General features: G+C 62.2%; 36 protein-coding genes. 10 read left to right on the forward strand and 26 right to left on the reverse strand.

From position 1 onward, the window contains the following. Nucleotides 1-114: 114 nt before the first annotated feature. The 8 genes from der to FHS78_RS18470 form a co-directional block, all read right to left on the reverse strand. Complete coding sequence (der, locus tag FHS78_RS18435) at nucleotides 115-1,542, reverse strand: ribosome biogenesis GTPase Der (RefSeq protein ID WP_167095906.1); 1,428 nt, start codon at nucleotides 1,540-1,542, stop codon at nucleotides 115-117. Nucleotides 1,543-1,602: 60 nt separating this feature from the next. Then, nucleotides 1,603-2,982 (reverse strand): PQQ-like beta-propeller repeat protein, encoded by a 1,380-nt coding sequence (locus FHS78_RS18440; protein ID WP_167095908.1) that lies wholly within the window; start codon nucleotides 2,980-2,982, stop codon nucleotides 1,603-1,605. 25 nt (nucleotides 2,983-3,007) lie between these two features. Beyond that, nucleotides 3,008-3,766: a tetratricopeptide repeat protein gene (locus FHS78_RS18445; protein WP_167095910.1), complete on the reverse strand. Its 759-nt coding sequence runs from the start codon at nucleotides 3,764-3,766 to the stop codon at nucleotides 3,008-3,010. A gap of 214 nt (nucleotides 3,767-3,980) precedes the next feature. Then, nucleotides 3,981-4,805, reverse strand: a complete 825-nt coding sequence (gene panB / locus FHS78_RS18450; RefSeq protein WP_167095912.1) for a 3-methyl-2-oxobutanoate hydroxymethyltransferase — start codon at nucleotides 4,803-4,805, stop codon at nucleotides 3,981-3,983. A 298-nt stretch (nucleotides 4,806-5,103) separates the two neighbouring features. Then, nucleotides 5,104-6,021 (reverse strand): hypothetical protein, encoded by a 918-nt coding sequence (locus FHS78_RS18455; RefSeq protein ID WP_167095914.1) that lies wholly within the window; start codon nucleotides 6,019-6,021, stop codon nucleotides 5,104-5,106. A 12-nt stretch (nucleotides 6,022-6,033) separates the two neighbouring features. Beyond that, nucleotides 6,034-6,918: a hypothetical protein gene (locus tag FHS78_RS18460; protein WP_167095916.1), complete on the reverse strand. Its 885-nt coding sequence runs from the start codon at nucleotides 6,916-6,918 to the stop codon at nucleotides 6,034-6,036. 116 nt (nucleotides 6,919-7,034) lie between these two features. Then, nucleotides 7,035-7,793: a hypothetical protein gene (locus tag FHS78_RS18465; protein ID WP_167095918.1), complete on the reverse strand. Its 759-nt coding sequence runs from the start codon at nucleotides 7,791-7,793 to the stop codon at nucleotides 7,035-7,037. Beyond that, the gene (locus tag FHS78_RS18470) at nucleotides 7,790-8,278 is read right to left on the reverse strand and encodes a tetratricopeptide repeat protein (RefSeq protein ID WP_167095920.1); all 489 of its coding nucleotides are present in this window, start codon (nucleotides 8,276-8,278) and stop codon (nucleotides 7,790-7,792) included. The genes FHS78_RS18465 and FHS78_RS18470 overlap by 4 nt, the downstream gene beginning before the upstream one ends. A 217-nt stretch (nucleotides 8,279-8,495) precedes the next feature. Here FHS78_RS18470 and FHS78_RS18475 point away from each other — a divergent pair, with 217 nt between their 5' ends. Continuing rightward, entirely contained in the window at nucleotides 8,496-9,515 is a 1,020-nt protein-coding gene (locus FHS78_RS18475) for an aspartate-semialdehyde dehydrogenase (RefSeq protein ID WP_205305388.1), read from the forward strand. 51 nt (nucleotides 9,516-9,566) lie between these two features. On the opposite strand, the gene FHS78_RS18480 is transcribed toward FHS78_RS18475, so the two are convergent. Both FHS78_RS18480 and FHS78_RS18485 read right to left on the reverse strand, forming a co-directional pair. Next, a complete protein-coding gene (locus tag FHS78_RS18480; RefSeq protein ID WP_167095922.1) occupies nucleotides 9,567-10,334 on the reverse strand; it encodes a VOC family protein in 768 nt (255 codons plus the stop codon). A 30-nt stretch (nucleotides 10,335-10,364) separates the two neighbouring features. After that, complete coding sequence (locus FHS78_RS18485; RefSeq protein ID WP_167095924.1) at nucleotides 10,365-11,084, reverse strand: DUF899 domain-containing protein; 720 nt, start codon at nucleotides 11,082-11,084, stop codon at nucleotides 10,365-10,367. 74 nt (nucleotides 11,085-11,158) lie between these two features. On the opposite strand from FHS78_RS18485, the gene FHS78_RS18490 reads away from it, so the two are divergent. Next, nucleotides 11,159-11,605 carry a MarR family winged helix-turn-helix transcriptional regulator gene (locus FHS78_RS18490; RefSeq protein ID WP_167095926.1) on the forward strand — a complete coding sequence of 149 codons (447 nt, stop codon included), beginning with the start codon at nucleotides 11,159-11,161 and terminating at the stop codon, nucleotides 11,603-11,605. A gap of 5 nt (nucleotides 11,606-11,610) precedes the next feature. Here FHS78_RS18490 and FHS78_RS18495 read toward each other — a convergent pair whose 3' ends face one another. Next, the gene (locus tag FHS78_RS18495) at nucleotides 11,611-12,405 is read right to left on the reverse strand and encodes an SDR family NAD(P)-dependent oxidoreductase (RefSeq protein WP_167095928.1); all 795 of its coding nucleotides are present in this window, start codon (nucleotides 12,403-12,405) and stop codon (nucleotides 11,611-11,613) included. A 161-nt stretch (nucleotides 12,406-12,566) separates the two neighbouring features. On the opposite strand from FHS78_RS18495, the gene FHS78_RS19275 reads away from it, so the two are divergent. Further along, nucleotides 12,567-13,385, forward strand: a complete 819-nt coding sequence (locus FHS78_RS19275) for a lysozyme inhibitor LprI family protein (protein ID WP_205305389.1) — start codon at nucleotides 12,567-12,569, stop codon at nucleotides 13,383-13,385. Between the two features lie 14 nt (nucleotides 13,386-13,399). Continuing rightward, on the forward strand, nucleotides 13,400-13,891 hold the full coding sequence (locus FHS78_RS18505; protein WP_167095930.1) for an anthrone oxygenase family protein: 492 nt from the start codon (nucleotides 13,400-13,402) through the stop codon (nucleotides 13,889-13,891). 13 nt (nucleotides 13,892-13,904) lie between these two features. Here FHS78_RS18505 and FHS78_RS18510 read toward each other — a convergent pair whose 3' ends face one another. The 3 genes from FHS78_RS18510 to FHS78_RS18520 are packed head-to-tail and all read right to left on the reverse strand — an operon-like array spanning nucleotide 13,905 to nucleotide 17,308. Next, a complete protein-coding gene (locus tag FHS78_RS18510; protein WP_167095932.1) occupies nucleotides 13,905-15,071 on the reverse strand; it encodes an OmpA family protein in 1,167 nt (388 codons plus the stop codon). A gap of 27 nt (nucleotides 15,072-15,098) precedes the next feature. Then, entirely contained in the window at nucleotides 15,099-15,527 is a 429-nt protein-coding gene (locus FHS78_RS18515; protein ID WP_167095934.1) for a hypothetical protein, read from the reverse strand. Between the two features lie 23 nt (nucleotides 15,528-15,550). Then, nucleotides 15,551-17,308 (reverse strand): hypothetical protein, encoded by a 1,758-nt coding sequence (locus FHS78_RS18520; RefSeq protein WP_167095936.1) that lies wholly within the window; start codon nucleotides 17,306-17,308, stop codon nucleotides 15,551-15,553. A 269-nt stretch (nucleotides 17,309-17,577) separates the two neighbouring features. Between FHS78_RS18520 and FHS78_RS18525 the strand changes: the two genes are divergently transcribed. The 4 genes from FHS78_RS18525 (at nucleotide 17,578) to FHS78_RS18540 (ending at nucleotide 23,144) form a co-directional block, all read left to right on the forward strand. Next, nucleotides 17,578-18,453 carry a helix-turn-helix domain-containing protein gene (locus FHS78_RS18525; protein WP_167095938.1) on the forward strand — a complete coding sequence of 292 codons (876 nt, stop codon included), beginning with the start codon at nucleotides 17,578-17,580 and terminating at the stop codon, nucleotides 18,451-18,453. 230 nt (nucleotides 18,454-18,683) lie between these two features. Next, the gene (ilvD, locus tag FHS78_RS18530; RefSeq protein ID WP_167095940.1) at nucleotides 18,684-20,546 is read left to right on the forward strand and encodes a dihydroxy-acid dehydratase; all 1,863 of its coding nucleotides are present in this window, start codon (nucleotides 18,684-18,686) and stop codon (nucleotides 20,544-20,546) included. Nucleotides 20,547-20,672: 126 nt separating this feature from the next. Continuing rightward, a complete protein-coding gene (locus tag FHS78_RS18535) occupies nucleotides 20,673-21,881 on the forward strand; it encodes a metal-dependent hydrolase family protein (RefSeq protein WP_167095942.1) in 1,209 nt (402 codons plus the stop codon). Nucleotides 21,882-21,941: 60 nt separating this feature from the next. Then, a complete protein-coding gene (locus FHS78_RS18540; RefSeq protein WP_167095944.1) occupies nucleotides 21,942-23,144 on the forward strand; it encodes a low temperature requirement protein A in 1,203 nt (400 codons plus the stop codon). 10 nt (nucleotides 23,145-23,154) lie between these two features. On the opposite strand, the gene rpiB is transcribed toward FHS78_RS18540, so the two are convergent. From rpiB to FHS78_RS18595, 11 genes are all read right to left on the reverse strand, one after another. Beyond that, nucleotides 23,155-23,604 carry a ribose 5-phosphate isomerase B gene (gene rpiB, locus FHS78_RS18545; RefSeq protein WP_167095947.1) on the reverse strand — a complete coding sequence of 150 codons (450 nt, stop codon included), beginning with the start codon at nucleotides 23,602-23,604 and terminating at the stop codon, nucleotides 23,155-23,157. An 81-nt stretch (nucleotides 23,605-23,685) separates the two neighbouring features. Next, on the reverse strand, nucleotides 23,686-24,444 hold the full coding sequence (locus FHS78_RS18550; RefSeq protein ID WP_343042017.1) for an FkbM family methyltransferase: 759 nt from the start codon (nucleotides 24,442-24,444) through the stop codon (nucleotides 23,686-23,688). 7 nt (nucleotides 24,445-24,451) lie between these two features. After that, a complete protein-coding gene (locus FHS78_RS19720) occupies nucleotides 24,452-26,155 on the reverse strand; it encodes a methyltransferase domain-containing protein (protein WP_167095951.1) in 1,704 nt (567 codons plus the stop codon). Between the two features lie 145 nt (nucleotides 26,156-26,300). After that, nucleotides 26,301-27,857, reverse strand: a complete 1,557-nt coding sequence (gene guaA / locus FHS78_RS18560; RefSeq protein ID WP_205305390.1) for a glutamine-hydrolyzing GMP synthase — start codon at nucleotides 27,855-27,857, stop codon at nucleotides 26,301-26,303. A gap of 93 nt (nucleotides 27,858-27,950) precedes the next feature. Next, nucleotides 27,951-29,258: an RsmB/NOP family class I SAM-dependent RNA methyltransferase gene (locus tag FHS78_RS18565; RefSeq protein ID WP_167095955.1), complete on the reverse strand. Its 1,308-nt coding sequence runs from the start codon at nucleotides 29,256-29,258 to the stop codon at nucleotides 27,951-27,953. Nucleotides 29,259-29,281: 23 nt separating this feature from the next. Further along, nucleotides 29,282-30,751 carry an IMP dehydrogenase gene (gene guaB / locus FHS78_RS18570; protein WP_167095957.1) on the reverse strand — a complete coding sequence of 490 codons (1,470 nt, stop codon included), beginning with the start codon at nucleotides 30,749-30,751 and terminating at the stop codon, nucleotides 29,282-29,284. A gap of 164 nt (nucleotides 30,752-30,915) precedes the next feature. Next, nucleotides 30,916-31,638, reverse strand: a complete 723-nt coding sequence (locus FHS78_RS18575; protein ID WP_167095959.1) for an RlmE family RNA methyltransferase — start codon at nucleotides 31,636-31,638, stop codon at nucleotides 30,916-30,918. After that, complete coding sequence (locus FHS78_RS18580) at nucleotides 31,638-33,086, reverse strand: Ppx/GppA phosphatase family protein (protein WP_343042016.1); 1,449 nt, start codon at nucleotides 33,084-33,086, stop codon at nucleotides 31,638-31,640. The genes FHS78_RS18575 and FHS78_RS18580 overlap by 1 nt, the downstream gene beginning before the upstream one ends. A gap of 181 nt (nucleotides 33,087-33,267) precedes the next feature. After that, a complete protein-coding gene (locus tag FHS78_RS18585; RefSeq protein WP_167095961.1) occupies nucleotides 33,268-33,438 on the reverse strand; it encodes a hypothetical protein in 171 nt (56 codons plus the stop codon). 84 nt (nucleotides 33,439-33,522) lie between these two features. After that, complete coding sequence (locus tag FHS78_RS18590) at nucleotides 33,523-36,393, reverse strand: autotransporter domain-containing protein (protein ID WP_167095963.1); 2,871 nt, start codon at nucleotides 36,391-36,393, stop codon at nucleotides 33,523-33,525. A gap of 149 nt (nucleotides 36,394-36,542) precedes the next feature. Further along, entirely contained in the window at nucleotides 36,543-36,950 is a 408-nt protein-coding gene (locus tag FHS78_RS18595) for a nuclear transport factor 2 family protein (protein WP_167095965.1), read from the reverse strand. A 72-nt stretch (nucleotides 36,951-37,022) separates the two neighbouring features. On the opposite strand from FHS78_RS18595, the gene FHS78_RS18600 reads away from it, so the two are divergent. Continuing rightward, nucleotides 37,023-37,619, forward strand: a complete 597-nt coding sequence (locus FHS78_RS18600; RefSeq protein WP_167095967.1) for a TetR/AcrR family transcriptional regulator — start codon at nucleotides 37,023-37,025, stop codon at nucleotides 37,617-37,619. A gap of 216 nt (nucleotides 37,620-37,835) precedes the next feature. Here FHS78_RS18600 and FHS78_RS18605 read toward each other — a convergent pair whose 3' ends face one another. Continuing rightward, complete coding sequence (locus FHS78_RS18605; RefSeq protein WP_167095969.1) at nucleotides 37,836-39,128, reverse strand: AAA family ATPase; 1,293 nt, start codon at nucleotides 39,126-39,128, stop codon at nucleotides 37,836-37,838. Between the two features lie 628 nt (nucleotides 39,129-39,756). Here FHS78_RS18605 and FHS78_RS18610 point away from each other — a divergent pair. Next, a complete protein-coding gene (locus FHS78_RS18610; RefSeq protein ID WP_167095971.1) occupies nucleotides 39,757-41,406 on the forward strand; it encodes a hypothetical protein in 1,650 nt (549 codons plus the stop codon). Nucleotides 41,407-41,464 lie beyond the last annotated feature (58 nt).

Consider the following 41,464-nt stretch of genomic DNA (forward strand, 5'->3'; position numbering starts at 1 on the left):
ATGAACTCCGTCTCGAAGTCCTCAAGCTCGCGAAACGCTGGAAGCCGAAAACAAGCCGGTGAAATGGGCGGGGTGTGACCGGAACACCGCTTACTCTTCTGCCTTTTATCCCACTTAATGAATCTTCCGCTTGCCGGCCTTGCTCGCATAGGGGTTCGTCCCCTTGCGCATGAAGAGGCGGATCGGCACGCCCGGCAGCTTGAAGGTCTCGCGCAGGGCGTTCACCAGATAGCGCTTGTAGGAGGTCGGCACCTCGTCGGCGCGGCTGGAGAATACGGCAAAGGTCGGCGGACGCGATTTCACCTGCGACATATATTTGAGGTTCACCGGGCGCCCCTTGGCGGCGGGCGGCTGGTGATGGGAGACCGTCTCGGTCAGCCATCGGTTGAGCCGCGCCGTGGACACGCGCGCGTTCCACAGCTTATGCATGCGCTCGATTTCAGGCATGAGCTTCTGTGTGCCCCGCCCCGTCAGCGCCGAGAGCGTGACGATGGGAATGCCGCGCACCTGCGGCAAGAGGCGTTCGAGTTCTTCCTTCAGCTCGCGCAGCTTTTCCTGCGGGTCTTCGACCATGTCCCATTTGTTGACGGCGACGAGGAAGGCGCGCCCCTCCTGCTCCACCAGATCGGCAATGTGAAGGTCCTGCCGTTCGAAAGGCATGGTCGCGTCGAGCACCAGCACCACCACTTCGGCAAAGCGGATGGCCCGCAGCGTATCGGCCACGGAAAGCTTTTCCAGCTTCTGCGTCACGCGCGCCCGGCGGCGCATCCCCGCGGTATCGAAGAGTTTCACGCGGCGCCCGCGCCATTCCCATTCGATGCCGATGCTGTCGCGGGTGATCCCGGCCTCAGGCCCGGTCAGCATCCGGTCCTCGCCGATCAGATGATTGACGAGCGTCGACTTCCCGACATTCGGACGTCCCACCATGGCGATGCGCAGCGGCGCTTCCAGGTCCGGCTCATAGGGCGTATCGGGATCGAAGCCCTCTTCCGCCTCGCCCTCGGCCAGCGCTTCGGCGATGGCCTGTTCGGCTTCGTCGTCCTCTATGCGATTGGCATAGGGCAGCAGCGCGTCGTAAAGCTCGTCGAGGCCCTGACCGTGCTCGGCGGAAAGGGAGAGCGGCGTCCCCATGCCCAGCTCATAGGCTTCCATCCGGCCTGCTTCGCCGCCCCCGCCTTCGCATTTATTCGCAGCGAGGATCACGGGCGTCTGCGCCCGGCGCAGGATCTGTGCGAAGCGGCTGTCGAGCGGCGTCACGCCGGCGCGCGCATCGATCAGGAAAAGGCAGACATCGGCCTCGGCGATGGCCGCGTCGGTCTGGCGGCGCATGCGCGCTTCGAGGCTGTCGTCGCTCGCCTCCTCCAGCCCAGCGGTGTCGATGATGGTGAATTCGAGGTCGGCAATGCGCCCCTCGCCCTCCCGCCGGTCGCGCGTCACGCCGGGCGTATCGTCCACCAGGGCGAGCTTCTTGCCCACCAGACGATTGAAAAGGGTCGATTTGCCCACATTCGGGCGGCCGACTATGGCGAGTTTAAAAGACAATTGCGGTCAGGCCCCTCCGGAGGCGCCAGTCATTTCCAGCGGTGCCCGATCGCGATGCCCCTATTTCAGGGCGATCAGCTCCGCATCCTCGGTGAGAATATACATCGTTCCATCGGCAACGACCGGTGCGATCGCCGAACCGGCGGGCAGTTCGATCCGGCCTTCGATCTTGCCGGAATAGGGCGACAGGGACACCGCTTCGCCGCTGGTGGCGACCAGCACGAGGCGGTCGCCCGCCAGCACCGGGCCGGACCAGGCAATCGGTTCCGTCCGGTCTTCCGGGTCCTCGAAACGCGGCAGGCTGGTGATCCAGCGGATACGGCCGTCGCGGCGCGACAGCGCCGCCACCTGCTGTTCGTTCGTCACGATGAAAACCCAGTCGCCTGCGACCCAGGGGGTCTGGACGCTGGAGATATCCTTGGTCCAGACGCGCTCGCCCGTGCGCAGGTCGATCGAGACCATGCGGCCGGAATGGCTGGCCGCGAAAACGCGGTCGCGGTCGATGACGGGGCGGCCCGCAATGTCGTTCAGCGAGCTGAGCGAGGTCAGGTTGCCGGTCCGGGTCAGCGAGTCGCTCCAGACGGGGGTGCCGTTCTGTACGCGGATTGCGAAGAGTTCGCCCGAGCTATAGGGCACCACCACGATCGACCCGGCCACGGCGGGGCTCGTCGACGAAACGATGCCGGCGCTTTCGGCAATACCGCGATGGCGCCAGAGCACGGTGCCGGTCTCCTCGGCCAGCGCGATCAACTGATTGTCGGAGGTGATGGCGAACACCCGGCCGCCATTCACCGTCGGCGCGGCGCGGAAGGGCTCGCGCATCTTTTTCGACCAGACATTCTTGCCGGTCGCGGCGTCGAGCGCATGCACCTCGCCGAAGCCGGTCGTCACGAACAGCTTGCCGTCGCTGAAGGCGACGCCACCGCCCCGGCCTTCTTCCTCGTCCTCCTCCTCCGGCACGAGTTCGGTTTCCCACAACTCCTTGCCGTCCGAGGTGGAGAAGGCGCGCACGGTGGCTTCGGTATCGAGCACATAGATGCGGCCATCCGCGATGACGGGCGAGGCCACGAGCTCGCCGTCGCTGGTGGTGCCTTCACCGGCGCCGGTCGACCAGATCTCGTCCAGATTGCCGGGCGCGGCCAGGTGGTACATCGCATTGTCCGGCGTCCCGCCGGGCTGCGGCCAATCGGCATTGTCATAAGGCTGGGGCAGGACGACCGTCTCGTCCGCTGAAAGCGGATCGACTTCCAGCCTTCCGCCAAGCTCCATCACGGTCAGCCGCTCGCCCTGCAGCTTCGGTTCGTTGCTGCCGCTGCTGCTGAACACATCGCCCACCGTGTCGCAGCCCGCAAGCCCGGCCAGGGCGAGGCACATCAGGCCGAGCCGAAGCGTGCCGGTCCCAAAATGCCTGTTCTTCTCCGGCTGCTGCGTTCCGGTCATGCGTAACTCCCCCGACATTGATGTCTCACTTCCCGTTTGCCGCATCCGTCGTCTCCGCTTCGGCGGGAGACGCGTCTCCGCCGGTCTGCGCCGTGGCTTCGTCCTGCGTGCCGTCCGCACCGCCCGCCGCCGTGTCGAGATGGGGCGCGAGGACCGCCTGCATCACATGGGCGCGGTCGCGCATGCCCGGCGGAATGCTCTGGCTCTCCAGAATGGCCTGAAACTGTTCGTTGGCGAACTGGTAGTCGCCGGCGCGATAGGCCGCAAGCCCCATCAGCTCATGCGCGTTGCTTGCCCAGGGAGAGCGCGCCTCCACCAGCGGCATCATGCGCGCCTTCACATCGTCCAGGCTGGCCTTGTCCAGCGTCAGCAGCATGGCCTTGATAGACGCCATGCCGCGCAGGATCTCCGTCGCGTCGGAATCGCCGGCGACGGCCTCGAACGCCCTGGCGGCCTCTTCGGTCTTGCCGGCCTCCATCAGCCTGTCCGCTTCCTGCAGGCGCGCCAGCACCGCATAGCCGCCCGCATTGTCGTCGGCGAACAGCTTCAGCGCCTCGGCCGCTTCGGCGGGCTCTTCGTTCTGCGCCGCGGCCACGACCTCGTCATAACGCGCGGAGGCGGCCTCGTTGACGGATTTGCTCCATTCCCGCCAGCCGACCGTCGCCGCCGCGACCACCACGATCGCCACGGCAAGGCCGATGACATAGAGGCCGTATTTCTCCCAGAGTCTGGAAGCCTGTTCGCGGCGAAGGTCCTGTTCGACTTCGCGGAAAATATCGCTCAAATCTTTGCTCCGAGGAAAAACCGTCCGGCAGGCTTACCCGTTCGGAGGGGAATCGGCCCATGGCCCACTCCGAACGGGAAAACCTGCCTGTCATGTATAAATCGGACCGTTCTCCGATCCGGAAAACGGTCTGGCAGGCGGCGTAAAATAGCCCGCCCCGGAGACGATGGCAAACGGGGCGGGCCTCGGCAAAATGACGAATTGGTAACGGGGCTTACTTGGCCTTTTTCATGCCGTAGGTATGCTCCTGCGCCGGGAAGCTGCGATTGCGCACGGCATCGGCATAGGCTTCCGCCGCCCCGGCGATCTGGGCGCCCAGAGATGCGAATTCCCGGACGAATTTCGGCGGTTTGGGCGACAGGCCCAGCATGTCCTCCAGCACCAGAATCTGCCCGTCGCAGACCGGCGACGCGCCGATGCCGATGGTCGGGATCTCGATCTGGCGGGTAATGCGGGCGGCCAGCGGCTCGGCGACGCCCTCCACAACCACGGCGAAGGCGCCGGCATCCGCGACGGCCTGGGCATCGGCCTCGATGGCGGCCCATTCCGATTCTTCGCGGCCCTGCGTCTTGAAGCCCCCCATCACATTCGTGCTTTGCGGCGTCAGGCCGATATGGGCCATCACCGGAATACCGCGCTCGGTGAGGTAGTGGATGGTGTCGGCGATGCGTGCGCCGCCTTCCATCTTCACCGCGGCACAGCCTGTTTCCTTGATGATGCGGACGGCATTGCGGAAGGCTTCGGGCGGGCTCTCCTCATAGGAGCCGAAAGGCATGTCCACGACCACCAGCGCGCGTTCGGTGCCGCGCATCACGGCGGCGCCATGCGCGATCATCATGTCGAGCGTGACGCCAAGCGTGGTTTCCATGCCGTACATGACCATGCCCAGCGAGTCGCCCACCAGCAGGAAGTCGACATAAGGGTCGACATAGCGCGCGGTATGCGCGTGGTAGGACGTCAGCGACACGATGGGATCGCCACCCTTGCGGGCGCGGATTTCGGGAACGGTGATACGGCGCGTCTTGGAATGGACGGACATGAAGCTCGCCTCCTCCTATGCGGCCTTGCGGCCTGTCGGGAATGTCATGGCGGCCGATGCCTCGAAGCGCGTTCGGGGACATCCGCCAACCTATGGCGTTTCGATTGGATTACCGGCCGGATGCCGGTTCATCTGGACGCCGACCTTCCGGCGCCCTGGCCATTCCCGCACCCGTTACATACGGGCATCTGAGTGGGAGCCATCGCTTTTCGAGCGTTTCTTCCAAGGCGAAAACTACCCGAATGTCACGAAAAGTGCAAACGACCTCCCGCGCCCGGACCGAAAACTAACAACAGTGTCAGGCGGTTACCTCGGGCGAGCGCGTGTCTTCCGGGAGCCCGACAATCTCGCGATAGGCGACCGAGAGCATGGTGACCTGAAGCATGACGGCATAAAAATAGATTGCCGTGCCGATCAGCGAAGTCAAAATCCACGTCACGCCCAGCCCATCTACGGTCAGCCCTGCGGAAAGCTGAAACAGGCTTCCCCCGCTTGCGAGGAGAACCACGACCATCAGCAGCATGAATGGCAGATACAGCAAGACCGCCAGCCCCAGCAGGCGCAGGCCGTTTCCCGAACTCCGTCCGAAAACATCTCCCAGTCTGCTGCCCTCTCCTATGGCCGCATGAGGCAGGACGAGCGCCCCTCTCAATATCAGAGCCATCCCCCAGCAAAGGCCTGCAAAGGCAGCCAATGAAAATACTGACGAGACAAGGCCACTGTTTTTCAAATGCTCCGAAAGCCCCGTTTGGCCGACATAGAAGACAAAAAGAACGGCTCCGAAAATTGTCCACAGAGCCACAACCAAACCCAGCTTGATCATCGCCCACATGTAGGCCCCGTCTTCCCGCCTCACCCTGCGGAGGGTCTTCTGCCCAATAAACCCACCTTCACCCAAAAGGACGAAACGATGCCAGCGGACCGCGGCAACTGCACCGGCGACAAAAGTCACGGCAAAGCTCGCCCAGTTCAACTTCCGCACTGATGAAGTCTGGGATATCCGCTGCAGGTTCTTAAAGTCCTCTGGATTGGGGTTTTTAAAGTACGCCCGAACCACATCATTGTAACCAGCCCATTCCTGATACGCGTACGCCGTAAAACTCATGGCAACCATGAGTGCGACGGCTGGCCAGGCGGCACCCAGCAATTGAATATAGTGGCGCGTCACGCCCGCATACACTTCGCGAAAGGTTGCATAGACCGGCAGCTTGTTCATCGTGCGCGCTCCCTAGACGGCGGCGGGCGCTTCCTGTTCGCCCGACACACCGATGATCTCGCGATAGGCGACCGAAAGCATGGTGATCTGGACCATCAGGGAGAAGAGATAGATACCGATGTAAAGAACGCCGCCGATCAGGGCGCCGGCAATGCCCAGCGCCCCGAGCAGACCGACGATAATGCTCCCGATCACCGTCGCCGTGCCTGCGATCAGCAGAAGGAGCAGGAATGCGCCGAACAGACGCCAGCTATTGCCTTTCGTCTTGTCGAACATCTCGAAAAGGCGGCCGCCCCGGCCGAGCGCGGCATCGGGTAAAGCGATCATCAGGCGGAACATGACCGTCAGGGCCACGAAGTAGAGCGCGATGCCGCCCAGCGCGATGATCGCGCTTCCGATGCCGTGTACCGCCCCCGCCTCGCCGGCCAGCATCCTGAGAAGCATCCCCGCCAGCATGAAGAGAGCGGCGAATGCCAGGACGACGAGGGTATAGGCGAGTATCACCCGGATGGACGTCCAGATGTAGGAACCGTCCTCGCCCCGCAGCAGACGGATCTGCGAGAGTCGCCCGTCGGCGCCCTCGCCCAGCAGAACGAAGCGATGCCAGCGCACCGCCGCCACCGCGCTTGCGACAATGGCGACCAGCCCGCCCGCGACGAAAGCGGCAATGGAGCCGGGGGATCCCAGCCGCTCCGTCACGGCCCTCACCTTTTCGGGGTCCTGCTCGCCAAAGGCGAGATCCAGGACACCCGAACTCAGATAGACCCAGGTGATACCGCCAAAGGCCAGGACAAGGAGCAAGATGGCCGGCCAGGCCACATGGATAAGCTGGAAATAATGGCGAATGACACCCGAGAGCACTTCGCTCACGGACGAGATAACCGGCAGCTTGTTCATATGGCCTCCCCCCAGAAAAGCGCGGCGCGCCCCGCGCCGCGTCATGTAAGCGATATTCTAGATGGGGATAGCCTCCGTCCAGCGTAAAATAGGCCTTTTACGCAGGCGCGAAGGCGCTAGAGCGTCGCGTCGATTTCCGGTTCCGGCGCATGGGTGCCCGCCGGGCCCGCCAGTTCGCGATAGGCGATGGACAGCACGGCGACGCTCACAATGGCGTAGAACAGCATCACCACGGCCGCGCCGACGGCCTTGAGCGCCAGCGGCAGGGCGTCGAACAGCGCCAGGGCTGCGATGAAGGGCAGCGCCGACAGGACCGCCACACCGAAAAGCCGCCAGAAATTGCCTTTCGTGCGCTCCAGCATGCGGCCGGCATTCACCCCCTCGTCCACCGCAACCGCCGGCAGGAGAAGGGAGAGGCGCACGAAAAAGAAGAACCCGGCGGCCAGCAGCACGATGCCGACAATCGCGATCGTGCCGGCCAGCGGCGAGCCCTGCCCCTCCTGCGCCAGCGCGCCAACCAGCATGAAGCAGAGAAAGCCCGGCACCATGAACAGGGACAGCATGACCGTCACGAGCAGGAACCGCGCCTCGCGCCGCCCGAAGGAAAAATGGATCCGCCCCGCCGGTTCGTCGCCCAGCAGGATGAAGCGATGCCAGGTGACCGCGACGATCGGCCAGAGAAAGAGCGAGCCGAGTTCCAGCAGCACGAAGAAAGCCGTGTCCGTCTTCGGATCGAGAAAAACCGTCCCGACGGCGAGCAGCACGTAAAGCGCCCCGGCCAGCCAAATAAGGCGGAACATGTCGCTGAAATGGGTCCAGGCGCCGCGATAGGCCTCCACGACGGTCGCCATGACGTCCAGCTTATGGGCACTCATTTGCCTGCCACCTTCGCCCGATAGGTTTCGTTGTCCGGCGCGAGCGCCAGCGCCTGAATATAGTCCTTGCGGGCGCCGGGATCGCCCTTCGCCTGCCGGATCTCGCCGCTGACATACCAGGCGCCGGCCGCTTCCGGGTCGATGTCGAGGGATTTGCGGATATCCGCTTCCGCCGCGTCGAGATCGCCCTTCCCGAGATAGGCATTGGCCCGGTTGCTGAGCACCAGCGCATCCTGCGGCACCATCTTCAGCGCCCTCGTATAGTCGCCGATCGCCGCGTCGAGCCGGCCTTCGGCCTTGTAGGCTACCCCGCGATTGATGAGTGCACTGACGATATCGGCGTCCTGCAGATCGCCGGAGGAGATGGCCTTGGTGCAGGCGTCGATCGCCTTGTCGTTCTGTCCGCCGCGCGTATAGACGAAACAGTAATTCGCCTGGTCGACGGCATCCGCGCGGGCGGGCGCGGCGGCCATGCTCCCTGCCAAAACAAGCATTCCTGCCAAAACCGGTCCTGCTACTCGCATCTTCGGGTCCCTTCTTCGTTCGGGCAGCAACTTAGCGGTGATGCCGCCCGAGGGAAACAGGCAAGCGCGCCCTCAGCTTGCCTTCGGGCGTTCCCCGCTGATATACGCTCGCCATCGATCCGGCAGGCGCCCCGGACGCTGTGCATGGCGCCTCCCTTATTTGAGTGAAAGAGAAGATATGAGCGCGATTTCCAATCCCGTCGTCGCCATTGCGGGCGCCACCGGCGCCGTCGGCGTGGAGATGCTGAAATGTCTCGAAGAGCGGAACTTTCCGGTCTCGAAACTGAAACTGCTGGCCTCCGCGCGCTCGGCCGGCAAAACCATGAAATTCCGCGGCGAGGAGATCGCGGTCGAGGAGCTGACCGAGGAGAGCTTTGAGGGCGTCGATATCGCGTTCTTCTCCGCGGGCGGCGGCATTTCGCGCAAATTCGCCGAGGCGGTGAAGCGCGCGGGCGCGGTGATGATCGACAATTCGTCGGCCTTCCGCATGGACCCCGACGTGCCGCTCGTCGTGCCGGAGATCAATCCGGAAGCGGCGGCGGATCATAAGGGCATCATCGCCAACCCCAACTGCTCGACCATCATCGCGATCACACCGCTCTGGCCGATCCACAAGAAGAACCGCATCACGCGCATCATCGCCGCGACCTATCAGGCCGCGTCCGGCGCGGGGCAGGCGGCGATGGACGAGCTGGAAGAGGCCACGCGCGCGCATCTTTCGGGCGAGCCTTTCGAGCAGAAGATCATCCCGCACCCCTACCCCTTCAACGTCTTCAGCCACAATTCCGATATCGACCCGGAGAACGGCTACAACGAAGAAGAGTTGAAGATGGTGAAGGAGACGAAGAAGATCTTCGCCGATCCGGAGATCCGCGTCACTGCCACCTGCGTGCGCGTGCCGGTGCTGCGCGCCCATTGCGAGGCCATCGACTTCGAATGCGAAAAGCCGATCTCGGTTGCCGAGGTGAAGGAGATTCTCTCCACCGCGCCGGGCGTGAAGGTCGTGGACGACCGCGAAAAGAACTATTTCCCCATGCCGAAGGACGCCTCCGGCGAGGACGACATTCTGGTCGGCCGTATCCGCCAGGACATTTCCGATCCGAGCGGCAAATCGGTCTCGATCTTCGTCGCGGGCGACCAGCTTCTCAAGGGCGCCGCGCTCAACGCCGTGCAGATCGGCGAATTGCTGGTGAAGTAAGTATCGGACACCCGAATGCGAAAGGCCCCGGTTTCACGCCGGGGCCTTTTTTTATTTGGGCGCCACGAGGGAGAAGGCGGCGCCTTGCGGGTCCATGCCTTGCACGATCCAGTCGCCGCTCGGCACTTCATACGGCCCCATCGTCACCTGACCGCCCTTCTCCTTGATGCGCTCGATAGCCGATTTGATATCGCCGACGCGGAAATAGAAGTTCCAGCGCGGCGACGGGCCGCCTTCCTGTCCCTTCATCATCGCGCCTTCGGCTTCTCCCCGTCCCATGGAGACAAGCTGATAGACGCCGCCATCGCCCATATCCATCGCCTCGTCCTTCGTCCAACCGAAGAGGTCTGAATAGAAACCGAAAGTCGGCTCGACCTCGCCGCCGTAAAGCTCGTGCCAATGCGCATGGCCGAGCGCCTTGAGCGGCACGTCGGGCATGGACCCACCGGTCCCCTTGAAGATGACGAAGGGCACGCCGGACGGATCGGCCACCACGGCGAAACGCAACATGTTCGGCACGTCGTCCGGCGCGCGCAGCACGGCGCCGCCTGCGCGTTCCACGCGGCCCGCATAATCGTCCACATCCGGCACCGCGACATAGCCGATCCAGCCGGGCTCCGCGCCCTGGTCGCAGGCGTCCTCCGGCAATGCCATCATGCCGCCCATGCCGGTCCCGTCGGCAAGGAAGAGCGTGTAACTGCCGTCTCCGCCATGGGCGGGCTCCGTCGTCCAGCCGACGACATGGGCGTAGAAATCGCCCGCCGCCGCCTTGTCGGTCGTCATCAGTTCGTACCATCGAAATCTGTTCGGTTCCGTCATGTCTCGACTACTCCTCAACCGGCCTCGCAGTTATTCCGCCGCGCGGGCAATTTCATATTCGTCGTGCCGCTTCACCCAGCTCATGGTACCCGTCTCGTTGCGCCCTTTCGGCGCGCGGTCGAGAAGCATGTAGGTGCCGAGCGCCTCTTCCAGCCCGCGCGAAAACGAGGAGTAGGTGTGGAAGACCTCTCCGTTTTCCGACAACTGGAACGCGCTGAAGCCGGGTTGCTCCTCGCCCAGCCCCTCGCTCGACATGCTCTCGAAATTGTAGGTGACCGAGCCGGATTTCAGGTCCTCGGGGGTGAAGGACACGCCGAAATCGTAATTGAAGCTGCTCCCGCCTGAGGAGACCCACGGGAATTTCCAGCCCATGCGCGTCTTGTAGGTTTCGATTTCGGCCAGCGGCGCCCGCGACACCGCGACGAAGCTCACATCGTGATTGTTGAGATGCGGCAGCGTGCCGTCGAAATGATCCGCCATGAAGGAGCAGCCGGTACAGCCCGCCTCCCAGCCCGGCGCCAGCATGAAATGATAGACGAGAAGCTGGCTTCGTCCGCCGAAGAGATCGGCAAGCGTCTTGCGGCCGCCGGGCGTTTCGAAGGAATATTCCGCCTCCACCTTCACCCAGGGCAGCGCGAGGCGTTCTTCGTTCAGCCTGTCGCGCAAATGGGTGAGTTCCTTTTCCCGGGCAAGAAACGCCTTCTGCGCCTCGAACCATTCATCGCGGGATACGACCTTGTGCTTCGCCATGACGGCCTCCTCCATCGTTTCGATCCGCCCCATTCGCCCTTGACTATATAGGTTGATATCAACATATTTGTGTCATGTCAAAAAAGAACGACATTCCGTTTTCGACGACGATCCATGTGAAGGATCATTGCCTGTGCCTGCATGCGCAGCGGGCGGCGCGGGCGCTGGCGCGCCGCTTCGACGAAGCGCTGCGTCCGGCGGGGCTCACCAATGGTCAGTTTTCGCTGCTGATGTCGCTCAACCGGCCGGAGCCGCCGAATATGAGTTCGGTCGCCTCGCTGCTGGCCATGGACCGCACGACGCTGACGGCGGCGCTGAAACCGCTGGAGCGCGAAGGGCTCGTCAAGGCGTCGCCCGACCCCAATGACAAACGGAGCCGACGCCTCGTCCTGACGGATGCCGGGCGGCAGAAGCTCAAGCTCGCCCTGCCCCTCTGGACGAAGGCGCATGACGAGATCGAGAAATCTCTCGAACCCTCCGATCCGAACCGGCTGCGCGCGGACCTGCTTTCATTGTCCTGACAGCCTCACGCGATGCTGTCGACGACCCCGCCATCGACACGCAGCGCGGCGCCGGTCGTCGCGGATGCCTCCTTCGAGCAGGCATAGACGATCATGTTCGCAACTTCCTCCACCCGTGCTGCGCGCTGGATGATGGAGGAAGGCCGGTTCTTCTTCACGAAATCGACCCCGACTTCCTCAAGGGACTTGTTCGGGTCGTTCGTTTCGCTTTTCAGCATTTCTGCCACACCCTCGGAAAGAGTAGGCCCCGGCAGCACCGAGTTTACCGTAACGCCCGTGCCCGCCATGCGCTTGGCCAGTCCGCGCGCAATCGACAGGACAGCGGTTTTCGTGAAGCCGTAATGGATCATGTCCGCCGGAATATTGAGCCCGGATTCGGACGACAGAAATACCACGCGCCCCCAATCCTTATCCCGCATGCCCGGCAGATAGGCGCGGGAAAGCCGCACGCCCGACATGACATTCGTCTCGAAGAATTTCGTCCACACCTCGTCGGACGTTTCGAAGAAGTCCTGCGGCCCGAAAATGCCGACATTATTGACGAGGATGTCGCATTCGGGATGCGCGCTTACCAGCGCACCGCAATCTTCGGCGGAACCGAGGTCGCCGACGAACCCTTCGATCTGCGCGCCGGACACCGCCTCCTTCACGCCGGCCAGCGCCTTGTCCACATGGTCGGGCTTGCGGCCATTCACCACGACGGTGGCCCCGGCGGCAGCTAGCCCTTTTGCCGAGGCGAGACCGATACCACCTGTCGAGCCGGTGACGACGGCCTTCATTCCGCTGAGATCGATCCGCATGAGGGCACTCCTTCGAAATCTGACTGGGGTCCAAAGGAGATGGGACGGGATCGTCCGCCGATCAACCGCATGGCCGTGCCGGGGCGGATGAAATATGCATAATGTCGACACGCGACATCGATACGTCCGCCCGACACAAAAATGAAAGATCCGATGCAGGGATGACCAGGAACCCGTTTTTTCTCTTCGCCTTTTCTCTCTTCAGCCTGTTTCTCGTATCGGCCCCCCGGGGCGCCGAGGCCGCCAGCTTCGACTGCGCAAGGGCCACGACCCCGGACGAACTCGCCGTCTGCCGGACGCCGGATCTGTCCTCCCTCGACAGCGAGATGGGCGCGCTCTTTTCCGCCTATCAGCAGATGCCGCTCGGCGCGATGGGCGCGCTGAATGCGCGCCGCGAGGATGCGCAGGCCTTTCTGCGCACCCGCAGGGCCTGCGGCGGCGACGTGGAATGCCTGCGGGGCACTTATCGCACGCGCCTTGCGAACCTCCGGGAAAATATCCGTCAATCGTCGGACTATTATCGTTACCTGCAAGCCAACCGGTTCTTCACCCTGCCCGTCGCGGTGAGCCGTCTCGTCGCGGCAACCCGCGCGGAATGTCGCAAGCTGGGCGGCAGGCTCGACGAAGGCGCGGACCATCCCGCCGCCATCCGCGCGCAGGATTTCGACGGCGACGGCACGCTCGACTATCTGATCGAGAAGCGCCGCCTCGCCTGCCAGGGCGCGGCGACGGCCTTCTGCCACAACAATGGCTGCGACATGGACATCGCGCTGTCGGGCAAGGGCTACGCACATCCGATCCGCGAGACCGGCGCGCTCCGCGCCATCGACGAAGGGCCGGACGGCGCCGTCATCCGCATCGAGGTGGACAGGTCGCGCTGCGGCGCGGGCCTTGCTCCCGAAAAGAAATGCCTCCTCATGCTGGCCTGGCGCGATGGCCGCATGGAAACCGACTATCAGGAAGACCCGCCCGGCAACTGACAGGAGACGCCGTCATGTCGTTCATCGTCTTTTCAGCCCTGGTGCTCGCGGCCATCGGCAGCGGGATCATCGGAGGCATCTATTTCGCCTTCTCGACCTTCATCATGCAGGCCTTTACCGAGATCCCGCGCGAACACGGCATGGGCGCCATGCAGTCCATCAACCGGGTGATCGTCCGCTCGCTTTTCCTGCCCGCCTTTTTCGGCAGCGCGATCCTGAGCCTTTTCCTCATCGCCGCGTGGTGGTTCGGCTGGGGCGATCTGCGCTCGGGCTATGCACTCGCAGGTGCGCTTCTCTATTTCGTCACCTCTTTCGTCAGCACCGTCGTCTTCAACGTGCCGCTCAACAACGAGCTGGAGCGGACCGATGCCGCCTCGCCGGAGGCCGAGGCCGTGTGGGCGCGCTATCTCCAACGCTGGACAAAATGGAACCATCTGCGCACCGTGACCTCGCTGCTGGCGGCCATCGCCTTTGCCATTGCCGCCGCCGAGCAGGAGATGAGCTGAGAAAGGCTTGACCTCACTGCCTCACCAGCTCCACCCGCCGGTTCTGCGCGCGGCCATCTTCCGTGTCGTTACTCGCAACCGGCTCGCTCTCGCCGGCGCCGTAATATGCAAGCCGGCTTTCCGCTACGCCGTAGCGGCGGATAAGTGCCGTCCGCACGGCCAGCGCACGCTGCTGGGACAAAAACCGATTGCTCGTTTCGTCGCCGACGGAGTCCGTGTGACCGACGATGCGGAGTTTCAGACCGGGCCTGTTCTTCGCAAGGATTCCCACCTGCTCCAGCGCGGGGAAGGATTCCGCCTTCAACGTAGCAAGGCCGGTGTCGAAATAGATGCCCTGCAGCGTCACCTTGCCGTCGCGGTCGAGCCCGTCGGCCAGCGCCGAAGCGTCGATCGCCACCATGCCCGTATCCATCTCGGCGGTTTCGAGAATGTCGACATAGGTAACGTAGTTGTTGAGCGCGACCGAGACATAGGCCGTACCGGCATTCGTCGGCATCCTGCCGGTGAAGTAGCGCACGTCCCGCCCGATACCGAGATTGGGTCCGCGCGAGACGCTGCTCCATTTGGTGTTCTGGCACTTTTCCCGGTCGGAGCATTCGTAATCGGTCTTGAAGCCCTGCGCCATCAGCGCGTCCTTGTAATTGCGGATAAGCTCGAAGGTGGAGCGGCCCTCGGGGCTGCGATATCTCCGCCGGCTGAACGCCCCTTCAAGGGTTTCCGTCGTCACCTTGCCTTTTTCGACGCCCGTTATGCGCTCGAAATCGGTATAGGCCTCGTCCTTCGTCTCCATCAGCTTCGACCCCGGATAAGGCGTCACCTCGAAGCTGACTTTGCCTGCTCTTGGGGCCGGGGCGGATGAAGAGGCGGACGCGGATCGCGGCGCCGGTGCCTGCTGCGGCGTTGAATAGCCCGGGGCCCTTGATGGATATGTGCCGGCAGGCGGCACCCGGTCCTGGGTCTCCTGCCGCTGGCGATCTAAACAACGCTGATCGCCCAAAGCGCATCGTGTGGCCGAGCGCGTTTCGCTATCCACCTTGCGCCGCACCTCGTCTTCCACGCCGCGCTGGATCGTATTGCTCAGCGTGTCGAAAAAATCCGCGCGGGCGGGGCTTGCCAAATGGCTCAGCGCGAGAAACGCCAGTGCCGCAAACCCGATCCTGCCAAGTGCCGTCGTCTTCATCGTGCCGTCCTCCTGGGGTTTATGCCGTCACTGCATGCCGGGCATCTGGCCCATCTGTACGCGGTAGCCGTTCGGCATCTCGACTTCGCAATCCTTGGCGAAGGCCGGAATGTTCGACGTGCCGCCCGAGTAGCGACCGCTTTCCGCCGTCTCGCGCATCAGCCGGGCCGCATCCGCCCGCCCCGCCGAGGTGAAGGAGCAGATCATTTTCATGTTATTGGGCATGGACTGTGTGTAGACGCAGCGGCCGTTCTGCATACCGACGATTTCATGTTTGATCATGAAGCCCGGCATGACGGGATGTTCCGTGTCGAACTCGCCGGGCTTGCAGCTATCTATGGCGGCTGCAATGGCCCGCCCCTCGTCCGCGGTGTATTCGGCGCGAACCGGCCCGGCGGCGAAGACTGCGCCCACGCACAGGCCGGTCATCGCGATTTTCCGCAAAATGTGCCTCATCTCTTTTATCTCCTCGGTTTCGATCATCGAAGCAGGTCGTAGACGCGCGGCTCCGCGCCATCGCCGAATGGCGACGGCAGGTGCATGGTGAGCGTCGTATCCGTGCACGAGAATTCCCAGGCGATCGGCGTGCCCATCTTCTCGCGAATCCGCTCATGGGGCGTGTAGCTGGAGAATTCGGGAGAGGAAATGCGGGTCCATCCCCGATCCTCGCTCCTGGTGTTCTGGAGCACGATCACATCGTCTTCGCCTCTGCGATGCTCCCGTTTCCATGTGCCCCTGTGTCCCTTGAATTCGAGCCGGACCACGCTGACCGCCTCCGACCCCACCGTTTCCAGGCGCCGGGGATCGGTCGTCTCCAGGCTCCCGTCTGCGCCCAGCACCATAAGCGCCCCGGGATAGTCGAAGGTGAGCGTCATCGTGCCCCGGCTGCTCGGCACATCCAGCCGGTAGGTCCGCTCATCGAGCTTGCGCCAGGCCCGCGGCACCGGAAAGGGCATCCCGGCCAGTTCGAGATTCCGGTCCCAGCGCTGCACCCAGCGCCCCACGGGACAAGGGTCGCAGGGCAGCTCCACCCTCTCCATTCCCACCGAAAAGGAAATCGGGCCGCCATCCTCGCTCGTGGCGAGGACGATGGTCTCCTTATCTTCGTCGGTGCAGCCGATATGCTTGGCGAGGTTGGTGGTTTCGCCCTGCCAGGCATGCAGCCAGGGCGGCCCGCCCAGCGGATCGTGATCCGCCGTCGCCATCCTGCCTGTGCCGTGCGACAGGTTTACCTGCCAGTCGCCCCTGCCGAAGGAGATGCGCGCACGCGGCAGGGTCAGCGGCGGCGCGGTGATGTTCAGCGTGGCGCCGTCTTCCGCCACCGTGACCTCGCCCTGTGCCGGCGCGGAGTTCACCGCCCGTCCGTCGGGAAAGCGGATTTGCCCGTCTATATATTTCTGCCCGAAATCGTGCCATGCGTCGGGGCTCAGGGCCCGGGCCAGCGTGGCGGCGTCATAGTCGCCGGAAGGCAGTGTTTCCGCGACCAGAAGCGGCGCCGAGGGGCCATGGACATTGGCAAGCCAGAAAAAGAAGACGACCGCCGGATAGTCCATATCCGACAGGGATGTCGTCTGCGACTTCTGCTCGAACTCCGCGACGAATTCGTCGGTATAGGTAGTGCCCTGCTGAACCAGATTGGCGAACCATTCGGCGGAGCCTTCCGTCCACCAGTCGTTCTGTTCGCCCGCATACTGCCTTCTATAGGTCTTGCCCTGTACGCAGTGGAATGTTTCATGCGCAAACACGTGGCGCATGGTGCCCCTGTCGGCAAACGACTCTTCATACATGACCACGATGCAGCGCTCGGAGTCGACGTCGGTAAACGCCTCCGTCGTGTCGGCGGTTCGCGGAACCGTCTCGCTCGGCCTGAAACCGTGGCGCTGCCCCGAAATCGGCACCGGATAGATGACGATATCCGCCATGCGGATCGGACCGACCTGCGCCAGCGCCGAATTCAGGCTGGACATCATGGAGCGGAGATAGCCCGTCAGCCTGCGGCCATCCACACCGGCGGGGGCATGCAGCGTGACGCCGGTTCCCGTCGTCGAAAGCGTGCCGAGATCGTAGTTCCGGCAGATCGAGCGGCGCATATCCGAGAGCGCGGGCTCGCTATAGATGAAGGCGGGCGCGCACTCGACGTCTTCGGCCCATGCGGGCGCGCCGATGCAGAGCGCACCCAGCACGCCGCAGATCAATGAAATGCCGAAACAGGCTGCCCCGAGGCTGACCTTTCTCACGCCGCGCCCATACTTTTCCGCTTGTTTCACGCAGAGACACATAAGCCCTGTCGTCACGAGCAGGTTTCATCCGATGGACGCTCAAGCTAAACTACGTCTTTCAGGGTCATTGCCGGAAATTCATAGGATTTCCTGCTCGAATGTTGTGATTTTTGACATGGCGGATTGGGGCAATGGAGCGCCGTATTGAAGCGGAACACCGGGCGGACACCCGTTTTCGTCCGCCTACTGACGGGTTGATACGCAGTAGCGACGCGCAGGGCAAATCCGTGTGCGAACGGCTGGATTTTTCCGAAGGCTTCGCGCTCTGCAGGGTCCAGGCCAGAACCAATCGCCCTACCCTTTTCGAGGCCCCGGTCAAGGATGGCGATTACCTGCACATTCAGGTTCTCCTGGAGGGATGTTGCGCCTTCCGCAATCACAAGCGGGATACGCGGCTTGCTCCTTTCCGCTCCGTCCTGCTCGATTCAGACCGGAACACGGCGGGATGGCTTTCCGATTCCGGCTGCGAATTCCACGCTGTCAGCATCGATATCTCACGCGAGCGTCTCTCCCGCTGGGTGGACCGCGACACGGAAAAGCTGCTGAAGCCGCTGCTTCGCGACGGCCAGCACGAAGTCACCGCGATGAACTCGCCGGACTTCGATATCTGGCGCCGGCTCTCCGGTGAGGTTCTCCGTTCCGGACGGGACAACACCATGCGCAGGCTCGCCATCGAGAGCCATGCCATGCAGATCGTGCATTCCTCCATGGCATCGCTCTTCGGCGGGGAAGACGGGGGTCTGCCCGGCCTCACGCCGAGGGACCGCGATGCGGCCCATGACATGCGCGACCGGCTCAGCGCCGATTTTCTGACCCCGCCGGACCTTTCCAGCCTCGCCGCGGAGTACCGCATGTCTCCTCGCCGGCTGGAACGCGCCTTCCGCGAAAGTTTCGGCGTGAGCAGCTTCCAGTACCTGCTGAATGTCCGGCTCGATTACGCTTATCAGGCCCTTCTCGGCGGCGAACTGCATTACAAGGAAATCGCATGGCGGCTCGGCTACCGCCATGCGACGAGCTTCAGCCATGCCTTCCGCAAGAAATTCGGCATCGCACCGAGCGAGCTTGTCAGGCGGAGTATGCGGGCGAAACACCCGGCCGGGTGACCGCCCGGCCCGGCGCCCGTCCGTCCCCCGCCCAATCGCCCCAGCAGGGCTTTTCATCTCCGCTAAACTATTGACGGGAAGCGCTTTTTCCTTCTAAAGCCCTTCAATTCGGCCGTTTGGATCGCCATGTCCATGGCTAGTATTCGACGCAGCCAGCAGCAGAGACTATTCTCCCGCCGCGACGGGGACAGCCCCGACGGCGACAGAAGTAGCACGAGGACCAGATCATCATGGGTAGCTATCGTTCACGCACCACGACCCATGGCCGCAACATGGCCGGCGCCCGCGGCCTGTGGCGCGCCACCGGTATGAAAGAAGGCGATTTCGGCAAGCCGATCATCGCCGTGGTGAACTCCTTCACCCAGTTCGTGCCCGGCCATGTGCATCTGAAGGATCTCGGTCAGCTCGTCGCCCGCGAAATCGAAAAGGCCGGCGGCGTCGCCAAGGAATTCAACACCATCGCGGTCGATGACGGCATCGCCATGGGCCATGACGGCATGCTCTATTCCCTGCCCTCGCGCGAGATCATCGCCGACAGCGTGGAATATATGGTCAACGCCCATTGCGCCGACGCGATGGTCTGCATCTCCAACTGCGACAAGATCACGCCCGGCATGTTGAACGCCGCCATGCGGCTCAACATCCCGGCGGTCTTCGTCTCCGGCGGGCCGATGGAAGCGGGCAAGGTGGAACTGCGCGACAAGACCAAGGCGCTCGACCTGGTGGACGCCATGGTGGCCGCGGCCGACGAAGGCTATAGCGACACCGAGGTCGAGACCATCGAACGCTCCGCCTGCCCCACCTGCGGCTCCTGCTCGGGCATGTTCACCGCGAACTCCATGAACTGCCTGACGGAAGCGCTGGGGCTCAGCCTGCCCGGCAACGGCTCGACGCTGGCCACCCATGCCGCGCGCGAGGCGCTTTTCCTGGAGGCGGGCCGCCGCATCGTGGATCTCGCCAGGCGCCGCTACGAGCAGGACGACACATCCGTCCTGCCGCGCTCCATCGCCACCAAGGAAGCCTTCGAGAACGCCATGTCGCTCGACATCGCCATGGGCGGCTCCACCAATACGGTGCTCCATATTCTGGCCGCCGCGTCGGAAGGCGAAATCGACTTCACCATGGCCGATATCGACCGGCTGTCGCGCCGCGTGCCGGTGCTCTGCAAGGTCGCGCCGTCGAAAGACGACGTGCATATGGAAGACGTGCATCGCGCGGGCGGCATCATGTCGATCCTCGGCGAGCTGGACCGGGGCGGACTGCTGCACAACAAGCAGCCGACCGTTCACGCAGCGACGCTCGCCGAAGCGCTCGACACATGGGACATCAAGCGCAACACGGCGGGTGCCGCGGCCAAGGAACTCTTCCTCGCCGCGCCCGGCGGCGTGCCGACCCAGACGGCTTTCAGCCAGGACAGCAAATGGGAAAGCCTCGACCTCGACCGCGAGGGCGGCGTCATCCGCGATGTCGAGCATGCCTTCTCGAAGGATGGCGGCCTCGCCGTTCTCTACGGCAATATCGCGCTGGACGGCTGCGTCGTGAAAACGGCGGGCGTCGATGAAAGCATCCTGAAATTCACCGGCCCGGCGCGCATCTATGAAAGCCAGGACGACGCGGTGAGCGCGATCCTGACCGGCAAGGTCAAGGAAGGCGATGTGGTCGTCATCCGTTACGAAGGCCCGCGCGGCGGACCGGGCATGCAGGAAATGCTCTACCCGACCTCCTATCTGAAGTCGAAGGGGTTGGGCGCCAAATGCGCGCTCATCACCGACGGGCGTTTCTCCGGCGGCACGTCGGGCCTGTCCATCGGTCACGTCTCGCCGGAAGCGGCCGAAGGCGGCGCCATCGGCCTCGTGCGGGAAGGCGACCTCATCGATATCGATGTGCCGGGCCGCACCATCCACCTGCGGGCGAGCGACGAGGAACTGGCCGAGCGCCGCGCGGAGCAGGAGAAAGCGGGCTGGCGTCCGGTGAAGCCGCGCAAGCGCGCCGTCTCCACCGCGCTCAAGACCTATGCCGCCTTCGCGACCAGCGCCGCCAGGGGCGCCGTCCGCGACAAGGACGCCATCGACAAGGCGGCGGGCATGCACTGACGCCGCGCGTCATCGGCAGGAACAAACGAACGGCAGGGTCATCCCCTGCCGTTTTTGTTTTGCCCGCCCCGCCTTTATGATGAGGGCAAACCGCAGGGCCGAAGCGGCGGAGCACCGGGGGAAACAATGCGACTACTCATCAGAAACGCGCGGCGGCTTGACGTCGACACCATGTCCTTCGTCGAGGACGGTCCGCTCCTCGCGGAGGACGGACACATCCTTGCCATCGGCGAGGAGGCTTCCGCCGACCGCGAGATCGATGCGAAGGGCAGTTTCCTGCTGCCGGGCTTCATCGACGCGCATGTGCATTTCCGGCTCGCGACGCTCGATTTCGCGCGGCTTCAGCGCTGGTCCGAGGTCGAATTCGGCATCGTCATGGCCCGCCTCGCCCGGGAAACGCTCCGGCGCGGCTTCACCACGGTGCGCGATCTGGGCGGCGACGTCGAAGGGCTGATGCGCGCCATCAGGGCCGGCATGGCAGACGGCCCGCGCATTATCCGCGCCGGTCGGATGCTCACCCAGACGGGCGGCCATGGCGATGCGGAATCGGGCCCCCGCCCCGTGCCGACCTGCGCCTGCGAGATGCGCCATACCGCTTTCGGCATCGTCGCCGACGGGCCGGACGCGGTGCGCAAGGCCGCGCGGCACAATCTGCGCGACGGCTCGGACTTCATCAAGATCCACGTCTCGGGCGGCGTGGCCTCGCCCGCCGACCCGCTGGAATCCGTTCAGTACACGCCCGCCGAAATCATGGCGGCCTGCGAGGAGGCGCGTCACCGCCAGACCTATGTGGCCGCGCATGCCTATTCGCCGGAATCGATCGCCATGGCGGTGGAGAACGGCGTCCACACCATCGAGCATGGCAACATGATCGACGCGGGCGCCGCCGCCGCTGTCGCGCGCCATGGCGCTGTCATGGTGCCCACCCTTTCCACCTATGAGGCGATGGATCTCGTCGGGCGCAAGATGGGGTTCCCGGCGGCGAACCTCGCCAAGAACAGCAAGGTGCTGGACGCAGGGCTCCGCTCGCTCGAAATCGCCCGCGAGGCCGGCGTGACGCTCGGCTGGGGCACGGATCTCATCGGCGAAAGCCAGTCGCGCCAGCGCCGCGAATTCGCGATCCGCGCGGAAGTGGAAACGCCGGAAGAGATTTTGCACGCCATGTATGTCGTCAATCCGACGCTTTGCGGGCTGGAAGGAAAGATCGGCACGCTCACGCCCGGCGCGGCGGCGGATATGGTCCTGACGACAATCGACCCGCTGAAAAACATCGCCGCCCTCGGCGAGGACGACGCCATCGAGCGCGTCATCCACCGCGGCAAGCCTGTGGACTGACGTCCCCCGCCCGATCGCTCCACGCAATTCTCCGATAATCCGGGTGGAGATGCGGCCGGCATGGGCTATCCTTCAGCCCTCGAACTGAAACCGGCGGGAGGCGGGCTGCCCATGCGCAAGACGTTTCAGGCCCTGAACATTCGTCACGCGACCTGGCTCGAGCTGTTCTTCGATCTCGTTTTCGTCGCCGTGGTCGGCGTCGCGGCGCACGGCCTTGCGCATACCGAGCATGGCGACATCAGCCGCGAACAGCTCGTCCGCTTCTTTCTGGTGATCGTTCCCCTGTGGTGGGTCTGGGCGGGGCATACGCTCTTCGCGAACCGCTACGACACCGACAGCGCGCTGCAGCGCATCTATGCCATCGCGGTGATGGCGCTCGTCCTTGCCATGTCGCTCTTCATCGAAGACGCGCAAAACAGCGGCTACCGGGGCTTCCTCCTCACCTATCTCGGCATGCAGGCGCTGATGGCGCTCGCCTATTTCACCGCGCCGGCCACGACGCCGGACGGGGATGCGCTGGCGCGAGGCATGGGGATATCGATCCTCGCCGGCATGGCGGTCAGCGCCACCTCCCTGCTGACGGCCTGGGAATGGAAGTTCATCCTGCTCTATGCGGGTATCGTCACCCAGCTCGCCGCGATGGGCATCATCAACGGCAGGGCGCGCGCCTTTCCCGTCCATCGCAGGCATCTCATCGAACGCACCGGCCTTTTCGCCATCATCGTGCTCGGCGAAACCGTGATCCGCATCGTCGGATCGTTCTCGGCGCGCGAGCATTACGACTTTTTCGACGTCATCGCGGCGGCGGCGGGGTTCCTTCTCATCGTGCAGATATGGTGGATCTATTTCGACGCGCTCCATCTGCTCGAACGTGCGAGCCGGATAAAGGCCGGCCTCGGCGTGATGCTGTCCCAGCTCGCCCTCTATGTGGGCATCATCCTTCTCGCCAATCTGACGGGCCATGCGATCAATGGCGATCTCAACCGCCAGACCTTCACGGTCCTGGGTGTGATCGGCGCGGTCCTCTTCTATATCGGCAAGCAGATACCCTATTTCCTGGCCTTCCCGCCGCATCGCGTGCCCAACATCGTGAACACGCTCATCTGTGTGGGGATCACCGTCGCCGGCACCTTCCTGCCGCGCGCCGAATACTCGTTGCTGGCGATGTGTTTCGGCATGTTCGTCTACGTCCAGCTCAACCTCAGATGGACGATCCCGAAGCACAATATCGACGCCTATTCGGTCCCGGAGGAGGCGGCCTGAAGCGCGAACCTTACCCTTCCAGCGCCTCGATCATCTCCACCCGCGTCGCGTGCCTGCCGCCCTCGAACTCGGCGGCGAGGAACGCATCCACGATATCGAGCGCGAGCCCCTCGCCCACCACGCGCGCGCCGAGGGACAGCATGTTGGCGTCATTATGCTGGCGGATCATGCGGGCCGAAAAGGTGTCGGCGCAGACGCCGCAGCGTATGCCTTTCACCTTGTTCGCCGCCATCATGATGCCCTGCCCCGTGCCGCACAGGACGATGCCCAGCCGGCAATCGCCGGAAACAACAAGCCGCGCCGCCGCCGCGCCATGCTCGGGATAATGCTTACTCTCCGGCGTCGTCGGTCCGATATCGACCACCTCGAACCCCTGCGCCCCGACATGCGCGGCCACGGCCTGCCGAAGCGAAATGGCGGCGTGATCGCTGGAAAGGACGATGCGGTTGTTCGTTGTCATGGAGAGGTTGTCCTGTTTCCTGAAGCAAATTCGTCGCCCCGACGTCACGTCATATATCACGTGGTTGTGCCGCGGATTTCGTTATGGGCCGGTTGGCAATGCAAGGAGATCGAAAAAGTCTCCCCCATCCGCCAGGGTTTCGAGCTTTACCATTTGATAGGTGTCGGAAGACGAGTTTCTCTCACCGACATTGCGATAAAAGTTATATCCGTGCGGTTCGAGAAGCTCCTGAAGCAGATCACGACTTCCTCCGGTCCTTTCCAATTGCTCCTTAACAACCTCAATGTAGAGGATCGGTCGTACCGCTCGCAGAATTGGCTGTATGGATCGCAAAATCGCACATTCCATGCCTTCGACATCAATCTTTATCAAGTCAGGCTTCGCAAACCCACTCAGCAGCAGGCATCTGTAGGCTTCAGTTCCGTACACACCATCCGACGACGGCAGAAAAGCGCCGGCACCCGTGTTGTTTTTTGTATTCGTCCGCTCAAAGGATGCCGTGTCGCTGTCACAGAGGATTTCATTTCGGCACTGAACGGTATGCAGTAGCTCATTCACACAAATGTTCAGCGTCAACACCTCAAAGGTTTCAGACGAACCTTCAATGGCCAATAGTTTGCCGGCAGCACCGATCTTTCGTGCTATCGGCACAGCGTAGGTGCCGATATGGGCCCCGATATCAACAACGGTGAAGCCGGGCCTCACGTGATCCATCAACATCGCAAGCTCATTGCGCGTGTGAGCGCCGAATTCCAGAAGCTGATCCGTAATCAGATCGTTCTCGAACGCCCAATAAGACCCTATGGCAACCTCAATCCGTTGGAGTTTCGAGAAATCCACACCCAATCTACTCGTGCTCCATCAAAAGGACTGGACTGAGAAGCGGGCTCTCAATCGGCGTTAACGATCCGATGAAAATCGCGCGATGCCGTCCCGGGTTGATATCAGGCGCCCTGCTCCAATCCTTGAGAAATTGTTCGTGGGCGGGCTGTGTCCGCGGAACGTAGGCGTAGCGGAATTCCTCCTGAAGGATTGAAAAAATTTCTTCCCGCGAAAGGAGTACGCATTCACCGTCGATCGCATTTGTAAGATTGGCTTGGTCTTCCGAATATTTTGTATCCATCGAAACCAGATCGCTGATCGCGGTTTCCAGTAGATACAAACCTCCGCAGAGGCCGGCGGAGGCCCGCAAAAACTCTCTTGGATTGGCCATGTGGTATAGAAGGCCGTAGTTGTAAACAATCTCGAACTTGTTACCTGAGAGCAGTTCGACGGCCTCGTCCGCAGATGCCTTCAACACAAAATGATTTTTGCCGGGAAGGTGTTCCGCATCGTCGCTATGCCTTTTTCGCATAAAAGCAACATTCTCATCGCGCGGCTCGACCGAAAAGACACTACAACCACGATCGAGGAAGAACTGGCTGTGTTCGCCAATGCCCGCGCCAAGCTCCAGAACGGAGCGGCCTGAAATATCCAGATGCAGTGAAGCCAGATGCTCCAACCTTCTGGCCGAATGGCGCAGGTAGCGAGGCTCCCGAAACGCACAGGCTGCTTGCTCCAGCTCTTTCGGCCCGGCTTCACTACAATGATCCTGCCATTTTTCAAAAACCTGCGCGAAATTCGAATCTGCAAGAATTCGCGATCGGATCAGGTCTTCTATCTGCTCGCTTGCAGCGGCAATAGCGCCATTCAATGATGGCTCCTTCGACGGCATCAGCCGACCCAAATAATCCTGCATGGAGTGGTAATGAAGCGATCCTAATTCCTTGGAAAATTGGGCGTGTTCGGATACGGGCAAATGAGTTGGCACGTTGTGAGCGGGGTTGAGGGCGCTCCATGAAAGCTCCAACTCATCCAAGGCCATACCAAAGGCAACTTGGTCCACATGCACCTTGTAGTCCCCAAGCGCTTCTTCCTCTCGCCCCAATAGCCCCCGCGCAAATCTTGCCCACGCTTCTCCGAATGCACCGATTCTGTCTCCCCGCAGAACATAGAACCCTCCATTCCAGTTCGTTGCGAAGGTCTTTTCATCCGTAGACAGAGGATATCCAACAGGCACCGCGTTCGGAAAAGCCAAGGAGGATTTAAGGTAAATCTCCTCCAGCATCTGGAGCGGCGGGTTGGGCCTGTCAACTGTCCGCCCTAGGGCCTCATCTTCGCCCAAAGTTTGCGAGAACGGCGCCAGCACGTACAGATCGCAATCACAAAGCACGACTGCCTGGTATTTTGAGAGAGCTTCGGTCCTGGTTTGCACAATCTTGTTGCAATAAGGATGGGTCTGATCGAAAGGCTCCGCTTCCACGCAATTGGCGCCGAAGCCCTCGACTAGTTTCCGAAACTGATTGCTCACACCCGGATTGATATGGACATAGATATCGCCGGGATCGACACGCCCGTTTCGAATGAGGCTCGCGCAGAAGAGCGTCGCCTGCCACTCAAACTTCGGATGCGAGTCCACGTAACATGAATATGCGATATTTCCTCGTCCTCGCAACGGCGAGAGCCCGGTCCGGTCGGTCAAATTCTTGATCCATGTCGCCACTTTCTCCACCAGAATGCCCGCCCCCCAAAAGTTTATGCAATTCTAATCAATACGATGATGAGAATATGGTCCCCTCGAACGTACCGACAGAATGGAAGCGCCTTCCGTTTCTGGCCGATGCCCCCATCGTCTCAACAATTTCGTCGCAGAAAATTTACTCCCACTCAATCGTCCCGGGCGGCTTCGAGGTCACGTCGTAGACGACGCGGTTGATGCCGCGGACCTCGTTGATGATGCGCGTCGAGACGTGGCCGAGGAATTCGTGGCTGAAGGGATAGTAGTCCGCCGTCATGCCGTCGAGCGAGGTCACGGCGCGGAGCGCGCAGACATAGTCATAGGTGCGTTCGTCGCCCATCACGCCCACCGTGCGCACCGGCAGCAGCACCGCGAAGGCCTGCCAGATCTGGTCGTAGAGGCCCGCCGCGCGGATTTCCTCCAGATAGATCGTGTCGGCTTTCCGCAAAATCTCCAGCTTCTCGCCCGTGATCTCGCCCGGCACGCGGATGGCGAGCCCCGGCCCGGGGAAGGGATGCCGCCCGACGAATTGTTCCGGCAGGCCGAGCTCGCGGCCGAGCTCGCGCACCTCGTCCTTGAAGAGTTCGCGAAGCGGCTCCACCAGCTTCATGTTCATGCGTTCGGGCAGCCCGCCCACATTGTGGTGGCTCTTGATGGTGACGGAGGGCCCGCCCGCGAAGGACACGCTTTCGATCACATCCGGATAGAGCGTCCCTTGCGCCAGGAAGTCGGCGCCGCCCACCTTCTTCGCCTCTTCCTCGAAGACGTCGATGAAGGTGGAGCCGATGATCTTGCGCTTCTGCTCCGGGTCGGTCACGCCGTCGAGCTTGCCGAGGAAGAGCTCGCTCGCATCCACCGCCACGAGCGGGATGTTGTAATGGTCGCGGAAGAGCGAGACGACCTCGGCGGACTCGCCCGCCCGCATCATGCCGGTATCGACGAAGACGCATTGAAGCTGGTCGCCGATGGCCTCATGCAGCAACACCGCGACGACGGATGAGTCCACCCCGCCCGACAGCCCGCAAATGACGCGGCCCTCGCCCACCTGCTCGCGCACCTTGGCGATCTCGGTCTCGCGGAAGGCGGCCATGGTCCAGTCGCCGGAGCAGCCGCAAATGCGGTGCGTGAAGTTCCACAGCATGTCGCGCCCGCGCGGCGTGTGAACGACTTCCGGGTGGAACTGCACGCCATAGAAGCGCCGCTCCTCATCCGCGATGGCCGCGAAGGGCGCGCCCCGGCTCTGGCCGATCACCTTGAAGCCCGGCGCGAGGCTCACCACCCGGTCGCCATGGCTCATCCAGACGGGTTCCGTCTCGCCCTTCTGCACGACGCCCTCGAAAAGCGGGCTGTCCTCCAGCACCTCGATGGCGGCGCGGCCGAATTCGCGCTCGTCATGGCCTTCCACCTTGCCGCCCAGCTGCAGCGTCATGGTCTGCTGGCCGTAGCAGATGCCCAGCACCGGCAGCCCCGCCTCGAAGACGAATTGCGGCGCGCGGGGGCTTCCCTCCCGGCTCACGCTGGACGGGCTGCCCGACAGGATAACGCCCTTCGGCCCGAAGCTCTCCCACATCTCCTCCACCTTGTTGAAGGGCACGATCTCGCTATAGACGCCGCTTTCGCGGATACGCCGGGCGATGAGCTGCGTCACCTGGCTGCCGAAATCGATGATGAGGATGCGGTCTTCGGTCATAGGCATGTTCCGGGGCAATACGGGGCGGGGAAACTTATGGATGGCGATAGACCATCATAGCGAAAAGCGGTCAAGCAGGCGCGGAGGCAAGGCACGGGGTCAGGCCCTCCGCCGCAGGATGGAGACGAAAAACCCGTCCGTGCCGCTCGTCGCCGGGCTGAGGCGCAGCGCGATGCCGGAAAGGCTCGCCGGGCGCGGCAGGTCCTCCGGCCAGTGTTTCGTCCAGGGCTCCTCGGCAAAGCCCTCATGCGCGGCGAGGAAGGCGGCCACCCGGTCCTCGTTTTCCGACGGCAGCAGCGAACAGGTGACGTAGACGAGCCGCCCGCCGGGTTTCACCAGCGGGGCCGCGCGCTCCAGCACTTCCGCTTGCGCCGCGCGATAGGCGGCGAGCTTTTCCGTCGTCAGCCGCCAGCGCGCATCCGGGCTGCGGCGCCAGGCGCCGGTGCCCGAGCAGGGCGCATCCACGAGAACGAGGTCGGCCCGGCCCGTCAGCTCGGTGAGGTCGGGGTCCGCCTCGCCCGGTACCCAGGGGTGCAGCGGCATGGTCTGGATGTTGCGGCAGCCCGCCCGCTGCGCCCGGGGCATGAGGGCTTTCAGGCGGCGCGCTTCGAGATCGCAGGCGAAGATCTGGCCGTGATTTTCCATCGTGGCTGCCAGCGCCAGCGACTTGCCGCCGCCGCCCGCGCAGAGATCGACCGCCTGTTCGCCCGGCCTGGCGCCTGCCAGCAGGCAGGCCAGTTGCGAACCTTCATCCTGAATCTCAACAAGCCCGTCCCTGAAGGGTTTCAAGGCGGGCAAATTGGCTTTCTTCAAAAGTCTTATGGACCAAGGGGATAGACCACCTTCCTCAACCTCCACGCCAGCCTCTTTCAGCGCCGCCAGCGCCTCTTCACGCGATGCTTTAAGCGTGTTGGCGCGTAAGTCGGTTGGCGCGCGGTCCATCAGCGCGGCCAGTTCCGGCTCCAGCCGCTCGCCGAATGCGTCCTCGAATTCGGGCTGCAACCAGTCGGGATAGTTGAGGCGGATATGGGGGGCTGTGTCCGGTCCCGGCAGCGCGTCCGCTTTCAGCGCGGCGGCTTCCTCTTCGCTCGCAGGCTCCGGCGCGTGTTTCTCGCCGGTCATCAGGGCGAGCACGGCATCGGCCTCTTCCCCTGCGCGGAGCGTCAGCCAGCCCGCCGCCATCAGTCGCGGCGTCACCTCATGCGCGGGCGCGCCCAGCGCATGCTCGAGTTCCGCCTTGTGGCGCAGCACGCCATAGACGATGGCGCTCACCGCCGCCCGGTCCTTCGACCCGGCATAGCGGCTCGCCCGTGCCCAGTTCTCGAAGATGCGGTCCGCCGGCGTCTCGCTGCGGAAAATATCGACCAGAATATCGATCGCGGCGGAAAGCCGCGCGCCGGGGGTCATGACCTATTTGGCTTTCGGCTTTCTCAGAGGCTGCTGCCGCCGGGATAGTTGGGGGCTTCGCGGGTGATCGTCACGTCATGGACATGGCTTTCGCGCAGCGAGGCCGACGAGATGCGGACGAATTCGGCCCGCTCCTGGAAGTCCTTCACCGAGGCCGCGCCGGTATAGCCCATGGCGGCGCGCAGGCCGCCCACGAGCTGGTGGATCACCGTGCCGACCGGACCCTTATAGGCGACCTGGCCCTCGATGCCTTCCGGCACCAGCTTCAGCGTGTCTTTCACGTCCTGCTGAAAATAGCGGTCGGCCGAGCCCACCGCCATCGCACCCACCGAGCCCATGCCGCGATAGGCCTTGTAGCTGCGGCCCTGATAGAGGAAGACCTCGCCCGGGCTTTCTTCCGTCCCGGCAAAGAGCGAGCCCAGCATGGCGCATTCCGCGCCCGCCGCGATGGCTTTCGCCAGATCGCCGGAAAACTTGATGCCGCCATCGGCGATGACGGGGGTGTCCGTCTTCTGCGCAGCTTCCACCGCGTCCATGATGGCGGTGAGCTGGGGCACGCCGACACCGGCAACGATGCGCGTGGTGCAGATGGAGCCCGGCCCGATGCCGACCTTCACCGCGTCGGCGCCCGCGTCGATCAGCGACTTGGCGCCGTCGGCGGTCGCCACATTGCCGGCAATCACCTGCGTGGCGTTGGAGAGTGTCTTGATGCGTTCCACCGCCTGCGCCACGCGGGCGGAATGGCCATGCGCGGTATCGACCACGATCACATCCGCGCCGCCGTCGATCAGCGCGGCGGAGCGCTCATAGCCCTCATCGCCCACCGTGGTCGCGGCGGCCACGCGCAGGCGGCCCTGCCCGTCCTTGGCCGCATTGGGGTGGAGCTGGGCCTTCTCGATATCCTTCACCGTGATGAGGCCGACGCAGCGATAGGCGTCGTCCACCACCAGCAGCTTTTCGATGCGGTTCTTGTGGAGGAGCTTCTTCGCTTCGTCCTGGCTCACCCCGTCATTCACCGTGATGAGGTTTTCCTTCGTCATCAGGTTGCGGACCGGCTCGACCATGTTGCTGGCAAAGCGCACATCGCGGTTGGTGAGAATGCCGACCAGCTTGCCCGTTTCCGGTTCCACGACCGGGATGCCCGAAATACGGTTGCGCTCCATCAGGTCCAGCGCTTCGGCCAGCGTCGAATCCGGGCCGATGGTGACCGGGTTCACCACCATGCCGCTTTCGAACTTCTTCACCTGGCGGACTTGTTCGGCCTGCGCCTCGACGGTCATGTTGCGGTGGAGGACGCCCATGCCGCCGGCCTGCGCCATGGCGATGGCGAGCCGCGCCTCGGTGACGGTGTCCATCGCCGAGGAGATGATCGGGATACCGAGCTGGATGGATTTGGTAAGCCGCGTGCGGGTTTCCGCCTGGCTTGGCATGATCGTCGATGCCGCCGGCAGCAGCAGCACATCGTCGAACGTCAGAGCATCGCGGATTTTCATGCCAACCTCCTGTGGGGCGGCCCTTTTCCTCAATGGAGGACTGGCCTGCCTGCCTTGTGTTGGCGCTGGTTCTTAACACCGAAGCGGGGATATGCAAAGCGCTTCTCTTCGCATTGCGGCACAGTTTTATCGCAACGGGCAAAAGCCGGGCAAAGCCCTTGGCGTCAGGCCTCCTCCGCGCCCTCTCCCCGGCCCTTGAAGCCCGTCGCCAGCACATACATCTCCGACGAATCGGCGCGGCTGGCCTTGGGTTTGACGTGCCGGACCACTTTGAAGTGCTGTTTGAGGAAGGCCAGCAGCTCGTTCTCCGTGCCGCCCCGGAACACCTTGGCGATGAAGGCGCCCTCCTCGTTCAGCACCTCGATGGCGAAATGGGCCGCCGCCTCGCACAGCGCCATGATCTTCAGGTGGTCGGTCTGCTTGTGGCCGGTCGTATTGGCCGCCATGTCCGACATCACCACGTCGGGAGGGCCGCCCAGCTCTGCGATCAGACGCTCTTCCGCGCCCTCTTCCAGAAAATCCATCTGCAGGATGGTGGCGCCCGTCACGGGCTCCACCTCCAGCAGGTCGATGCCGACCACGGCCCCTTGCGCCTTGCCCGCGCCGGGCATCGCCTTCACCCGGTCCACCGCCACCTGGCACCAGCCGCCGGGCGCCGCGCCGAGATCCACCACGCGCTGGCCCGGCTTCAGCACGTGAAACTTGTCGTCGATTTCCGTCAGCTTGTAGGCGGCGCGCGAGCGCAACCCGTCGCGTTTGGCGGCCTGCACGTAAGGATCGTTCAACTGGCGCTGCAGCCAGCGCGTGGAGGATGTCTTGCGGCGCTTCGCGGTTTTCACCCGCACTTTCAGGCTGCGGGCGCCGCTGCCCTTCTTTTTCTCGGCCATTACTCGCTACTCGCTTCCGTCGCATTTGCCGCCGGGCCCTGCTGCCGGTTGGCCTTTTGCTTGCGGCGCCGCCTCCGGCGCCTGCGCCGCGCCCGGGCGGCGTCGGCATCCATCATGGAGAGCAATATGCCCTCTCTCAGCCCCCGGTCGGCGACGCGCAGGCGATGGCTCGGCCAGGCCTCGGCGATCGCCTCGAAGATGGCGCAGCCCGCCAGCACGAGGTCGGCCCGCTCCTCGCCCACGCAAGGGTGCCCGGCCCGGCTGTCATAATCCATCGCGATCAGATCGCGCGTCACCCGGTGCACGTCGCTCGGCGACAGCCAGATCCCGTCCACCACCGTGCGGTCGTATCGCTTGAGGCCCAGCATGACGCCCGCGATGGTGGTCACGGTGCCGGAGGTGCCCAGCAGGTGGAAAGGCGGCATCGCCCCGTGCCCGGCTTCCTCCTGCCACGCCGCCATGCGCGCGACGAAAGGCGCCAGATGACCGGCGACCTCCTCGACCATCTCCCCGTAAATATCCTCCGACACGTCCTCGCCGCCATATTTTTCGGCGAGCGTCACCACGCCATGTGGCAGCGAGACCCAATCGGCGATCCGCGGCCGCGCCGGCGCCGCGCCGTCCCCGGCCGATCCGTCGATCTCGACCCAGATGAGTTCGGTCGAGCCGCCGCCGATGTCGAAGACCAGCGCCGCCTCGCAGTCGCGGTCGAGCAGCGGCGCGCAACCCGCCAGCGCCAGCCGCGCCTCGTCCTCGGTCGAGACGATTTCGAGGGAGAGGCCCGCCTCCCGTTTCACCCGCTCGATGAAATCCGGCCCGTTATCCGCCGCGCGGCAGGCGGCCGTCGCAATGGCGCGGGCCCGGCCGACGCCGCGCCGCTCCATCTTTTCCGCGCAGATGCGCAGCGCTTCCACCGCCCGGTCCATGGCCTGGTCGCTCAGCCGGCCATTGGCCGCCACGCCCTCGCCCAGCCGCACGATGCGCGAAAAGGCGTCCACCACCTTGAACCCGTCGGCGCTGCGCCGGGCGATCAGCAGGCGGCAATTATTGGTGCCGAGATCGAGCGCGGCATAGAGCTTTTCCCGGCCGCCCGCCGCCGCCCGCGCGCCCGGCGCGCCGCGTTTGCCTCGGCGCCGCTTTCGCCGGGCCGGGCGCGATTTCGTTTCGCTGTCGCTGGACGAGGCTTTGGCGCCCGTCGCGCGGTCCTTCGACGGGCCGGCTCCGGAGTCCGCATTGGCCTCGGCATTATTTTCGGTATTGCGGCCCCGGCCACGCTTTCCCCGGCGCTTGCGACGGCGCGCAGGCGCAGGTCCGGTGTCTTTTCGGGTGGCCTCCCCGCCCGCCTTTCCCTCGCCGCCTCCATCGGAGCCGGGACGGATCGATGGCATGGAATGCCCGGCGGCGGGACGCGATGCGTCCCTTGCGCCGCCTTCATCGTCGTGTTGCACGCGATCCTTAAAAATCCGGGAAGCAGCAGTATCGGCGTCCCCTCACAAGGCCCCGATCGCGCTTCGAACACCGGATTCCCTCTGTTCTCAGTTGGGGCCAAGTCTAACAGCTTCGGAAAAGCGGTAAAGCCGCGCGTTCGGCCGGCCCCGCCGGGCCCGAAAAACCGGGAAATCCCGCGAGTTACGCACCGCCGCGGGCGGGCGCCCGTCTCGGTGTCAGGCTTTCCAGCGTCGCGATGAAGTTCGTCTTGAGCAGCGCGAAAACATTCTCGCCCATGCGCGCATCGCTGGTCAGCCCGGGGCGGATCGTCAGTCCCGCTATGGCAGGAAGAAGCACACTCCCCGCTGCCATAAGCGCCTCCGGACTCTCGATCCCGATTTTTTCCGCACGGCGGTGTTTTTTTTTGCGGGAATGCGCCGGCAATGGCGCCGGGAATCAGAACCGCATATTCAAGTTGAGGCGGGCCGAATGGTCCTGAACACCCGATCCGAACAGACCGCCATAGGCAAATCCCAGCGTGGCGTTCTCATCGAGGTCTACATCGACCCCGGCGTCGAGCATCAGGATATCCTGCGCCAGCCGCACACCCGCGATAGTGAACGCATCGCCACCCGAGGCGAAGCGCATCTGCGAGGGCGGCGTATCGTCGAACGCATGCCGCCAGCCCAGCAGGCCACGCAGCGTTGCATCCGTATTACCCAGTTGGACATCAGTCTCGGCGCGCAGCCCAAGGGTTGTGAAAGTCGTATCTACTGTGTTGGAGGCCACCGTCAGCGCTGACGCGCCGCCGCTCTCGGTGAAGCCGTCGGTCGACAGGTTCACATGGGCCAGGTTGGCAAAGGGCTCGAACCGGACCGTGCCTGTTTCGACGCAGTATGCCGCCTCCCCCCAAGCTTGCAGGGTCCGGGCGCTGTAGGATGCCGAAAGGCTGTCGGAGAAGCCCGAGAAGGCCACCGAGCGCGATGTTTCGATGCTGTGCCAGCTATGAGCGACCCCACCCGTCAAGGTGAAAGCGTCCCATCCACCCCCACCATAGGCACCCAGCGTGTAAGTATCGGCCGTACCCGAGGACGAACGGCCATCGACGCTGAAGGTTGAGCGGGAATACCCCCCCAGCACACCGAATCGCATGTCGCCCCGGACCGGCGCATCGCCGCCCAGAATGAACCCGCCGATCGAACGGTCGAGCGCAGCGGCGTTGCCGTCGCTATCCCACTGGCTCCAGGACCCTAATGCCTGCCCCCAAATCCCGAAGCTTCGATCCTCGGTCTGCGCATCATTGTCGGCCATACTACCGTGCGCCACGCGCTGCCGACCCTGCCCCGCCTCGCGCGGAAAGCGACTGTCGTCAAGAAGTGCCGTTTGCACCGAGCCGTGAATCTCGCCGGAAAGTGCATCAAATGCCATTATCGCGTCAGCACCCTCATTGAGGCTGGCAATTGCGTCCCAGACTGCGTTGCCGGGGCCAAGACTGTCTGCGCCACCAGCGGTAGCGATCTGATTGGGCGTCAGCGCAACGCTTTCGAAGACTTCTGTCTGATTGATGGCGAGATAGACGTCATTTGCCTCATAGCTGAGGGTCGGGGATAAGAAAAGGCTGTCTGCCACGCCGGTAACCGCATCGAACGTGCCCGTGCGACCGCCATCTGCATGTATGATGTGATACGAGGTGCCAACGGCATAATCCGGGAAGGGAACAATGTTGACTGTGCCGCCATTGACAGTCACTAAGCCACCGGCGTTTATCAGGTCGCTGTCGCCCGCAGCATTTAGTTCTACCTCGTAGGTGGATCCTGACGCCAGGATGACATTTCCTGCCACGTTCAGTGTGCCGATGGAATTTCCGGGAGCTACTGCGGCATCCCCGGCTACCACGGTGTTTCCAATCGTCCCCGTTCCTCCGATCGTGCCACCATTAACCACAATGTCGCCAAGTATGCCGGTGACGATAAGGTCACCCTCGGAAACGGTGGTGCCGCCGGAGAAGGTGTTCTTACCTGAAAGCAACAACGTGCCCGCACCGCTTTTGGTCAACGCCCCCGACCCGACGAGATTGGAAGCGACGGCCCCGCTTTCGAAAGCAAAGCCGGAGGCGCTAATGATACCTCCCTCCAACACACCATCAGACATGTTGAATGCGTCGGTGGTCAGTGTCTCTAGCCCCTCGATCGCAACTGTCCCGCCGTTGACGAAAATATCGTCAATAGTTTCGGAATCGGCAACCAGTAGCCTGCCTGCCGACGAGACTGCGACATCGCCGCTATCGACAAGGGCGCTGCCTCCGCTCACATGAAGCGTTCCGGCATTTACCAGCGTGCCGCCGTCGTAGCTATTTGCCCCGGTGAGGATCAGCAAACCCGAACCGGATTTGGTAAGGCCGCCCACCCCGTCGATGTTGCCGGCAAAACTCGAATTGGTTTCCTGGTTGATCACAAGATTAGCCCCGTCAAGACTGACTACCCCGCCGCTGCCGATCAACTGGGAAAACCGGGTAGTGTCGTGCAATGACAGGAGACCACCGGAAAGGTTCAGCGTCGCGGTGCCTTGCGCTCCGCCAAGCGCATTGGCACTCACCGCATCGAGTTCCCCCCCGCTAACGTTGAAAATGCCTGTGAAGGCAGAATTGTCGCCACTCAGAACAACTGTTCCTGTGCCGGATGAGACTTTCACGATACCTGCCCCGAACAGATCTTTCCCGACAGTGATCCCGCCAGCACTCTGATCGAAGAGCAGTGTGCCATCTATAGCAACACCTCCGCTTCCCAGGAGTGTGCCTCCCGATGCGCCTGTGAATTGAAGAACGGTGCCATCGCCGATTGTGGTGGTACCGTTCACTGCGACGGTCGTACCACCGTCAATCGTGAGTTTGCTGATTCCGTTGCCGCTGTCATTGATCGTCAATGCACCCTTGACGTTCAGAAAGGCACCGGCCCCGGTCAATGTTACGCTTCCCGGGTTCGCGCCATTCGGGTCGGAAATAACGAGATCATCGGCGATCTGGAGAAACCCCAGGCTCTGGATGTCCAGTGTGCCAGCACCAACGCTGTCCCCGACGGTCACGCGCTTGGCGTAGGCACCTGCCGGATCGACGACATAGGGTGGGACGCCTGCCCCGTTGATGAGAACGTCGACCGTGGCGTTCGGCACGTTACCATCGTCCCAATTGCCGCCCGTCGACCAGTCGCTGTCGACGCCGCCGGTCCAAATGCCCTGCGCCTGCGCACTGGTAGGGCAATGAAAAACCGCCAGAGCAAGAAGCGAAAGCGAAGAATAGAATCCAGTTAGTACATTTGGTCTGAAACGCACGGGACCTCCAATTGAAAAGCATGGTTTGGACACAACTCTTCCGTCTTCGCTCCGACGGTTTCGCCGCGAATTCGTGCACTGCCCGCAGGCATTTCATTGATGACGTTTAGTGGTCTATATAACGGCCGCCGGTGACGTGGAGCATGCCGTCAGATTGCATCGAAGCAATCATAGTTCCGTAGTCTGATGACCTGTCCCTCTTTGAATTCGAAGATGGCAACGCAATGGGCCTTGAGTTTTTGACCTTTCGGCAGAGCAGGCAGGTCTGCTACGACAGTGCCATGCCACAGCATCTCCAAAACCACCATATCGCCACTGGCGATTGTCTTGAGGATGTCAAAGCGCTGCTGCTCGATGACCCCTTTTGCCTTTTCGATACCCGCCTTCAGTGCGTTCAGATCACGAGTTTCACCCGAAGGTTTGAACACATTTGGCATTTCGATTTGCTGGACGTCAGGAGCAAAATAGCCCTCCATCTCCTGGCCGTTCATCTGTTCGACCGCTCGAACAAAGCTCAATGCCGCCGCGACAAGGGATTCTTCCGTTATCGTTGTCATATCCCCACCAACTAGAATGTCATTCTACTGCGCAGACTAGAACAACATTCTACATCCGTCAAGAGACCATGAATGACTAACCGCCGGCAGGAAATTCTGGATGCTGCTTTGCCCATATTCGTCGAGAAGGGGTTCATCAGCACCACCATCGCCGATATTCGAAAGGCGAGCGGAGCAACCACCGGCAGCATCTACCACTTCTTTGCCGGAAAACCGGGTATCGCTATAGCTCTCTGGCGAGAAGCGAACGCCACGTGGTCTGAAAGGACGGAAGCCGCGCGTCGAGCTCATACCCCTGAAGAAATGATCAAATCGAGCGTTCGGGGCTTGTTGGAATGGGCGACTTCAAACCGGGCATTGTTTTTATTCTTCGAAGAGCTGCGCATCCGCGCCTATTCCGACCCTGATCTTGCGCCAATCATAGAAGATATCGATCGAACGCACGAAGTCGCGGCGGAATTGTACAAGGGCTGGGTAAAGCAAGGGCAGGTTGAGGATATCGCATGGCCTGTCGCTTCCGCGCTTATGATGGGACCAGCGTATGACTATCTACGGAAGTGCCAAGACATCGATGACCATCACGATGCTATAGAAATAATTGTTCAAAATGCTTGGATGTCAGTGAGCCGCGATTGCCGAAAATCCAACCGGCGCAATCGCTCACAGTGATTATCGGCGCCAGGCCGCTATACAAATCGGAAACCTGCCGAAGCGCAGCCTTTTTGCTTAACGGGACAACCGAAGGAGGGGAACAGGAAGGCTGGCTGGGGGACTAGGACCCCCACCGATGTCCTCAAAAGCGCAGGAATTCTCGCGTTTTCAATACCCATACATAGGGTGTGTGTACGTCTTGTGGGTGACCTTTTGAGCAGTCTCTACTGCTAGTCACTTGGGGATGAAATTGTCTCGAGCCAACTCCAAACCCTTTTCTTCCGCCACCAAGCGAACGTAGCCTCGAATAACGTTCTCTCGAAAAGAAAACCAGCCAGCGCCGTGGCCAATGATGATCTCACCATGATTAGGATCTCGGAGGCGCTGGAGGCGACTATTGAGAGCAGTACGAGCGATCGGCTCCTTGCGATCCTCCCCGCCAAGACCCTCCAGTCGATTAAGCTGCGCCACTATGTGAAGGTACGATTTATAGATGTCCCCCAACTGTCGCTGGAGGTCATTATGGTCAGCGAGCGCCCATAACGCGTTTTCGTAGTCCGCAGTGTTTTTCGTCTTCTTTGTAGCGGTATTGTAAGCCGCCTTATAGATCGCGTCGGAGCGACCAATTGCCTCCGCAATCCCCGCTTTGTAATGCCTAGCCTTGCACTTACTTACGACCTTCTCGTCATCATGCATGGCCCAAAAAAGGGACTCTCCAATTAAATGCACATAGTGCGGAAAACCGTCGCTGATCATACCGATTCTGATCAATGTCTCTCGACCGACTTCCACGTTCACTTTGTCAGCGGCGTTAGTGATGATCTTCCACAACTGGTCGTGATGGAGCCGTTGCACTTCAACGGTTTCAAGGCGCCGCCCCGCAGAAGGATGCGCTCCGAGAAGTTCATCCACAGTCGATGCAATTCCGCAAATAATGAGGTGTATGCGACCGCCATCGTCAGGGAAATTCTTAATCAGCTCTGCGAACTTCATCCGTTCACTGACTGACTTAATCCTTTCGAACTCATCGATGACTATAACTACTGTCCCCGATCGCTTGCTGCCCACATAGCGAATGATATCAACCGCCTCGTTAATGTCTGAGGGCGCATTGACTCTAGCGGCTCCATTGTTCCCCGGCGAGTAGCCGACTCCGTTGCCCATTACGGTCAAATTGAAGCTTGGAGCGGCTCCAGGACTCTCAAACCGCTCAACTACATCCACCGCTGCACGACCTATAGCCGTGAGTACCGATTCAAACGTGCCATGCTCAGAGCAATTCACATGTATTGGTTGGGACTGAGCTGAGTTGTGAAGGTGTGCTGCGGTGAGAGCGAGCGACGACTTCCCCACACCACGATCACCGTAGATAAAAACGAGCCGTCCTGACGAATTGAAGGCTCGATCAATGCGCTCAAGTAACCGATCACGTCCCAATAGCCTTTCCGGCGTGGTTATGTGGTCTGATGGCGTGAAGTGCTGTCGAAGTATTTCTTTAATTTTGTCGTTATCTATGCCTTGAAACATAAGCTGGCCCGCTTGTGGCTATGTTGATATCGAGCTTATTTGATTATGTAGCATAGTCGATTCTTTGACTAATCGCTGCGTCCCGGCCACTCCTCATCGTCGATTACGATAGCCGACCGCTTCCTCTTGCACCTGGCGCACCTCATGCGCTCCTTCAGCTTCCTGAGGCTCATATCGCCCCAAACCATCGCTAGTGGCCGAGGGTCGATCCTCTTCGTGTGGCCGCAGTGCAGGCACAGGACCCACAGGAAGCGTTGGGCGCTCACTGCGTCTCTGAGGTTCTCGATGGGTCCAACATGGTACCTGGCCATGAGAACATTTCAAGAACATATGGGGCGAGGAGTCTAGGGGGATCGAGAAACCTGCGGTCCCGCCTCTAAAACCCGACCCTAAGCACAAGCGCCAGCTGAACTCGGCACTGCGCACGGTCCTAAAACCCCACCCTTAGCAGAAACCTCAACGGCAGCCTCCGCCGAGAGCGGGCCAAACCCCGACCCTAAGCACAAGGCGTGGCAGGTCCCCCGTCACGAACGCGCTGAAAACCCCACCCAATAGGCGAGCTGAGTTCGGGCGACAAGGCAACTGCAATTAGCCACGCGGCTACCCCTACCCAATAAGGAGAACTTCAATGAACGATGCGGACACCCCCGCAGCGCCCGCCGATCTGCGTGGGCAAATGATCACCGAGGCAATCGACGTCACCATGGTCAGTCTTCGTAACCACGGCAATGTCGTTGGTGCGACACAAGAGCGAGCGATTGCCCAAGCCGTTGCATCCATGATCGATGTGGCGTTGGGCTTGCGCCAAGGCCCCTTGGCCATCGGATTGTCCACGGGCTTCGGAAAGACGACAGCCATGCACTCGATCATCAAGATTCTAAGGCGGCATAGGCCGGACATCTCTGTGGCCATCCTCGGGCAGAAGATCGAAGAGCTGGAGGTCAGCTACCAGCCTCTGATTGCCGGGGCACACCCAATTTCACCGGGCGATATCGATGTGCTGCATACGCAGCCTGGGAATGCAGTGGTTCCAACCCTTCGACAGGTCGATCCTGTGTTAGGCAGCGAACGTCCGATCCTGTTGGCCACCCATGAGCAGTTTCAACGCAACATCGACTCTCCAGGAGCGTTTTCCTACGGGGGACGGCAGCGCGACCTCATCGTCTATGATGAAACCCTGAGATTGGGGCGTCCTGTGTCGGTGTCTCCTGTCGACCTCCGGTCCACCATCACCGCCGTGACCTCCGCTATTGAACAGAGCGGTAGTGATGATCACAACGACCTTCGTCGGCAACTCGAGTTGCTCGATGACTGGTTGGAGGCATGTCTGCGTTGGGAAGGTACCAGCCTTACCTCATTCAGCTTCACGGTGATGTCTGCTGAGGAGGTGCTTGAAAGGGTTCAAGGGCTCGTAGGACGTCAGCGTCTCGTTGGCTTTAGGGACTTCTTATACAACCACAAGGGACAGTGGCGTCCGCTCAACCTCGACGATGGCGAGGACAACCGGGCTCTTATGAAGGTTCCGTCTTACCCCGCCGAGCTCCTGAAGCGCCTGGTGAACCTGGATGCCTCGTACCCCATTCGTGCATCGCTGCGGCGTATGCGTGAGAAGGGAAATGGACGACTTCAACCGTTCCACTATGTAGGTCCATCGCAAGATGGTGGATCATCGGTTGGCAAACGATACAACTCGACCTCCATTCACCTCCTCAGCTCCCGTGGCTCTGGTCGCACCTGGGCGGAAAAACTCTTCAAGGATCAGGAAGTACTGGAGAGCCTAGGGAAGGAAGTAGCCCAAGTTGTTGGTTGCTACGAAGATGAGTGTGGGCTGATCTGGACACATAAGCCTCGGGCTCCTCAGAACCTGGACGTTGCTCAGAGTGTTAGAGATCAACTCCAAGCCCTTGGGGTTCTGAGAGCACCTGATGTCTCTTCGGAAACGCCGCTGGTGTATCGTACACATGGTCAGGAGACTGCCTCCAACGCCTTTAGCCACTGCACCTACGCCATCTTCCTCGGAGCCACGGAGAGAACGCCAATCGACCTTGTCGTCGAGTACCTCCATGACTGTGGCGACCCGTGTGCCGAAGTCGACCTGGCCTTGGCTCGTAGTCTGATCGTGGAGGATGTGGCAGCGCGGTTCTACCAGGGGATGTCCCGCACAGCCATGCGTAGGTGCTGGGTTGACGATGAAGGGCACACCCAGGCATCACCCACGAACATCTACATCATCACACGACATGTAAGCGGTGTTGTAGCCCCACCTTTCGCATTTTGAGGTGATGATTGATTTTGCTTCCCGTTGATTGGCGGGAAGGAGTTTCTCCATGGAGGCT

The sequence above is a fragment of the Parvibaculum indicum genome, assembly GCF_011762095.1.
Lineage (GTDB): Bacteria > Pseudomonadota > Alphaproteobacteria > Parvibaculales > Parvibaculaceae > Parvibaculum > Parvibaculum indicum.

What these genes read in the sequence shown, in the direction of transcription:
- FHS78_RS18475 (WP_205305388.1), top strand. Translation starts at nt 8,496, where the DNA reads ATGAGCGCGATTTCCAATCCCGTCGTCGCCATTGCGGGCGCCACCGGC.
- panB (WP_167095912.1), bottom strand. Translation starts at nt 4,805, where the DNA reads ATGTCCGTCCATTCCAAGACGCGCCGTATCACCGTTCCCGAAATCCGC.
- FHS78_RS18595 (WP_167095965.1), bottom strand. Translation starts at nt 36,950, where the DNA reads ATGACAACGATAACGGAAGAATCCCTTGTCGCGGCGGCATTGAGCTTT.
- guaB (WP_167095957.1), bottom strand. Translation starts at nt 30,751, where the DNA reads ATGAAAATCCGCGATGCTCTGACGTTCGACGATGTGCTGCTGCTGCCG.
- FHS78_RS18495 (WP_167095928.1), bottom strand. Translation starts at nt 12,405, where the DNA reads ATGCGGATCGATCTCAGCGGAATGAAGGCCGTCGTCACCGGCTCGACA.
- FHS78_RS18440 (WP_167095908.1), bottom strand. Translation starts at nt 2,982, where the DNA reads ATGACCGGAACGCAGCAGCCGGAGAAGAACAGGCATTTTGGGACCGGC.
- FHS78_RS18485 (WP_167095924.1), bottom strand. Translation starts at nt 11,084, where the DNA reads ATGGCGAAGCACAAGGTCGTATCCCGCGATGAATGGTTCGAGGCGCAG.
- FHS78_RS18540 (WP_167095944.1), top strand. Translation starts at nt 21,942, where the DNA reads ATGGGCTATCCTTCAGCCCTCGAACTGAAACCGGCGGGAGGCGGGCTG.
- FHS78_RS18460 (WP_167095916.1), bottom strand. Translation starts at nt 6,918, where the DNA reads ATGAACAAGCTGCCGGTTATCTCGTCCGTGAGCGAAGTGCTCTCGGGT.
- FHS78_RS18565 (WP_167095955.1), bottom strand. Translation starts at nt 29,258, where the DNA reads ATGACCCCCGGCGCGCGGCTTTCCGCCGCGATCGATATTCTGGTCGAT.
- FHS78_RS18515 (WP_167095934.1), bottom strand. Translation starts at nt 15,527, where the DNA reads ATGAGGCACATTTTGCGGAAAATCGCGATGACCGGCCTGTGCGTGGGC.
- FHS78_RS18585 (WP_167095961.1), bottom strand. Translation starts at nt 33,438, where the DNA reads ATGGCAGCGGGGAGTGTGCTTCTTCCTGCCATAGCGGGACTGACGATC.
- FHS78_RS18535 (WP_167095942.1), top strand. Translation starts at nt 20,673, where the DNA reads ATGCGACTACTCATCAGAAACGCGCGGCGGCTTGACGTCGACACCATG.
- FHS78_RS18455 (WP_167095914.1), bottom strand. Translation starts at nt 6,021, where the DNA reads ATGAACAAGCTGCCGGTCTATGCAACCTTTCGCGAAGTGTATGCGGGC.
- FHS78_RS18610 (WP_167095971.1), top strand. Translation starts at nt 39,757, where the DNA reads ATGAACGATGCGGACACCCCCGCAGCGCCCGCCGATCTGCGTGGGCAA.
- ilvD (WP_167095940.1), top strand. Translation starts at nt 18,684, where the DNA reads ATGGGTAGCTATCGTTCACGCACCACGACCCATGGCCGCAACATGGCC.
- rpiB (WP_167095947.1), bottom strand. Translation starts at nt 23,604, where the DNA reads ATGACAACGAACAACCGCATCGTCCTTTCCAGCGATCACGCCGCCATT.
- FHS78_RS18505 (WP_167095930.1), top strand. Translation starts at nt 13,400, where the DNA reads ATGTCGTTCATCGTCTTTTCAGCCCTGGTGCTCGCGGCCATCGGCAGC.
- FHS78_RS19275 (WP_205305389.1), top strand. Translation starts at nt 12,567, where the DNA reads ATGACCAGGAACCCGTTTTTTCTCTTCGCCTTTTCTCTCTTCAGCCTG.
- FHS78_RS18480 (WP_167095922.1), bottom strand. Translation starts at nt 10,334, where the DNA reads ATGACGGAACCGAACAGATTTCGATGGTACGAACTGATGACGACCGAC.
- FHS78_RS18510 (WP_167095932.1), bottom strand. Translation starts at nt 15,071, where the DNA reads ATGAAGACGACGGCACTTGGCAGGATCGGGTTTGCGGCACTGGCGTTT.
- FHS78_RS18600 (WP_167095967.1), top strand. Translation starts at nt 37,023, where the DNA reads ATGACTAACCGCCGGCAGGAAATTCTGGATGCTGCTTTGCCCATATTC.
- FHS78_RS18575 (WP_167095959.1), bottom strand. Translation starts at nt 31,638, where the DNA reads ATGGCCGAGAAAAAGAAGGGCAGCGGCGCCCGCAGCCTGAAAGTGCGG.
- FHS78_RS18490 (WP_167095926.1), top strand. Translation starts at nt 11,159, where the DNA reads ATGTCAAAAAAGAACGACATTCCGTTTTCGACGACGATCCATGTGAAG.
- FHS78_RS18465 (WP_167095918.1), bottom strand. Translation starts at nt 7,793, where the DNA reads ATGAGTGCCCATAAGCTGGACGTCATGGCGACCGTCGTGGAGGCCTAT.
- guaA (WP_205305390.1), bottom strand. Translation starts at nt 27,857, where the DNA reads ATGCCTATGACCGAAGACCGCATCCTCATCATCGATTTCGGCAGCCAG.
- FHS78_RS18605 (WP_167095969.1), bottom strand. Translation starts at nt 39,128, where the DNA reads ATGTTTCAAGGCATAGATAACGACAAAATTAAAGAAATACTTCGACAG.